Raw genomic sequence first — 55,797 nt, forward strand, 5'->3', positions numbered from 1 at the left:
CTGCGGATACGCCGCGCCTGTCCGCGCAGGGCCGCGCCACCATGATCCGCCAGATGGCGACGCTGGCTGCCGTCATGCCCATTTCCGATGCCGTTGCCACGCTTGCCCGCCAGCCGGGCCGGGAAAACGACCGCCAGATCCTCCAGCGCACCAACAGGGGGCTGCAATCGGGCGTGTCGCTCGCGGCCGCCCTGCCTGTCTCGGCCTTTCCGCCCGAGGTGAAGGCAACGATCGCCGCCGGCGAGGCATCGGGAAGGCTGCCGCTTTTGCTGACGCGGCTGGCGGACACGCTGGAAGCCCAGGTGGCGCTGCGTTCGCGCCTGATCGCGGCGCTCGCCTATCCTGCGCTGCTGGTGCTGGTGGCCGTCGGGGTCATCATTGCCATGCTTGTCTTCGTGGTGCCCGGCATCGCCGAACAGCTCACCGGCTCAGGCCAGCCCCTGCCCTTTCTGACACGCGCGGTGCTGGCGCTGTCGAACTTCGTGCAGGGCTGGTGGCTGATCATGCTGGCGCTTTTCCTGTCGGCAGGGCTGCTGCTGTGGCTGTGGCTGAAACGGCCGGACAACCGCGCCCGCTTCGATGCCGGTCTGCTGCGGCTGCCCGTGGCAGGCTCATGGATCTCCGCGCTGGAAGCGGTGCGCTGGGCGCGGCTGCTGGCAACCATGCTGTCAGCCGGCCTGCCGCTGGCCGAGGCATTGTCAATCACGGCGCCAACGCTCGGCAACACGCGCTGGCGGGACGCCAGCAACCGCATCGCGCAACAGGTGCGGGCCGGGGCGTCGCTCTCGGCCTCCCTGCCATTGCTGCCGAACCCGCCCGGCCTCCTCATGGCGCTTGCCCAGTCGGGAGAGGCGTCGGGGCGGCTGGCCCCGCTTCTCGAATCGGCCGCCACCAGCCTCGACCAGCAGCTGTCCGACCGCAGCCGCACGGCCCTGGCCCTTGCCGAACCGGCCATCATCGTGGTTCTGGGGGGCATGGTCGGCCTCATCATCCTTGCCATCCTCCTGCCCATCCTCGAGCTGAACACCCTTGCGGGTGCCGCCGTCGGAGCGAACTGAATGTCGAACAGAACAACCCACGCCCCCCTTCCCGCCAGCAAGCGCGCCATCGCCGCCGCCGAAGCGGGCTTCACCCTTGTCGAGCTTCTGGTGGTGCTTGCCATCATCGGGCTTCTGACCACCGTGGTCGTCGTCAATGTGCTGCCGATGCAGAGCCGCGCGCAGGTGCAGAAGGCCCAGGCCGATATCGCCATGATCGAACAGGCGCTGGAATTCTGGCGCATCGACATGGGGCGCTACCCCAATGCGACGGAAGGGCTGGCCGCCCTGATCGCGCCCACGGCCACGGGCGCCAAGCTGAAGAAGCTGCCGGACGACCCCTGGGGCCGCCCCTATGGCTATGTGATCCCGGGCGAGAACAACCAGCCCTATGCCGTCTTCTCGCTCGGCGCTGACGGCCAGCCCGGCGGGGAGGGGGAGAACGCGGACCTGCGGAGCGACCGCTGACATGAAGGCCGGGGCCGGCGAGCAGGGCTTCGCCCTGATCGAGATGCTGGTGGCCATGGTGCTGCTGAGCCTCGTCGGCCTCACCCTCGCCCGCTTCCAGACCTTCCAGCTCTCGGGCACGGCCAGCCTTGCGGCGGCCGCCGCCGCGAGGCTTGAGGCGGACAACATCGCCATCGACATGCTGGCGGCCCCCCTTGCCCCCACCGCCCCCACCAGCGGCACCAGCCTGAACGGCGGCCGCAGCTGGCACTGGACGGCAACGCCCGCGCCTACTCCCGACCAGCAGATCATGCCGGGCATCGTCAGGGTGGACATTCTCGTATCGGCAACGCCCGGCGGGCCGCCGCTCGCCAGCCGCAGCATCCTTCGCCCGCTCAGCCATGATAGCATCCAGCGCCTGCCAGAAACCGGGGATGGCAGCAGATGACCGTGCAGATGACCGTGCAATCCGGGCCGGAAAACCGGACAGCAGGGGCAAGCCGGGGGGAGGCAGGCTTCACCCTGGTCGAAATGCTGGTCGCCATCCTGCTCTTCGGGATCATCGCCAGCGTCGCCACGGCCCTCACCACGGGGGCGACGCGAAGCTTCGCCGCGACCGAAGGGGCGCTCGCAAATATCAGCAACATCGACATGGCGCGCACCCTTCTCGCGGCCGATCTCGGCCAGGCCGCGCGGCGGCCGAGCCTCGCGGCGGACGGGCGGCCCATGCCGGCCTTCACCCTGTTGCCCGAAGGCTTCGTGCTGGTGCGCCGGGGCGTTGCCGGCACGCTGCCGCAGGTGGAAAAACTGGCCTGGGGCTTCGACGGGGCGCGGCTGCTGCGCCAACCCTTCCCCGCGATCGACGGGGCGGAACCGGGCGAGGCGGTGGTGATCCTGCCCGCCGTCCGCGGCATCCGCCTGCGCGTTGCCGGAGACAATGGCTGGCAGGATGTCTGGGCGCCCGCCCGGCCCGAGGATCTTCCGCGCGCAGTCGAAATCACCCTCATCGGCATGGATGGCGTGCCCGTGGTGATGAAATTCCTGGTGGCGGCATGACAATGGCGCATGTGACAATGGCGCATCTGCCCGCGCGTGAACGCGGCGCCGCCCTGCTCGCCGTTCTGGCGATGGTGATGCTGCTTTCCGGCTTCGCATCGCTTGGCCTGTCGCGGTTGCGCGCGGCAAGCGACCGGGTCGTCTCTTCCGAGGCACGCTCGGAAGCGCAGCTTCTGGCGAGCACCGGAACCACGGCAGCCGTCGCCATCATCCAGCCGCTGAAGGCAAGGGCCGGTCGCCGGCCCGACATCCTGCAGGCGCCTATCCCCCTGCCGATGGGCGGCGGCCGGGTGATCCTGCGATTTTCGGATGCCGGGGCCTGTTTCAACCTCAACAGCCTTTCGGTGCCGCAGGGACGATCGGGCATGGCAAGCGCCGTGGCGCAGGCGCGTCCGCAGGATTTCGCGCGCCTGCTGTCGGCAGCCGGCATTCCGCTGCTGGAGGCCGATGCAATCGCGAAGTCGACGGCAGCCCGCCTTTCGGCCACCGGCCAGCTCTGGGCGGATGCCAGCGAATGGGTGACGGTGCCGGGCGTGACACAGGCGCACTGGGCAGCGGCCGGCCAGCTTCTGTGCGCCCTTCCCAACCGCGAGGCCTCCGCCATCAACATCAACAGCCTGACGCCCGAAAAGGCGCCGCTGCTCGTTGCCATGGGTCTTGGGCCGGATGAAGCACGCCGCGCGCTCGCCGGACGGCCACGCGAAGGCTGGACCTCGGCCAATGACTTCTGGCAACAGACTTCGTCGGCCGGCGTGCCTGAAAGTGCGGGCGCGCAGGTCGTCGGCACAAGCAGCCGGTGGATCGCGCTCGATCTTGTCGCGGAAACGCCGCGTGCCCGGGTGCGTCGAACGGTACTTCTGGATACGGTGCGCAGCCCGGCGCGGGTGGTCGGAAGCATCTGGCAGGCAGTGGAGATGGCGGCATGACCCTGCTGATCGAGACGGAAGACGGCCGCCGCCGGCTCGGCGCCGAAACGGACGAAGGCGCGCCGGTGCTGCTGATTCCCGGCGAGGATGTGTCTCTTCACCGGCTGGCGCTTCTGGAAACCACGCCCGAAGCCCGCTTGCAGGAAGCCAGGATGCGCGCTGTCGACCTAGCGGCCCAGCCGGTCGAGGATCTGCATGTCGCTGTCGGCCCGCCCGACGCGGACGGCGCAAGCTGGGTCGGCCTGATCGACCGCGCGGTGATGGACCGCCATGTCGCCCGCTTCGCCGTAGATGGCGGAATGCCCGCAGCACTCGTGCCGGCTGCCCTGCTGCTCGACCCGCCAGCCGAAGAGCCGACGCTCGCCCGGCTGGACGACAGGCTGCTGATCCGCACGGCCGATTATGCTGCACTGGTGGAAAAGAGCCTGCTGCCCCAGCTCGCCCCCGGAAGCTGGACCCGTCTGCCGGAGCGGATCGCCGAATTCGCGCCCCGCGAACCCGAGGGCCCCCTGCCGCTTGACCTGCTGCAAGGCCCCTATGCACCGCGGCTGCGCTGGTGGCGCACACGCGGCTTCCTGATACCCGCCGCCATCCTGGCCCTCTTGCTAATGCTGCTGCTTGCGGCACCGGCGCTCATCGAGCGCGTGCGATCGGCCGCCGCAATCGCCGGCTATGACGAGGGGACCATGACCCTTGCCCGGCAGGTTCTGAAGGCTGAGCCGGCGGATGCCGGGGCTGCGGCCGGGGCGCTTGCCGGCGCACGGCGGCTGGCCGAAGGCGACGCCCCCGTCGCCCGGCTGGCGCATGCCGCCGCCGCCATGGAGGGCGTGGCCGGCGCCAGGTTCGACAGGGTGACACTGAAACCCGCCGAGGGGCTGGAAATCCTGCTCGCCGGGCCGGAAGAGGCCATGCGCGAAGTGGGCTTTCGTCTTTCCAGCGGGCCCTTCGATGTGCAGACGGATGGCGCGCGTCTCATGATCGGCGGCCGCCGCGCCGGCCTTGCCGAAAAGCCAACGCCCCTCACCGATGCGATGCTGCGCTTCGTGAATGCCCGCGCCGATGCGGCCCTGGTGGCCGACCGTGCCCGGCTTGGCCCGCGCCCGGATGCTGCAAAGCTTTCGGGGATGGTCTCGGCAGCCGGCCTCGCCGACGCCACGACAGCGATCACGCCCATGGGCATGGACATCGTGATTCCGGCTGCCCGTTCGCCGGTTCTTCTGCCGCTTCTGGCCCGCATGGAAGCGGCAGGCGCAGTCATCACGGCACTGTCCATTACGCGCAACGGCGATGAAACCCTCAACGCCAGAATCGGTCTTCTGAAATGATCCTGCTCTCCGCACTCGTCGTTGCAGCGCTGGGCCTCGGGGAAATCCCGCCCCAGAAAATGGCCTCCGGCCGCTGCGTCACCTTCCTCTGGACCCGGAGCGAACCGCAGATACGCATCGCCATGGTGGATGAAAGCGTCGGCGTGCTCAGGATGCGCCGCAATGGCCGCGTGATCGACCTGCGCCAGACAGCGCCCACGCGCTATGCCGGCCACGGCCTGAATGTGACGGTTTCCGTCGATTACGAGCAGCGTGAAGGCCTCAGTGCCGGGGCAGTGGTGGAAAGCGGCGCCCTCAGGGTGGAAGCTGAAGGGCGCGATGCAATCGTCGTCCCCGTCGGGGGCATGCGCGCCTGCCAATAGGGACGGCCGGCTGGGTCAGGCAGCACTCAGATGCGGCAGGCCCTGCCCTGCGCATAGCCTTTCAGGAAACCGCGCCGCGCCGTGGCGGCCGCGACCATGGTGCGGAAGCGCCGGTCGGATTCGGCGGCGCCCGTTGCTTCGCGAACCAGCCCCCGGAACGGAATCAGCGAATTGACGACGGAACGCGCCCCGGCTTCCGCAAGCCGCCCAGGCAAAGGGTCGCCCCGCTCGTCGGTGGCATCGACATCGGGGCCAAGCACCTCGTCCAGCTGGCCGATGGCAAGCCGCACATCCCGGCAGGTGCGGATGCCGTTGAGCGAATAGGGCGCGCGCTGCGAATCCAGCAGGATTTCGGGCGGGTTTTCCTTCAGGGCGCCAATGTCCTTGAAGGGCTGCCGCACGACACCCTCGGCCTTCGTCTCGACACCCTTTTCCTGGGCGGCTGCCGGCGCCGGCAGGAAAAAGGCGGTGGCAAACAATGTCAGCAGCAATATCCTCATGCGAGGATCCTGGCACATGCCGGCTGAACCCTAGATGTCGAGATTGGCGACCGACAGGGCATTGTGCTGGATGAACTCACGCCGCGGCTCGACGACATCGCCCATAAGCTGTGTGAAGGTTTCGTCGGCAAGGGTCGCATCGCCGATGTCCACCTTCAGAAGCGTGCGGGCGGCTGGGTCCAGCGTGGTTTCCCACAACTGCTCGGCATTCATCTCGCCAAGCCCCTTGTATCGCTGCACGGCCAGGCCCTTGCGGCCCGCATCCATCACTGTGTCCAGAAGCTCCGACGGGCGGCGCACAATGGTGGCGCCCAGCCGTGCCGGTGTCGTCCAGGTCTCCGCCTGCTCGGCCGCAAGGCTGTGGAGCTTGCGCGCCTCGGCGCTGGTGACGAAGGCGCGGTCGATCACATGGGCATCGGTGACGCCGCGCTCGGTGTGACGGATGACATAGCCGCCCTCCGCCCCCGGCTCGACGCTCCAGCCGCTGTCACCGGCGTTGAGCCAGGCTTCTAGCCGGGCGGATACCGCCGAAGCGTCGGTCGCGGCCGGGTCGAGCGCGCCGGCAAGGGCCAGCGCCTCCACGAGCGGGGCGGGGTAGCGGCGGGGCACATAGGCCATCAGCCGCTTCATGCGCCGCGCATGGTCGATCAGCTGCACCAGGTCGGACCCGGTGCGCGTCTCGCCGCCGACTTCGAACGAAACGCCGGAAACGCCGGCTGTCACCAGATATTCCTCCAGCGCGGCCTCGTCCTTCAGATAGACCTCCGAGCGCCCGCGCGTGACCTTGTAGAGCGGCGGCTGGGCGATGAAGATATGGCCATTGCGGAACAGTTCCGGCATCTGGCGGTAGAAAAAGGTCAGCAGAAGCGTGCGGATGTGGGCGCCATCGACGTCGGCGTCGGTCATGATGACGATCTTGTGGTAGCGCAGCTTTTCCAGGTTGAATTCATCATGGATGCCGGCGCCCAGCGCCTGGATGATGGTGCCGATCTCCTTCGAGGAAAGCATGCGGTCCAGCCGCACCCGTTCCACGTTCAGGATCTTGCCCCGGATCGGCAGAATGGCCTGGAAGCTGCGGTCGCGGCCCTGTTTTGCCGAACCGCCGGCTGAATCCCCTTCCACGATGAAAAGCTCGGACTTGGCCGGATCCTTTTCCTGGCAGTCCGCCAGCTTGCCCGGAAGCGAAGCCACCGTCAGTGCCGATTTTCGGCTGGCTTCGCGTGCCCGGCGCGCGGCCTCGCGGGCGACAGCTGCCTCGATGATCTTCTGGACAATGGCGCGCGACGACTGGGGGTTTTCCTCAAGCCATTCGGCCAGCTTGTCGGCCAGCAGGGATTCCAGCGGCTGCCGCACTTCGGACGAGACCAGCTTGTCCTTGGTCTGGCTGGAGAATTTCGGGTCGGGCAGCTTCACCGACACAACCGCCGTCAGCCCCTCGCGCATGTCGTCGCCGGAAAGGCCGACCTTTTCCTTCTTCAGCAGGCCGGACTTGTCGGCATAGGCATTGAGCGTGCGGGTCAGCGCGGCGCGGAAGGCCGCCATGTGGGTGCCGCCATCGCGCTGGGGGATATTGTTGGTGAAGGCCAGCACCTGCTCATAATAGCTGTCGTTCCACTGCAGGGCGACTTCGATGCCGATATCGTCGCGCTGGCCGCGGATGGCGACAGGCTCGGGCATCAGGGGCGTCTTGGTGCGATCGAGCCAGCGCACGAACTCGACGAGGCCGCCATCATAGCGGAATTCGGTCTGTGTCTTATCGGCGTGGCGGGCATCCGTGAGGATGAGGCGCACGCCCGAATTCAGGAAGGCGAGTTCGCGGAAGCGGTGCTCGAGCCGGGCGAAATCGAACTCGATTCCGGTGCGGAAGGTCTCGATGGAGGGCAGGAAGGTCACGCTGGTGCCGCGCCGGTCGCCCTGCGGGCCGGAGATGGCGAGCGGCGCTTCCGGCACACCATGGCGGAAGCGCATGAAATGCTCGTGGCCGTCGCGCCAGATGCGCAGTTCCAGCCAGTCGGACAGGGCGTTCACCACCGAAACGCCGACGCCGTGAAGCCCGCCCGAGACCTTGTAGCTGTTGCCCTCGACATTGTTGAACTTGCCGCCGGCATGCAGCTGGGTCATCACCAGCTCGGCTGCCGAAACCCCTTCTTCGGGGTGGATGCCGGTCGGGATGCCGCGGCCATTGTCCTCGACCGTGACGCTGCCATCGGCATTGAGCGTGACGAGCACATGGTCGCAATGGCCGGCAAGCGCCTCGTCGATGGCGTTGTCCGACACTTCGAACACCATGTGGTGCAGGCCGGAACCGTCATCGGTGTCGCCGATGTACATGCCGGGGCGTTTCCTGACCGCCTCCAGACCCTTCAGAACCTGAATGGATTCAGCACCATATTCGCCCTGTGCGGAGGCGTTGGCCATGCTCTCTTCGTTCATGCCCGGGGTATAGGGAATGGCGCGCCCCGAGGCCAGCAAAAACCCGTCCGACACGGCTTCAGCCGGCCAGGGGGCGCCCCGGCGACGGCACGGGCGTGCAGACCCCATCGGCCACGTCATGGTGCGCGGCATCGAGCCCTGCGAAGAGGGCGGGTTCGGTGCCTGTCAGCCAGCTCTGGCAGCCAAGGCCGGCGAGGCGGTCGAACAGGGCCAGCCTGCGGCCGGGATCGAGGTGGGCGACCGCCTCGTCCAGAAGGAGGAGCGGCGTGCGCCCCGTGCGGACCGCCACCAGCCGGGCATGGGCGAGCAGAATGGAAAGCAGCAGCGCCTTCTGTTCGCCGGTCGAGGCAAGGGCGGCCGGCATCGCGTCGCCGCCGCCAGCCGGCTTGCCGGCATGGACGACGACGAGATCGGCGCGGTGCGGCCCCATTGTGGCGCGCCCGGCAGCGCGGTCAGCGGCCCGGTTCGCCGCCAGGGCGGCAGCCAGCGCATCGGCGCCTTCCGGCGCGCCGCCGGTCGCCATCGCCAGGCCTGGGCGCGGAAAGGCGCCCTCGGGCACCTCGGCAAGCGTCGCCGAAAGCGCGGCGACCGTGCTGGCCCGCGCTTCGGCAAGGGCTGCGCCATGCCCGGCCATCTGCGCCTCCAGCGCCGAAAGCCAGGCCGGATCCGCCGGGGCATCCCCCACCAGCAGGCGCGTGCGGGCGCGCATCGCGGCTTCATAGCGGCTGGCATGGCCGGCATGGCCGGGGTTCAGCGCCAGGACCAGCCGGTCGAGGAAGCGGCGGCGGGCGGATGCAGCATCGGCGAACAGCCTGTCCATCGCCGGGGTCAGCCACAGGATCGAGCACCAGTCCGACAGGCTGGAGAGGGACGCCCTGGCGCCATTCACGCGCAATTCCCGTCGGTCGGGCGCTTCCGGGCGGGTGAAGGTCATAAGCTCGACAGGCGGCAGGCCGGCATCCGGCTCCAGCCGGGCCCTGATGGAAAAGCCACCCGCGATGCCCGTGCCGCCAGCCGATTCCATCTGCAGTGGCATCTGGGCCGCCATCTGGGCTGCCATCTGGGACAGGGAAGCCCCGCGCAGCCCCCGCCCGACCGCCAGCAACGACACCGCTTCCAGGATGTTCGTCTTTCCGGCGCCGTTCGGACCGGTCAGCAGCACGAAGGGCGCGCGGCCGGGCGCCAGCCGCGTCTCGCGGTGGTTCCGGAACCGCGCGAGCGCAATTTCGAGGAGATGAACGGATTCCGGCACTGCCGACGCTCTAGCCGGCGCACGCGCGAGCCGCTAGAGGCAGGGCAGACACCGAAGATGAAGGACTGGCCCGGGATGAACATGGCAGCGGAACTGATCGGCTTCCTCATATATCTGCTTCAGCTGTTCATCTGGATCATCATCATCCAGGCCATTCTCAGCTGGCTGGTGGCCTTCAACGTGGTGAACACCAACAACCGGTTCGTCTATTCCCTGCTCACCGGGCTGGACCGCATCCTGAACCCGGTGCTCAGGCCGATCCGGAATGTGCTGCCGGACATGGGCGGCATCGATCTCAGCCCGCTTGTCCTCATCCTCGGTATCATGCTCGCGCAGCGGCTGCTGCAGGGCCTTGCACTGGATCTCCTGATATGACCGCAACCGGACTGATCATCGACGGAAAGGCCATCGCCGCCCGCCTGCGGGCAGATATCGCGCAACAGGTCATTGCCCGCATGGCGGCCGGCGCCCGCGCGCCAGCGCTCGCCGTGGTGCTGGTGGGCGAGGACCCGGCAAGCCAGGTCTATGTGAAGAACAAGATCGAGGCCTGCCGCCAGGCCGGAATCACCTCGATCGAGCACCGGCGGGACACCAGTCTGTCGGAAGCCGACCTGCTCGACCTCGTGGCCCGGCTGAACGCCGACCCGGCCGTCGATGGAATCCTCGTTCAGCTTCCGCTTCCGCCCCAGATCGATGCGCAGAAGGTGATTTCCGCCATTTCGCCGGAAAAGGACGTGGACGGTTTCCACCCGGTCAACGCCGGGCGCCTCGCGACCGGCCTTGACGGCTTCGTTCCCTGCACCCCGCTCGGCTGCCTCAGGCTGCTCGAGCAGACGCTGGGCGACATCAGCGGAGCCGAAGCGCTGGTCATCGGCCGCTCGAACATCGTCGGCAGGCCCATGGCCTCACTGCTGATCGGCGCATCAGCGACCGTGACGGTCGCCCATTCCCGCAGCCGCGACCTGCCGGAACTGGCCCGCCGGGCCGATATCCTGATCGCAGCCGTGGGGCGGCCGGAAATGGTGCGTGGCCACTGGGTGAAGCCGGGCGCGACCGTAATCGACGTGGGCATCAACCGCGTGGCCCGCGAAAGCGGCACCGGCACCCGGCTGGTGGGCGATGTCTGCTTCACCGAGGCCGCCGAAGTCGCCGCCCACATCACCCCGGTTCCCGGCGGCGTCGGCCCGATGACGATCGCCTGCCTTCTCGAAAACACGCTGAAGGCTGCCGCGCACTGATGAGCCTGCCCTGGGATCTCTTCATTTCGGCGCTTGTCACCCTGCTGGTCGTAATCGACCCGCCGGGCGCTGCCCCCATATTTGCCAGCCTGACGTCCGACGCGACCGACAAGGCCCGCAAGGCGATGGCCATCCGCTCGGTGCTGATCGCGTCCGCCATCCTGTTCGGGTTCGCGCTGGTGGGGGAACCGTTCCTCGGCGCCCTTGGAATCAGCCTCGATGCCTTTCGCGTGGCGGGCGGGATCATGCTGTTCCTGATCGCGGTGGACATGGTGTTCGAAAAGCGCACCAAGCGCCGCGAGGAACGGGCCCAGGAAGTGGAGGCCGAGGATGTCTCGGTCTTCCCCATGGCCATGCCCATGATCGCCGGGCCTGGCTCCATAGCGGCCGTGATGCTGCTGACGGCGCGCGCCCAGAGCATGGCCGACAGGACTGCCGTCTATCTCGCGCTCGCCCTTGTCCTGCTGCTGACCCTTGCCGCCCTTCTGGCAGCCGGCCCGATCATGCGCCGGGTGGGCGCCAAGGTCGAGGCGATGATCACCCGCCTGCTCGGCGTGATCCTGGCGGCGCTGGCCGCGCAGATCGTCATGGACGGCATAAAGGGCGCTCTGGGCTGAGCGTCGAAATCCGGGCAACCGGGCGCCCTCCCGCCGTCCCGCCCGGGCACGCGCTTCGCCGCACCCCCACCCCGCCCCCCTTGCACTTTTGTCCCTTCATGGTGACATTGCCTGCAGGCCGGACTCTTCGCCGGCCAGACAGGACGGTCAGATGCCTTCATTCTCGCGTGATCTTGAAACCACCCTTCACAATGCCCTCGCCGAGGCGAGCCGGCGCCGGCATGAATATGCAACGCTTGAACATCTGCTGCTTGCCCTCATCGGGGATACCCACGCCTCCGTCGTGATGAAGGCGTGCGGAGTCGATCTCGACGAGCTGAGCGCCCAGGTCACCCGCTATCTCGACACCGAGCTTGGAAGCCTGAAGGCCGACAGTTCGGTCGATCCCTCGCCCACTGCCGGCTTCCAGCGCGTGGTGCAGCGCGCCATCCTCCATGTGCAGTCTTCCGGCCGCGAGGACGTGACCGGAGCGAATGTTCTTGTCGCCCTTTTTTCCGAGCGCGAGAGCCACGCCGTCTATTTCCTGCAGCAGCAGGACATGACCCGCCTCGACGCCGTTTCCTACATCAGCCACGGCATCGCCAAGGTGCCGGGCATGAGCGACCCGAAGACCCCCAAGGGCGCGGAAGAGCAGAATGAAGCGCGCGAGGAGCGCCGCGGCGAACGCCAGCAGAAGGCTCCGGAATCGGCGCTGAAGCAGTTCACCGTGAACCTGAACGAGAAGGCGGCCGCCGGAAAGATCGACGTGCTTGTCGGACGCGACGCCGAGGTGGACCGGACCATCCAGATCCTCTGCCGCCGTTCCAAGAACAACCCGCTCTATGTCGGCGACCCCGGTGTCGGGAAGACGGCCATCGCCGAAGGGCTGGCGCGCAAGATCGTCGAGGGCGATGTACCCGACGTTCTGAAGCAGGCCACCATCTACTCGCTCGACATGGGCGCGCTGCTGGCGGGCACCCGCTATCGCGGCGATTTCGAGGAACGGCTGAAGAATGTGGTGACGGAGCTCGAGAAGCTGCCGCACGCGGTTCTCTTCATCGACGAGATCCACACCGTGATCGGCGCCGGGGCCACCAGCGGCGGCGCGATGGATGCCTCAAACCTGCTGAAGCCGGCGCTGTCCTCGGGTGCGATCCGCTGCATCGGCTCCACCACCTACAAGGAGTTCCGCAACCACTTCGAGAAGGACCGCGCGCTGCTGCGCCGCTTCCAGAAGATCGACGTGAACGAACCGACCGTCGAGGATACGGTGAAGATCCTGACCGGCCTGAAGCCGGCCTTCGAAAAGCATCACAATGTGCGCTACACGCCCGACGCCATCCGTTCGGCGGTCGAGCTTTCGGCGCGCTACATCAATGATCGCAAGCTGCCCGACAAGGCGATCGACGTGATCGACGAAAGCGGATCAGCCCAGATGCTGCTGCCGGAATCGCGCCGCAAGCGCCTGATCGGCGTGAAGGAAATCGAGGCCGTCGTCGCCACCATGGCCCGAATCCCGCCGAAATCCGTCTCGACGGACGACAAGAAGGTGCTGGAAAACCTGGAAGGCGAACTGAAGCGCGTGGTCTTCGGGCAGGACAAGGCGATCGAGATCCTCGCATCGGCCATCAAGCTCTCTCGCGCCGGCCTGCGCGAGCCGGACAAGCCCATCGGCAACTACCTCTTTTCCGGCCCCACCGGGGTCGGCAAGACCGAAGTGGCCCGCCAGCTGGCATCCATCCTCGGCATTCCGCTGACCCGGTTCGACATGTCGGAATATATGGAACGCCATTCCGTCAGCCGGCTGATCGGCGCGCCGCCGGGCTATGTCGGCTTCGACCAGGGCGGCCTTCTGACCGACGCCGTCGACCAGAACCCCCATTCTGTCCTGCTGCTCGACGAAATCGAAAAGGCCCACCCGGACCTCTTCAACATCCTCCTGCAGGTGATGGACAATGGCAAGCTGACCGACCACCACGGAAAGACGGTCGATTTCCGCAACACCATCCTCATCATGACGACCAACGCAGGCGCTGCGGACATGGCGCGCGAGGGCATCGGCTTCGGCGCCGGGCCGCGCGTGGGCGAGGACGAGGAGGCGATCAAGCGGCTGTTCACGCCGGAGTTCCGCAACCGCCTCGACGCCATCGTGCCGTTCGATTACCTGCCGCCGGAAATCGTCGCCCGCGTAATCGACAAGTTCATCCTGCAGCTCGAGCTTCAGCTGGCGGAGCGCGATGTCCATATCGCCCTTTCGGATGAAGCCAAGCAGTGGCTGATCGCCCATGGCTATGACCGCAGCTATGGCGCGCGCCCGCTGGGCCGCCTGATCCAGGAAATGATCAAGCGCCCGCTTGCCGACGAACTGCTGTTCGGCAAGCTGGTGCATGGCGGCGAGGTGCGGGTGCACATCCGGGATGACAAGCCGGCCTTCGAGATCAGCGCCGCCGCGCCCAAGGCCAAGGCCCGCAAGCGCAAGAAGCCCGAGACCGCACCCGACGCTTCGGCAAGCAAATAGGGCCAGCGCGTGAACGGCGCCGCCTGGCAAGGCCTTGCCGAGGCCTTGCCAGGGGTCGGCTTCGCAAGCGCGCCCCTGCTGGCGGGCCTGCTGCTGGCGGTGAACGGCTGGACCCTCCTTCGCTTCCGGGAGGACAAGCTGCGGGCGCTGCACGGGCTGCCGCGTTTGCCGGAACGCCGCCTGCTCAGGCTGGCGCTCATCGGCGGGTCGCCCGCAGCCCTGCTGGCAACAGAGGTTTTCCGCCACAAAAGGCGCAAGCCTTCCTTCATGCTTCGCCTGCGCCTCATCGCCGTGGCGCAGGCAGGCCTGTTGCTGGGCCTGGCGATTGCCGGCCTGATGACGGCTGAGGCTGGCTGAGCCCGCTTGCGCCGGGCAATATTGTATACAATATGCTGGCAAGCAGACGCCGCCCCGCAAGCGCCTGCCAGTTACGCCTGTAAGTGGCCCTTCCTCCTCAAGGGAGACCTTGCCAGCATGTCAAAAGCCGCAGACACGGCCTATGCCCGGATCCGCGCCGGAATCACCGGGGGCGAATGGCCGCCCGGGGCGCCGCTTCGCGAAGAGGAACTGGCGAACCTGTGCGGCCTGTCGCGGACCCCGGTGCGCGAGGCGCTTCGCCGGCTCGAAGCGGACCTGCTCGTCCGGCGCGGCCCCGGCGCCCGCTCCTTCGTTGCCGACTGGTCGGCAGAAGATGTGGCCGAAATGTTCGCCTTGCGGGCCATCCTCGAAGGCCATGCCGCCGCGCGCGCCGCCACCCGGATCGGCCCGGCCGCGCTCATGGCCCTGCGGGCGCACAACGCCCGGATCCTCAAATCCGTCCGCACGGGCGATGCCGCCACCTTCCTTGAGGCGAACAGCGCCTTTCACGCCCTCGTCGTGGAGGCGGCGCAATCGCCGCGCCTTGTGTCCATGCTGGCGGCGCTGGTGGAACAGCCCGTGGTGCGGCGCACGGCCGAACGCTATGACAACCGCGCCTTCCAGCGCAGCCATGAAGAGCATGACGCCCTTCTCGAAGCCTTTGCGGCGGCCGATCCGGTCTGGGCGGAAAGCGTTATGACAGGCCATATCCGCCGCGCCTTCCACGCCTTCCGCGCGGCTTCCGCCCTGCCGCCTGCGCAGGCCGAAGACTGAGCACGGCGCAAACATCCTTTACACACTGGGGGGTGGGCCGCGCCGCCGGCTGGCGTTAACCATGCTTTCAGACCGGGCAAACCGGCACAGTGAAAGGTCAAGGTCGCACCATGCAGCAGATGCCCGAACTCCGCTCGGAAACCGCACTCCGCCGCGCCCGCAATGCCCGCGCGGCGCTCGACAGGCTGATCGAGAACCAGCCGGAGCAGGCTCGGATGCACATGGATGAAACCATGCGCACAGCGTCCGCCGCCAACCCGGACATCGGGCTTCGCCAGGCCCGCATCGCCGCCCAGCGCAACCATCTCGAACAGCGCGCATCCGTTTTCGGCATCTTTGCCGGCGCACTCACCCTCGGGCTTCTGCTCCTTCTGTTTCTGCAGGAAGCGGCCCCGGCGGTTCTCGCCACCCGCCTGCTGGTGGCCGGGCTGGTCCTCGGCGTCATCCGCATCGCCATGCTGCCGGGCAGCAAGCTTGCCACCACCCAGATGATCGCGACTGCAGCACTCAGCCTCTATCTGCTGGGTCCGGAAGCGAATGCTGTCAGCAGCGGGATCGGCACCTGGGACCTTGCAATCCTGCTGCCCTGCTGGGGGGCGCTCGTCTTCCGCTGGCTGCAGATGCAGGACGCCCGCGCCATCGACTTCGACGAAGCCGACCTGCTGCTGGATGCCCGAGGCCTCGGCACCATGCGCGAACAGATCCGCCGCAAGCAACGCGCCATCATCTGAGAGATATCTCAGCAGCAGGATAAAGAAAAAGGGCCAGGGCGACACACGCCCCGGCCCTTTTCTGTTTCACGCCACAGCCTGTTTCAGCCGTCGGCGCGCGTCAGATCACGCCTTCCTGGCGCAGCCCGGCGATATCGTCATCGCTCAGGCCCAGAAGCTCGTGATAGACTGAATCCGTATGGGCGCCGATGGGCTGGCCCGGCCAGTTCACCTTGCCGGGCGTTGCCGAAAGCTTCGGAAACACATTCTGCATCCACAGGTTGCGGAATTGCGGATGCGCCACCTTCACCAGCGCCTCGCGGGCCTTGAAATGCGGGTCGTCCAGCATGTCGGGCGCCTTGTAGATCTTCCCGGCCGGCACCCCATGGGCATCCATCAGGGCAAGCAGGTCTGCGGCGGAAAAGCCGCGCGTCCAATCGGCGATCAGCGCATCCAGTTCCGCCTGCCGCGCGCCCCGGGCATGGTGGGTGGCATAGCGCGGGTCGGTCGCCAGGTCCGGGCGCTCCATCGCCTCGCAGAGCCGTGCGAAGACACTGTCCTGGTTGGCGGCGATCAGGATTTCCCCGTCGGTGCAGGGATAGACGTTGGAGGGTGCGATTTCCGGCAGGATGGAGCCGGTCCGTTCGCGGGTATAACCGCCTTCCGTATATTCCGGCACGGTCGATTCCATCATCGCCAGCACCGCTTCATAGATCGCCGAATCGACGACCTGCCCCTCGCCCGTGCGGTGGCGGTGATGCAGCGCCATCATCGCGCCAAGGCAGGCGAAGGTGGCCGCCAGCGAATCGCCGATGGAAATGCCGACACGGCTTGGCGGCGAACTCGGATCGCCCGCCAGGTTACGGATGCCACCCATCGCCTCGCCGATGGAGCCATAGCCGGCGCGCGGCGCGTAGGGGCCCGTCTGCCCGAAGCCGGACACGCGGATCATGATGAGGCCGGGGTTCTCCGCCGCCAGCGCCTCATAGCCCAGACCCCATTTCTCCATCGTGCCGGGGCGGAAATTCTCGAGCATGAAATCCGACTTGCGCACCAGCCGGCGCAGCAGTTCCTGCCCGCGCGGGTCGCGCAGGTTGAGGGTGATGGTCTTCTTGTTGCGGCCGATCACGGGATACCACACCGGCTTGCCACGACCCCACTGGCGCATCGGGTCGCCGGCGCCGGGGTCGGACGGGTCCGCCGGCGGCTCCACCTTGATCACTTCGCAGCCATGATCGGCCATCAGCTGGCCACAGAAGGGGCCTGCGATCAGCTGCCCTGCCTCGATCAGCCGCAATCCGTCCAGCGCGCCCTGTGCCATGGTGGTCCTTTCCTGCCTGCTTGCCTGTCTTGCGCGCGGGGCATATAGGCTGTGGTGACATTTGTATACAATCCACTCCATCGCATGGCGGAGAATCCCGATGGCGCAAGCAAGCGGCGGGCATGTCCAGATCGTCGAAGTCGGCGCCCGCGACGGCCTTCAGAATGAAAAGGCCGTCATCACAACGGCCGACAAGGTCGCCCTGCTGACCCGGCTGATCGATGCCGGCGCAAGACGCCTGGAGGTTGCCAGCTTCGTCAACCCGGCGCGCGTGCCCCAGATGGCCGATGGCGAGGCGGTGATCGCCGCCCTGCCCGACCGCCCGGACGTCAGCTACATCGGCCTCGTTCTCAACAAGCGCGGCGTGCTGCGCGCGCTCGAAACACGCGAGGGCGGGCGGCGCGGCGTGGACGAGGCGGGCTGCGTCCTCGTCGCCTCCGACAGCTTCGGCCAGCGCAACCAGGGGCAGACGATCGCCGAAGGCCTGCGCGAGAACCGCGAGATGCTCCGCCTTGCCCGCGAAGGCGGGCTGGTGCCGCAGGTGACCATTTCCGCCGCCTTCGGCTGCCCGTTCGAAGGCCTGGTGCCTGCCGAGCGAATCGCCAGCCTTGCCGCCGAAATGGCCGATGCCGGCGCCGTCGAGATTGCACTTGCCGACACCATCGGCGTGGGCGTGCCGGCGCAGGTGGAGGATCTTTTCGGCCGGGTGCGCGAGGCAGCGCCGGGCGTGCGCCTGAGGGCGCATTTCCACAACACGCGCGGCACCGGCATCGCCAATGCCTGGGCGGCAGTGCGCGCCGGGGTCGCGGTGCTGGATTCCAGCCTTGGCGGGCTGGGCGGCTGCCCCTTCGCGCCACGCGCGACCGGCAATATCTCGACCGAGGATCTCGTCTACATGCTCGACCGCTCAGGCGTGGAGCATGGGCTGGACCTCGATGCCCTCATCGCCATCAACCACTGGTTCGAGCCGCTGATCGGCCGGCCGCTGCCTTCCATGCTGGGCAAGGCAGGCGGCTGGAGCGGCGCGCCGGCAGCGGCCTGAAGGGCGCGCGGCCATGGCCCGCCACATCATCCTTCTGGCCGCCGGGCTTGCCGCCCTGATTGCCGCCGGCCCTTCACGCGCCGAACTGGTGACACGCGGGCCAGAGGGTTTCACCTCGGCTAGCAGCGCCCGCCTGTCGAGGGCGCCGGCGGATGTCTGGGCGGCCCTTGTTGCCTGGCACCGCTGGTGGGATCCTGCGCACAGCCATTCCGGGCAGGTGGGCGCCATGAGGCTGGAAGCCGATGCGGGCGGCGCGCTGCTGGAACGCTGGGATGGGGGCAGCGTACGCCACGCAAGCGTGCTGGCGTCCATGCCGCCTGCCCTCCTCAGGCTCGAAGGCGGCCTGGGGCCGCTTCAGGCGCTCCCGGTCAACGCCGTGCTAGACTTCACCCTGAAGCCGGATGGACCCGGCACGCTGCTGTCGATGGAATACAGGGTGGCCGGCACGGCATCCGGGCTGGAAGCCATGGCGGAACCGGTCGACGCGGTGATGAGCGCCGCCTTCCGGCGGCTTGTCAAACAAATAGGCGGAGCGGACACACAGCCCGGCCCCTGAAGCAGTTCAGCCTGGGACAGAATGGCCCCGAGGCGGTGCGGCCGGGCAAGGCCCGCCGCACTGCGCTCAGGAAAATGGATCAGGCCGTGGTGGAATAGCCGCCATCCACCGTGATGGTGGCGCCGCACAGGAAGGCCGAAGCCCTGGAGCCCAGGAACAGCGCGCAACCGGCCATGTCCAGCGAATCCCCCCAGCGCTTCAGCGGGGTCTTGTCGAGGGCATTCTCGTTGATGTCGTCGGCGACGCTCGCCGTCATCTTCGAGGGGAAATAGCCCGGCGCGATCGCATTGACGGTGATGTTCCGGCTGGCGAGATTCTTCGCCATCATGCGGGTCAGGTGCAGCACGCCCGCCTTCGATGCCGCATAGCTGTAGGTTTCCATGTGGCTCACATGCTGGCCATCCATCGAGCCGATGTTGATGATCCGCGCATGATCCTCGGGCGTTGCCGCCGCTTCCAGAAGCTTCACCAGTTTCTGCGACAGGAAGAAGACGGACTTGACGTTCAGGTCCATCACCTTGTCCCAGCCGGCTTCGGGGAATTCGTCGAAACTCGCGCCCCAGGAGGCGCCGGCATTGTTGAACAGGATATGGACCTTGTCCGTCAGCTTCGCGACTTCGGCCGCGAAGCGCTCGATCTCCTCCATCCGCGACAGGTCTGCGGCGATGGCGGTCGCGTTCGGGCCGAGTTCGGCTGCAAGCCCTTCCACATCGGATGCCTTGCGGCTGCTGAGGATGACCCTGGCGCCATTCTCGACATAGGCGCGGGCGATCATTTCACCGATGCCCCGGCTTCCGCCGGTGATCACGACGGTCTTGCCGGCAACGGAAAAGAGATCGGAAATCCTGAACGACATGAGCACTCCTAGACTGGTTCGCCATGGGCCCGCGCACGGTCGAGCCTCGAAGCTTCGGCTGCCGGAAGCTGGCGGTAGATGAGATAGAGCAGCACCGCGGCAACAGGCATGAGCGTGATCAGTGCCAGATTGGCCTTGGCAAGGCTACCGAACACCTCGGACAGCTTGCCCACGGTGAACGGGCCAAGGCCCAGGCCGATCATGGTGGTGCCGAGGAAATAGGTGGCCGTGGCAGCGCCGCGCATGCGCGGCAGCACAAGATCCTGCGTCGTGGCGGCAGCAACCCCCACCCACATCGAGCCGGTGATCGAGTTGAAGAAGGCCAGAACGTAGAACAGGGCGACCGATTCCGTCGTGAACTGCAGCCAGATGAGCGGCGCGGTGGCGAAGATGCCGGCCATGGGCACGAACAGGCGGCCTGCCGGGTTGCCGCGCTTGAACCAGTCCGCCATGCGGCCGCCGATGATCACGCCCAGAAAGCCGCCCAGCGCGCCGCCGCCGCCCAGGAACAGGCCGGCGGTCGCTGCGTCCACCTGGAAGGTGCGCATGGCATAGGGCGCTGCCCAGAAGCCCACGGCATAGCCCTTCAGCGAGACGATCCCGAAGGTGATGACGACCAGGATGAAGGCCGGCGTGCCCCAGATGAGCTGGTAGGTCGGCCGGTCGCGCATCTTGATGGATTGCGACCAGGAAAACACCGCATAGGAGCCGGTGCCGAGCGCCAGCCACTGCTGCCAGCTGCCCATCAGCTGTGTCAGCCCCCAGGCGATCGCCGCGATGACAAACGCTGCGATTACATTCTCGATCAGCGCACGCTTGCCGTAACGGGCCGCGTGGAAAAAGGTGAAGGGTGGCAGAACCGAGGAAAGCTCGGTGAAGAATTTCGGCCAGGGCCTCGGTTCCTTGGGCATGATGATGCCTTCGGAAAGCCCGCGGATCGGCTCCTTCAGGGTGGAAACCCAGATGGCGAGCAGCAGGCCCGGAATGCCGACCGCCATGAAGGCGGCCTGCCAGCCGACAAGGCCGAGCGGGCCGCCACCGGGGAAGGCGTCGTTCCAGCCATCCTTGATGAAACCGCCCAGGAACAGCGAGATGCCGCCACCGAGGTAAAGCCCGGACGAATAGACGGCGAGCGCCGTTGCGCGTTTTTCCTTGGGGAAATAATCTGACAATACCGAATAGGCGACGGGTGTGGCCGAGGCTTCGCCGACGCCGACGCCGATGCGGGCTGCGGCCAGCTGGCCGAAATTCTGCGCTGCGCCCGACAGCGCCGTCATGCCGGACCAGAGGGTGAGGCCCGCCGTCAGCAGGCGGACACGGTGCCACATGTCTGCCAGGCGGCCGAGCGGAATGCCGAACAGTGCGTAGAAGACACCGAACACCGTGCCATAGAGAAAGCCGATTTCGGCATCGCCGATGCCCAGGTCGCGCTTTATGTCCTCCGCAAGGATGGACATGATCTGCCGGTCGATGAAGTTGAAGACGTATACGAGGACGAGAACGCCCAGCACATACCAGCTGTAAGGACCGCCGACCCGGGACTTGGCTTCGGCGATTTCGGCTTCAGTAGGCTCCATGCATTCCCCCGTAATTCTCCCGGGTCATCACCTAGCAGCCAAATTTCCGCCGTGAAACAGGTTTCAGGCTTTGCGGCCCTGTCCATTTGCGCATGTCGAGACCGGAAGGCCCGAGCGAACATCGAGCGCACATGGAGCACACATGGCGTCATGCCCCGGAAACGGCCCTGCCATCTGTGCGCCTGCCCCGGAACAGGCTATCAGGGCATGACATGAGCAGCCTTTACGACCATGTGCCCAACCGGCGCGCCATCATCGACCGGCGGCAGGCCACTGCCCGAGTGCAGGAAGCCATTGCGGATGCCCCCGCCGAGGAACGCCGCCTCGCGGTTGCGATGGCGCTCAGGAAGATGCTGGATGACGGCCGGGCCGAAATCCGCCGCCGCATCCGCGCCAACCCGGGGCGGGGCATGGAACTGGCGGCCGCGCAATCCTTCCTGATCGACCAGATCCTGCGCATGGCCTTCGATGCCACCACCCAGCAGCTTTACCGGCTGGACAATCCGAGCACGGCCGAACGCATCTGCCTTGTGGCCGTGGGCGGCTACGGGCGCGCCGAAATGGCGCCATGGTCGGACGTGGACATCATGTTCCTGGCGCCGCTTCGCCATACCGCCTGGGTCGAGCAGGTCGTCGAGGCCATTCTCTACATCCTGTGGGATCTGGGCCTGAAGGTGGGCCACTCCACCCGCACGGTGGACGAGATGATCCGCATGGCGAAATCCGACCTGACCGTGAAGACAGCGCTGCTCGAAGCCCGCTACCTGTGGGGGGACCAGTCCCTCTATGAAGAAGCGCGCAGCCGCTTCATGACGGATATCGTCGCCGGCGAGGCCCGGGCCTTCATCACCGAAAAGCTCGCCGAGCGCGACGAGCGCCACCGCCGGATGGGCGACAGCCGCTATGTCGTCGAACCGAACGTGAAGGAGGGCAAGGGCGGCCTGCGCGACCTGCAGACCCTCTACTGGATCGGCAAGTTCGCCATGCAGGCGACCAGCGCCGCCGAACTGGTGGACAAGGGCCTCTTCACGGCGGCCGATTACCGGCAGTTCCAGCGTGCCCACAACCATCTGTGGGCGGTGCGCATCAGCCTGCACGATCTCGCCGGCAGGGCCGAGGAGCGCCTCACCTTCGACGTGCAGCGCGAGCTTGCCGACCGGATGAACTATGCCAACCGCCCGGGCATGGCGGCGGTGGAGCGCTTCATGCGCCATTATTTCCTCACGGCGCGCCAGGTCGGCAGCCTGACGGGGCTGTTCCTGGCGCATCTCGAGGAAAGCGTCTCGCGAACCGCCTGGGTGCCCCGCCTTTCACGGCGGCCGCGCCGGCTCAATGGCTTCCGGCTGGTGCGCGGGCGCATGGAAGCCCCGTCGGACAGCTATTTCGCCGAGGATCCGGTCCGGCTCATCGAACTGTTCCAGATCGCCGACCGCGAGGGGCTGGAGATCAACCCCCTCACCCTCAGGCAGGCGGCCCGCGATTCAGCGCTGATCACCGAGGCGGTCCGCCGGGACCCCCGCGCCAACGCGCTGTTTCTCGATGTGCTGACCAGCCCGAGAGACCCGGAAACCACGCTGCGCCTGATGAACGAGGCCGGGGTCTTCGGGCGCTTCATTCCCGATTTCGGGCGTGTCGTGGCCAAGATGCAATATGACATGTACCATCATTATACAGTGGACGAGCATACCATCCGCGCCATCGGCCTGCTCGCCCGGATCGAGAAGGGCGCGCTGCAGGACGACCATCCGCTGTCGTCCACGGTGATCCACCAGCTGCTGTCCAGGCGCGTCCTCTACGTCGCCGTTCTGCTGCATGACATCGCCAAGGGCCGCGGCGGGGACCACAGCGTGCTGGGCGCCGAAGTGGCGATGAAGCTGTGCCCGCGCCTCGGCCTGACGGAAGCCGAGACGGATACGGTTGCATGGCTGGTGCGCTACCATCTGCTGATGAGCGCCACGGCCTTCAAGCGCGACCTCGCCGACTTCAAGACCATACTCGATTTCACCGAGGCCGTGGCCGGCATGGAGCGGCTGCGCCTGCTGCTGGTGCTGACGGTGGTGGATATCCGCGCCGTGGGGCCGGGCGTGTGGAACGGCTGGAAGGCGCAGCTTCTGACCACGCTTTACACCAGCGCCGAAGAAGTGCTGCGCCTGGGCCACAAGCAGACGGGCCGGCGCGAGCGCATATCCCGGCGGCAGGAGCGGCTGCGCCAGGTGATGGGCGTGGCCGAGGCGAAGTTCGAAGCCTATGCCACCCGCTTCGCGGACAGCTACTGGCTGGCCGAGCCATCGGATGTGCTTGCATCCAACATGGCGCTGGTGATGGACGCGGACCGGGACAAGCAGCAGTTCAGCATCCGCTCCCAGCCGGACAAGGTGGCTGGAACGACGCTCGTCACCATCTATGCGGCGGACCATCCCGGCATCTTCTACCGTATCGCCGGCGGGCTGGCGCTGGGCGGGGCCAGCATCGTCGATGCGCGAATCCACACCACGCGCGATGGCATGGCGCTCGACAATCTCGTTGTGCAGGACCCGCTCGGCGGCCCGTTCGACGAGCCGGAGCAGATCCGCCGGATGGAAACGGCGGTGATGGATGCGCTGGCCGGCAAGGTGAAGCTGGCCGACAGGCTGAAGGCGCGCCCCCTGCCGCGGCGACGGCAGGAAGCCTTCCGCGTCGTGCCGCAGGTGCTGATCGACAACAAGGCGTCGAACAGGTTCACGGTGGTGGAAGTGAATGCGCTGGACCGGCCGGCGTTGCTCTATGCGCTGACCTATGCGCTTTATGGCGCGCGGGTCACCATCCATTCCGCGCATATCGCAACTTATGGCGAACGGGCGGTCGACACTTTCTATCTGACCGACCTGACGGGGGACAAGATCGTCTCGACGCAAAGGCTGAAAGCGCTGGAACGCCGGCTGCTGGAAGCTGCCGCGACGCCGGGCGCGGCAGACGACAGGAAAGACGGCGCGGCCGCCTGACCGGCCCCCGCCCGGAAAGGGCAAGGGGCCGGCGGCGGCATGTTCGTCCGGAGGTCAGAAGCGGACGTTCACACCAGCCATGAGCTGATGGCGCGACGGGCTGGCCGTTGCATCATTCGTGGCGACATCAAGCGTGCGGGCCGGGAAGCTCTTGTATTCACTGTAGCGATACTCGCCCTTCAGCGAGACATTCTGCGTCAGCATATGCTCGACACCGCCGCCAAGGGTCCAGCCATCGCGGTTGGAACTGCGGCTGCCGACGGCATCCTCGACAGTGAAGCGCGTGTTCACCCAGCCACCCCGACCATAAACCAGCGTCTCGGGGCCGGCGAGGACGCCGGCGCGGGCCGCGAGGCCGAGCGTGCGACCGGTATCATAGCTGAGGCCGGCGGGGCCGCGCACGGTGCCGTCATTACCGGAAACCGATGCCTCCGCACCCAGCACGAAGCCGCTGCCTACCTTCGCATCATAACCGAGCACGGCACCATAAGCGAAGGCGTCGTCCTTGTCCTTGACGTCATAGACCGGCGCGCCGAGCCTGGCCTTCGTGCCCATCTTGTTCTGCTGCCAGCCAAGTTCGGCACCAATATAGGGCCCGTTGAAGGGTTCGGCAGCCATCGCCTGGGAGGCGGCAAGAGTGGCGCCAGCGAAAAGGGCGGCGCCGAAAACAGTCCTGGCAAGAGCCATGGCAAGAAACCTTTCACATTATATCGGGCGGCTCGGGGCCGGCCCTTGTTGATTCGGCCGGCCTGCAGCCAACCTTGCGCCCTTCATGCCGCCGGCTGGCTGACGAGGCGCTGAATCCGCCGTTTTCCTGAGGTTAATAAATGATTTAGTCATGCACCATGCCAGATGCATGCTTTCCGGACTGCCGGACTGGTCACATCATTCCGCTGCGGCATTGTCCTGCGGGCAGGCGCAGGCACGCGGCTTTCGTGGCGGCGGCGCCGTGGTCGCGAACTCCGCCGCTGTCAGTGCGCCATTGCCGTCAGAGTCCGCCTTGCGGAATTTCGCGATGCCGCTTGCTGCATATTCCTCGAACGACAGCCGCCCGTCCCCGTCCCGGTCGAGCTTGTCGAAGTTGCGGCGGCGCACGTGCAGATATTCATCTTGCAGGATTCGCCCGTCGTCATCGCGGTCGGCGCGGGCGAAGCGCTTTTCCTCCCGGCTTTTCGGGGAAGGCGGAAGCGGGGCGGGCGGCACATCTTCGCCATCGTCCGGCAGGGGTGGGGCCAGCGGGGCCATGGCCGGCGCCGCGGACTGGGGCGATGCCGCCTTCTCCGCACTGCCGGTGGCCCAGAGCGTCGCCGCCGCGCCAAGGGCAAGGGCTGCGCCAAGCGCGAAAAACAGTCGAAACCGGGCGTGGAGCATGGACAGCGCTTTCGGACCGGGCGCGCCCACCCGCGCCCCAGTGCCGACCCCGGATGCCGCCTAGCATGGCGACAGCCAGCCGCCTAGCGGGCGGAAATGGCCGTGCGCAGCATCCGCCACTGGCGGCCGGCCGAGGCCGCGCGCCGCAGGGGCCGGCCAGACCGCAGGCGCGCCCAATCCTCATGGGCAAGGGCATCGAGCACGGCCAGCGATGCCGGCAGACGGGTAGCGGGGAGGTCAGGAAGCCGCGGCGGATCGAGCCGGGAAAGCCGCAGTTCAGCCTGCCCCCAGCCCGGCCGCCACAGTCGGGCAAGCGCCCAGCGCGTGCCGGCCAGTTCGGCGGCTTCGGCTTCGGCCGCTTCAGGGGCACGGCCCAGAACAACGGTTGCAAGCGCCCGGAACAGCGGAGCGCCACGCGATGTGGCCAGCGCCAGCGGGTCGAGCGGGCCATCCGTCAGCAGCGGAAGGAAGCCCTCTTCGATGATGGAAAGGCCGGCCGGGTCCAGCCCGCGCGGCACGGCATGGGCCGCCAGCGCCTGCAGGATCGGCTGCGGCGGCGCGGCAGTGCCGCCCGCCAGATGGTCGAGCTGGTCCCGCCACCAGGCGAGGCGGATTTCGGCCAGCATCGGCTCGCGGGCGTCCGCCACGACGCGCAGCTGCTCAAGATCATAGGCATGCAGCGCAATCAGCGCCGGTCGCGCGGCTTCCGGTGCGTAGAGCACCGAAAGCCAGCGTTCACGGTCACGGCGCTTCAGGTCTGAGGAGAGGCCATCGTCCATGCGGTCAGGCCGGCCGGCTGATCATTCCTCGCCTTCGCCCACCGGCTCCTTGCCGGTGCGCAGGCTGCGCACCGTGGTCTTCGGGAAGAAGATCGGCTTTTCGTTGCGAAGCAGATCGGTGATGGTCGCGATCATCGCTTCGGGCAGGTCGATATGGCTCACCGTGCGGCCTTCCCGTTCGGGGCGCAGGGGGGCGCCGGGAACGCGGAAGTGGATGGTGCCGGTCTGCTGGCCATCCGGCGCGTGCAGGAAGATGCGCGCGCGGTCGCCATCCAGGCCTTCCGGCCCGCCATAGATCGCCACTTCATAATCATAGACCATCGGCATGGAACGTCCCCTCGGGCTCAGCGGGTCAGGCGCTTGTACTGCAGGCGGTGCGGCCTGTCTGCCGCGTCGCCAAGGCGACGGCGCTTGTCGGCTTCGTACATTTCGAAATTGCCTTCGAACCACTCGACATGGCTGTCGCCCTCGAAGGCGAGGATATGGGTTGCCAGCCTGTCCAGGAAGAAGCGGTCGTGGCTGATGACCACGGCGCAGCCGGCGAAATTCTCCAGCGCCTCTTCCAGCGCCCGCAGCGTTTCCACGTCGAGGTCGTTGGTCGGTTCGTCGAGCAGGAGGACGTTGCCGCCATCCTTCAGCATCTTGGCCATGTGCACGCGGTTGCGCTCACCGCCCGAAAGCTGCCCCACCTTCTTCTGCTGGTCGGTGCCCTTGAAGCCGAACGCCCCGACATAGGCGCGCGAGGAAATTTCCTGCTTGCCGAAATAGAAGCGTTCGTTCCCGCCCGAGACTTCCTCCCAGACAGTCTTGTTCGGGTCGAGCGCGTCGCGCGACTGGTCGACATAGCCGAGGTGCACGGTTTCCCCGATGCGCACGGTGCCGGTGTCGGGCTTTTCCTGGCCGGTGATGATCCTGAACAGCGTGGTCTTGCCCGCGCCGTTCGGCCCGATCACGCCGACGATTCCGCCCGGCGGCAGGCTGAAGGTAAGATCCTCGAACAGCAGCTTGTCGCCATAGGCCATGGACACGCCGTTCAGCTCGATGACGGTCGAGCCGAGGCGCTCGGGGTTGCGGATCAGGATTTCGCGATCCGAAGTCCGGCGGGCATCCTGCCTGGCGACCAGTTCGTCGAAGGCCTTGATCCGCGCCTTGGATTTCGTCTGCCGCGCCTTGGGGCTGGAGCGGATCCACTCAAGCTCCTGGCTGATAGCCTTGCTGCGGCCCTCCTCCTCGCGGGATTCCTGCGCCATGCGCTTGGCCTTGGCTTCGAGCCAGGCGGAATAATTGCCTTCGAAGGGGATGCCCTGGCCGTAATAGAGTTCCAGAACCCAGTTCACGACATTGTCGAGGAAGTAGCGGTCGTGGGTAACGAGGATGACGTTGCCCTGATACTCCTTCAGATGCTGTTCGAGCCAGGCGACGGATTCGGCGTCGAGGTGGTTGGTCGGCTCGTCCAGCAGCAGGATGTCGGGCTTTTCGAGAAGCAGGCGGCACAGCGCGATACGCCGCTTCTCGCCGCCCGAAAGATTGGTCACCGGCCAGTCGCCCGGCGGGCAGCGCAGGGCGTCCATCGCGATTTCCAGCTGGTTGTCGAGCGTCCAGCCATCGACGGCGTCGATCTTTTCCTGAAGCTCGCCCATTTCGGCCATCAGGGCGTCGAAGTCCGTGTCATCCTTCGGATCGCCCATTTCGGCGGAAATGGCATTGAAACGGTCGATCATGTCGGCAACCGGGCGTACCCCGTCCTTCACATTCTCGAGCACGCTCTTGTCCGGATCGAGCTGCGGCTCCTGGGCGAGATAGCCCACGCGTACGCCTTCGGCGGCCCAGGCCTCGCCGACATAATCCTTGTCGATGCCGGCCATGATCTTCATCAGGGTCGACTTTCCCGACCCGTTGATGCCGATGATCGCGATCTTGGCGCCGGGCAGGAACTGCAGGTGGATGTTATTGAGGATCGGCTTGGACGCGCCAGGGAAGGTCTTGGTCAGACCCTTCATGACGAAACTGTACTGATAGGCCACGGCAGTCCTTCTCGTGCGGCGACGGGGTTGGAAATCTGTCGGCGCGTCTAGCCCAGCCGCGCGCCCGTCTCAACCGCGCAAAGCCGCTGCCGGGAACGCGCCCGGGAAAAGCCGGCGCATCAGACGATCAGCAACCGGTTGGGCAGTTCGTCCGGATTGTGACCGGTGGCTGGGAAATGGGTGGCGAGAACGTCCGCCGCAAGGGCAATGGCATCGACAAAGCCCTGCGCCACGTCGCCCCGCTTCAGCCCGGCGAGCAGGGCATCGACCGTTTCGCCCCAAAGCTCGGGCGAAACCTTCGTGTAGATGGCCTCGTCGGCGATCACTTCCACCACATGATCCTCGGCCGAGACATGGATGAGAACACCGGTGCGCGCGCTGGTCAGGTGAATGCCGCGCGCCAGAAACTGCTTGAGCGCGATTTCGTGCACGCGATCCCGGCGCAGCGCCATAGGGGCCAGCCGCTGCGCAAGGGGCGACCACCACAGAAGCAGCGTGGCAAGAAGCAGGATCAGCGCCTGCGCAATGGCGTAAAGCTCGATGATCTCGAAATCGCCGAGCGGCACGCCCTCCCACAGGCCGATGGCGGAGGCCCAGCGCGACGGCCCGAAGTCGAGGAGGCTGGCAGCCGCCGGCAGCACGAAGGCGATGACCGCCGCCAGCGCCAGAACCCATTCCACATAGCGGTGGCGCTCCACCGCCAGCGTGCAGACGATCTCGCCGCTGGTCCGGGTCTCGGCCTCGTGGATCGCCGCCGCGATCCGTGCCTGCTCGTCTGTTGTCAGGTGCATCACCAACCCCCGCTGGCGCCGCCGCCGCCGAACCCGCCGCCGCCGCCGGAAAAGCCGCCACCGCCGCCACCCCAGCTGCCGCCGCCACCGCCCCAGCCGCCCATGCCGGGGCCCCAGATGACGATCGGCCCGGAACGGCCGCGCCGCCGGCCGCCTCCTCCGCCGCCGCTACCGCCGCCGCCATGAAAGGCGCTCCACAGCCAGAAGGCGAGGATGATGAGGATGATGAAGACGACAAGACCATTGCCGTCTTCCGATTCGGCGCGCACCTGCGCCACGGCCTTTTTGGCGCGGGCCGCGGCTTCCTCGGGCGGCAGCTCCATCTGGCTTGCGATCTGCCCGAAGCCCGCCAGCACGCCGCCCGGCATGTCCCCGGCGCGGAAGCGCGGCAGGATCGCCTGCTGGATGATGACGGACGAAAGCGCGTCGGTCAGCACCGGTTCAAGGCCATAGCCCACCTCGATCCGCACCCTGCGGTCATTGGGGGCGATCAGCAGGATGACGCCATTGTCCTTGTCGGCCTCGCCGATGCCCCAGTGCCGGCCGAGCCTGTAGCCATAATCCTCGATCGGATAACCCTCCAGATCGGGGATGGTGGCCACCACCAGCTGCGCGCCGGATTGCGCCTCGACCGCTTCCGAGCGGGCGCTGATCTGCGCCTCCACCTCGGGCGGCAGGATGCCGGCAGCATCCACCACCCGTCCCGAAAGCGGCGGGAAGCTCTGGGCGGCCAGCGGCGCCGCCAGCAGAAGGAAAAGCAGAAGCGCCAGCTGGCGCATCGGTCAGAACTTCACTTGCGGGGCCTGGTCCGCGTTGACGGCCGTGGCCTTGAAAGGCTCCTTCGGCTCGGCGCCATAGATGACCTTTGCCGCAACGATCGACGGGAAGGTGCGGATTTCCACATTATAGCTGCGCACGGACTCGTTATAGTCACGCCGGGCGATGGCGATGCGGTTTTCCGTGCCTTCGAGCTGGGATTGCAGCGCGAGAAAATTCTGGTCCGACTTCAGCTCGGGGTATTTCTCCACCACAACCATCAGGCGGGACAGGGCCGAACTGAGGCCATCCTGCGCCTGCTGGAATTGCGCCAGCTTGGCCGGATCGTCGAGATCGCTGGCGTTGAGGGTCACTTGCGTGGCCTTGGCGCGCGCTTCCGTCACCCCGACAAGAACATCCTGTTCCTGCTGCGCATAGCCACGCACCGTCTCGACGAGGTTTGGAATGAGGTCAGCCCGGCGCTGATACTGGTTTTCCACCTCGCCCCAGGCAGCGTTCACGCCTTCTTCCTTGGTGGGAATGCTGTTGATGCCGCAGGCCGAAAGCGAAAGGGCGGCAGCCAGCGGCAGGGCAAGGCGGGCAAGCCGGCGCGAACGGGCATGATGCATGAAACGGAACTCCCCTGAATATCCTGCGCACCATCAAGACCTCTGGGGCCGCGGGCGTCAAGCCCGCCAGCCACGTCCTTATCTGCTGCATGCCCTCCCCTTGCCAACAGACACGAAAACAGGGACAGTCAAGATGAAGCAGCGTAAAAAAGGGGGAAGAAGATGCTCAAGGATTTCAAGGCATTCATCGCGCGCGGCAATGTCCTCGATCTGGCGGTGGCCGTGATCATCGGCGCAGCCTTCGGCACAATCGTCACTTCCCTCACCGAAGATCTGGTGATGCCGATCATCTCGGCCCTGACCGGCAAGCCCGATTATTCGTCCTTTTTCATCAGGCTGGGGGCGATCCCTGCCGATTTCACCGGCGATCCGAACAGCTATGCGGCGCTCAAGGAAGCCGGCGTGGCGATGCTTGGCTATGGCGCCTTCATCACCGCTCTTCTGAATTTCCTCATCATTGCCTTCGCGGTCTTCCTGATCGCGCGCTACGCAAACCGCCTTTTCAAGGGCCTCGAAGCCGAAGCCCCGCCGCCTGCCGCGCCGAGCGAGGAAGTCCTGCTGCTGCGTGAAATCCGCGACAGCCTGAAGAAATAGCCCGGCTGAAGAAGCTACCCGGCCCGGAACGAGCCATCAACAGAGAGACAGGTCAATGCGAAGCAGCTTGAAAGGTGCGGCGATGCTTCTGCTTCTGGCAGGCTGTGCAGGCACCACAGGGTCCGCCGGCGAAGCGGCCACCCTGTCATCCGGAGCCGGGGAGACTGCCATGCGTGAACAAGGCGGCGACGTGCCTGCAAAGGCCCTGGAAGGGGTCGAGTGGCAGGTTTTCGAAATCGACGGCGTCGCGGTGCATCCGCGCCAGCCGGTCACGATCGAATTTGCCGAAGGCCGCATTGCCGGCGGTACGGGCTGCAACCGCTTCATGGGCCAATATGCTATGGCGGACGGGCTGGCCATCGAATTAAAGCCGCTCGCCACGACCATGCGCGCCTGCATCGACCCGCTGATGGAGCAGGAACAGCGCTTTCTGGCGGTTCTGTCCGACGTGCGCAGCCGTTCGATCGAAGCCGACGGCACGCTTCTTCTGAAAACCGCCGACGGCCGCAGCCTGCGCGCACGCAGGCCCTGAAAACGCAGAAACTGAAACCGCAGGCCCTGAAAACACGGGAACTGAACCGCAAAAGCGAGGCCGGCGCCACCATGGGGTGACGCCGGCCATTTTCAGTCCCTGAAACCCCGCATCGGGGTCATGGGCCTTTCTACATGCTCCGCATCTGGACGATGCGGCCGGGCGCGCGCGGCGGCTCGCCCTTGGGCAGGGCGTCGATATGCTCCATGCCTTCCTCGACTTCGCCCCACACGGTATATTGCTTGTCGAGGAAGCGGGCGTCATCGAAGCAGATGAAGAACTGGCTGTTGGCGCTGTCCGGGTTGGCGGTGCGGGCCATGGAGCAGACCCCGCGCACATGCGGTTCGGCCGAGAATTCGGCCTTCAGGTCAGGCATATCCGAGCCACCGGTGCCGGTGCCGCGCGGGCAGCCGCCCTGCGCCATGAAGCCCGGAATCACCCGATGGAAGAGGATGCCATCGTAGAAGCCGCTGTCCGCCAGTTCAACGATGCGCGCCACATGGTTGGGCGCGAGATCCGGGCGCAGCCTGATGATGACATCACCGGATTCGAGCGTCATTTTCAGCTTGTCGGGCATGATCTTGTCCTTGTTCACCCGCCATGGGGCGGTGTTTTGCCTGTCGGCCCCGCCTAGCGATGCCGGTCGATGCTGGAAAGCCCCCGAGGCCCTGCCTGCGGCCAAAAGCGGGCGCGGCATGTCCTCCGTCTGTCGCTTGCGCCCTTGCTTTCCGGGCAGGATCAGGGCTTTCTCACCTCGTGCCGCCGCATTTCCCGCCTCTGCCTGCCGTTGCCATGGCCTGTGCCCTGATGCTGCCCGCCCTGATGCTGCCCGCCAAGGCTGGCGCGCAGCAGGCCCTGGCGGGCGACCAGCCAGCCGGCACGGCGGAAGGATTACGGGACCGCAGCGAAGACCTCTTCGGCCCGCTGGAGCCGATGCCCGAGCCGGACCTGCCCCTGCCGCCGCTTCCCACCGAAAAACGCCTGCCGCCAGAGCCGGAAGCCGATGAAATTGCCTTTCCGGCCCCGCCGCAGGCCGACCCGCTGCTCCTGACTCCAATGCCGCCGCTCGAAGATTTCGACCCGGCGCCCCGCGAGGATTTCGTCTTCACCGAAACCGCCGCCGAGGCGGTGCGCTATTCCGTCAGCATCGAGGGTCTCGCCGAAACCGGGCTCGAGGGCAGTTTCCGCCGCATCTCTGCCCTTGTGCGCGGTGCATCCCGCAGCGCCAGCCGCGCCCAGCTTGCAGCACGCACCAATGCCGACAAGGCCCTGCTGGAACGGCTTCTGCATTCGGAAGGCTGGTATTCCAGCCGGGTGTTCGCGAACCTCGATCCCACCGGCGAAGGGGATGCGGCCGTCAGCCTGCGCGTGCGGCCCGGCAGCCGCTACAGCTGGCGCGAAATAACGCTCGACCTCCTGCCCGAGGACAAGCCGGAACTGGGCCGGAATTTCGCCCTGAAGCCGGGCGATCCCGTCCGCGCCATCGCTGTCGAGGAAGCCGAAGGCGCCCTTCTTCTGGATCTCAGGCGGCAGGGCTATCCCTTCGCCGAAATCGGCGCACGCGACGTAGTGCTCGACGCGGACGGACCGACTGCCACCTACCTGCTCACAGGCGATACCGGTCCTGCCGGTGTCTTCGGCCCCATCCGGATGGAAGGCTTCCAGCCCTTCGATGCGCGCCATGCCGGCGTGATCGCTCGCTTCAGCCCCGGCGACCCCTATGACCAGGCCCTTCTCGACGATTTCCGCGAAGCGCTGATCGCGACCCAGCAGTTCGCCGGCGTGACGGTTGCCGTGGAGGACACGGGCGAGCGCGATTCCGAGGGGCGCGCGGTGACAGCCCTGGCCGTCAGCGGCAACAAGGGACCGCAAAAGCTGCTTTCGGGCCAGATCGGCTATGCCACGCAGGAAGGGCTGCGCACCGAGGCCGCCTGGCGGCATCGCAGCCTGCTCAGGCCCGAAGGCGATTTCACCGGCCGTGCCGTTATCGGCACCGAGGAGCAGCGCGCGTCCGCCGAACTCGACATGCGGAACTTCGGCCAGCGTGACCGCACGCTCAGCCTGCTGGCCGACATCGCCAATCTCAGCCGCCCGGCCTACCGGGCACGCACCATCACCCTGTCCGGCGCCATCGGTGTGGCGTCCACGCCGATCTGGCAGAAACGCTGGACATGGAACACCGGTCTTCTGCTCCAGGCTTCGAACGAGCGGGAACGCGCCCTGCCGGACCCGCGTGACGCAGCCGGCTTCATTGTCAGGCGAACCTTCTTCATCGCCGCCCTGCCCTCCTTCCTGGGCTATGACCGTTCGGACGATCTTCTCGACCCGACCAGGGGATTCCGGCTGGGCCTGCACTTCACGCCGGAATTCTCCCGGCAGGGTGGCGGCAACGAAACCTATGTCCGCGCCATTGCCGACGGCAGCGTCTACCAGAAGGCGGGACAGAAGCTCGTGCTCGCCGCACGCACGCGGCTGGGCACGATCGTCGGGGCCGATACGCTCGATATCGCACCCACGCGCCGCCTGTTCGCAGGCGGCGGCGGCTCGGTGCGCGGCTATGATTATCAGGGCGTCGGCCCGGTCGGCGTCAATGACCGGCCGTTCGGCGGGCGCGGGCTGTTCGAAGCCAGCGTCGAGGCCCGCTACCGCTTCGGCGATCTAGGAATCGTTGCCTTTGCCGATGCCGGCTCGCTTCAGAATGGGTCGATGCCGGGCTTCGACGGCATGCGTTACGGGGCAGGCCTTGGCGCGCGCTACTACAGCAGCTTCGGCCCGATCCGGATCGACATCGCCCGCGCCCTCGATCGCGGCCCGCGGGATCCGCTCGTCGCACTCTATATCTCCATCGGGCAGGCCTTCTGATGACGGCGATGGAACCGAACAGCGCCGAAACGGATTTCTCCGGACAGGAAACGGAGGCCCCGCGCAGCTGGTGGCGCTGGCTGGCCGGCAGCCTGCTGCTTCTGGTGCTGGCGCTGGCAGCAGCCGTGCCGCTCGGCCTCTGGTATCTGGCGGAAACGCCGGGCGGCCGGGCCTTCGTCGCCCGGCAGCTGAGCGGCCTGGAACCGGAATCGGGCATCCGCTACGACGTCGGCCGAATCGACGGCAGCCTGCTTTCCAGCTTCCAGATGGTGGACGTGGTGGTGAAGGATCTCGACGGCACGCTTGCCGTCCTGCCGCTCGTCGACGTGCGCTGGAACCCGGCCACGCTGTTCGGCAATCTCGTCAGCGTCGACAGCATCATCATTCCCGAAATGCGATTCCTGCGCATGTGGCGCCTCAACCCGCGCGACCCTGACGACCCGCTGCTTCCGGCGATCGACATCCGGATAGACCGGTTCGCGGTCGAACGGCTGGTGGTGGAAAAGGCGCTCGCCGGGCGGCGCGAAGTCCTTTCGGCGAGCGGCCGGGCGGACATCCGGGCCGGACGGCTGCTGATGGACCTGAAGGCCGATGCCGAAAGCGGCGATGCGCTCACCCTGCTTCTCGACGCCGAGCCGGACGGTGACCGCTTCGATCTCGATGCCAGGCTCGACGCACCGGCCGGCGGCCTGCTCGCCTCTGCGGCCGGGCTTGATCGCGCGCTGATCCTGAAGACAGACGGCAATGGCACATGGGCGCGCTGGCGCGGCCGCCTGCTGACCAGCCTTGGCAATGGCGATACGGCTGAAACCCTTGCCGACATCAACCTCGGCGCCGATGGCGGGCGCTTCCGCGCAACCGGCGCCATCAGGCCCGCCCCGCTTCTGGAGGGCCCGCTGGCGGCGCTGGGCGAGCCGGACATCGCGCTCGATGCCATCGCGTCCGCAAAGGGCGACATCTACGAGCTGCGCCTCGTCGCCAGTTCGACGGCGTTCGCACTCACGGCCGGCGGGGGCCTGGACCCAAGAGAAAACCGGCTGCACGCCGCCGTGGCCGATGTCGTGCTGAAGGAACCGGGCCGGATCGACCCGGCGCTTTCAGGCGAGACTCTGCGCGCCCGGCTGGAAGCGGACGGACCGCTTGCCGGGCTGGAAATCGGCTGGACCGCCAGTGCCGGGCGCATCCGCCTCGATCGTGCCGACCGCTCCGACGGGCCCATAGGCATCGACGATCTGCGCGCCAGCGGCGCGGTGACACTGGCAAAAGGCGATGATCCGCTTCGCGCCACCGCTTCGGCCACGGCCGGCGCCCTTGCCGGCCTGCCGCCCGAATTCGCCGCCATTGTCGCCAGCCCGCGCCTGTCGGGCGCGCTCAGCTTTGCCGATGGCGTGCTGACGATCGAGCAGGTCGACTTCGACAGCGCGCGCCTGAAGGCAGGCGGCAAGGGCCGGATGCTTGCCGATGGCCGGCTGACGGCGGATTTCGATGCCAGCCTCGCCCGCTACGACATCGATGGCCTTGGCCCTGTCACCCTGTCGGCCAGCGGACGGCTCGACAAGGCATCGGGCGCTGCCCCGCGCGTTGCCGGGCGCTTCCAGGGCCGCACCCTTGCCCTTGCCAACGACGCTGTCGCGCGCTTCCTCGGTGGCAACCCGGCCCTCTCGGGGGATTTCGCGCTTGCCGCCAGCGGCCTTGTCGCCGCCACCAATGTCCGCCTGCAAAGCCCGAAGCTGACGCTTGCCGGTAGCCGTGCCAGCTATGACCCGGAAAGCGGGCGCTTCACGCTCGCGGCCAGTGGCGCCAGCACGGATTACGGGCCGCTGGTGCTGACTGCCTCGGGCACGCCTGCGGCGCCGACAGCCCGGCTTGCCATGGAACGCCCCGGGCTTGGCGTCGGCCTGCAGGATCTTGTGGCGGATATTGCCCCGGACGGCAGCGGGCGACTGCGCGTGACGGCACGCGGCACCACCCCGCAAGGCCCGCTCGATGGCCGGGCGCTGATCACCCTTGCCAACGGCCAGCCATTGACGCTGGATGTTGAGCGGCTGTTCTTCGCCGGGCTGGAAGCGCGGGGCAGGCTCGTGCAGACAGCGGCCGGCCCCTTCGCCGGCGACCTCGTCGTCGACGGACAGGGCCTCGACCTTCGGCTTCGCCTTGCCGGACAGGGCGGCATCCAGCGCGTGGACGGGCGCGCGGGCCTCGTCAACAGCCGCCTGCCGCTGCCCACGCCCATCAGCATCAACAACGGCTCGGCGCGCTTCAGGCTGCTTCTGGTGCCCGATCGCCCGCACCTCACGGGCAGCTTCCGCCTGACCGGGCTGCGGCGCGGAAACCTTGTGCTGACTCGCGCCGAAGGCAGCGCCAACATTGCCGGCGCCAGCGGTCTGGCGAAGCTCGCTGTCAGCGGCCGCGCGGGGGATGGCAAGCGGCTGCAGGCCAGCCTCGGCGTGCAATCCGTGAGCGACGGCTATGCGCTCAGCCTGGACGGCAGGCTGGGGGACCAGCCGCTGCGCCTGACCAACCCCGCCCGAATCGCGCGCACAGCCGACGGGTGGCAGCTGAAACCCGTGCGGCTGCAATTGCAGAAGGGCGAGGTGCTGCTCTCCGGAAACTGGGGCAAGAGCAGCAACCTCCAGCTCTCGCTCAAGGATGTCGACCTGTCGGTCGTCGATCTCTACGCTGCTGATTCCGGGCTGGGCGGCACGGCCAGCGGTCGCCTCGACCTCAGGCTCGATGGCCGCTCGGCCATTCCGGCCGGAAGTGCCGATCTCGACATCAGGGGCCTGCAGCGCAGCGGCCTTGGCGCTGAGCCGGTTCCGGTCGATGTCAGGCTTTCGGCACAGTCGGATGGGGCGGCGCTCAGGGTCGGGGCCAATCTTTCCTGGCAGGGCAACCGGCTTGGCCGGCTGGTGCTGCGTGTCGATCCCGGCGCCGGCGACAGCCCGCAGGACCGGTTCCTCTCGGGCGCGCTCAGCGGTGGCGTGCGCTACAATGGCCCGGTCGAGCCGCTCTGGGCGCTGGCCGCGCCCGAAGGCCAGGTTCTGAAAGGCCCGATCGCCATCGGGGCCGATTTCGCCGGCACGCCGGGCGCGCCGAGCCTCGCCGGAATCGCGCGGGGCAGCGGCATCGTCTATCGCAACGTTCAGTTCGGAACCGAAATCACCGACATCGCCTTCAACGGTCGCTTCAGCAATGCATCGCTGGTGCTTGCCAGCATCACCGCGCGGGCGAACGGCGGCACCCTCAGCGGCAGCGGGGTCGTGCGCCTCGATGCCGATTCCGACCGGATGGTCGACATCAGCGCCAGGCTGGACAAGGCGCGCCTTGCCAATAGCGATACCATGCAGGTGACCGTATCCGGCCCGGTTCGCCTGCAGGGCGAGGGTGGCACCGCAACGCTTTCGGGCGACCTGAAGGTCGATTCGGCGCGAATCCAGCTGATGCAGGTGGAAACCAGCGAAATCCCGCAACTGAAGGTGCGCCGCGCGGGCGAGGTTCGCGTGCCGGAACCGGAAAGCAGCTTTGCCGCCAGCCGGCTGAACCTGGATGTGCGCATCCGTGCCGATGACAGGGTGCGGGTGGAAGGCATGGGGCTGGACAGCTTCTGGGGCGCCGATGTGCGGATCCGGGGCACCGCCAGGGATCCGCGCCTCGTCGGCTCCGCCAATCTGGTGCGGGGGGACTTCCAGTTCGCCGGCAGCGACTTCGACATCACGCGCGGCCGCGTCATCTTCAATGGCGCCCCGCTCGACAGCGCCATCGACATCCAGGCCCAGACCGTGGCGCAGGATGTGACCGCCATCGTCACCATAGCCGGCACCGCCGCCCGGCCGGATGTCCGCTTCACCTCGACCCCCAGCCTGCCGCAGGATGAAATCCTCTCGCGCCTGCTGTTCGGCACATCCGTCGCCGATCTTTCCGTGACCGAGGCCGTGCAGCTCGCAACCGCCATTGCCGGGCTTCAGTCCGGCGTCGACACCATGGGCAAGATCCGCCGCTCGGTCGGCCTCGACCGTCTGCGCCTCGTGGGGGACAACAGCGATACCGGCATGGGAACAGGCCTCGCCATCGGCAAGCGGCTCAGCCGCAACCTCTATGCGGAGGTGCTGACGGATGCGCAGGGCAACACCCTCACCTCCGTGCAGGTGACGCTGAGCCGCGTGCTTTCCATCCTGGCAGACGTCAGCAGCCTCGGCCGCAGCAGCGTCAACCTGCGCTACCAGCGCGAATATTAGGGCTGGCGCCAATCACCGATATGAGGGTGCGGGCATGACGCGGCAGGCACCTTAGCATTCCGGAAAGGCCTGCTCACCCTGTCAGCCTGCGCCAACTACCGTCAGCAGGCCAAGTTGGCTGGCTCGGAAGTTCATTGCGATGGCATGGAAAGGGCCGGCAAGGCCCCCGCTTTATCAGTCGTCGACCGGTTCCGTCGCGGTGCGCACGCCCTCGACGATGGTGCGGGCTGCGCCGACCACGTCCACGCCCTGCGTGCAGCCGGTCATGCCGCCGGCGCCCACGGTGGAGCAGCTGCCGGTGCCGGTTGCGCTGGGGCGGCCGCTGGCAAGGGCGGCCCGGTTTTCGCCTACCCGGTCCTCACGGGCGGTCTTCTCCGCCTTTTCCTGCTCGCGGATGTCCTTCGGAATGCGGAAACGCTCTTCCTCCGGCCGGCGGGCGCAGACGATGATTTCATCCGGGTTGGTTGAAACGGGGCATTCGTCACTGCCGAACACCACGACGGTGCGTGTGCGATAGTTGCCGCTCTGCGCCTCCGCCGGAGCCGGAAGGGCCGCAAGAACCATGGGCGTCGCCATCGCGGCCAGTGCCAGCACCCAGCGCATTCCCGTCTCCTTCAGCATCAGTCCACCCTTACACGAAACAGCCCCGCGCATGAACCGAAGCTGAGCCAAGGGCAAGAGGCAGGCGCATGCCATGCGACCCTTGCCCATGGACGCAGCGGCGCATCCGCCTACACTGTAAAGAGTGCGGAATGGAACCCCGGCTGCGGGGCGCAGTTGGAAACGGATGGCAGCGGACATGACAAGCGGCATTCACCACATGGGCGTCACCGGGCTTCTCACGGCCTATCGCGCGGGGCGTGTCAGCGTGGCGGCGGCTGTCGACCACTTCCTCGATCGCATCGCCCGGCTCGACGGACGGATCGGCGCCTTCACCCATGTCGATGCCGAAGGCGCGCGGCGACAGGCGCTGGAAAGCGCCCGGAGGTGGGACAGAGCCAGGCCCCGCGCCCTCGAGGGCGTGCCGGTGGCGGTGAAGGCAAACATCGATGTCATGGGCATGCCAGTCCATGGCGGCATGGCCCATGGCGGCAAGACCGGAACGCCGGAAAGACGTGCCGAACGGGATTCGGTTGCCGTCGCCCGGCTGCGGGAGGCCGGCGCCATCATTCTCGGCCTGACCGCGATGGACGAAGCGGCCCTCGGCGCCACGACCGACAATCCGCATCATGGCCTCTGCCACAATCCTCATCGCCATGGGTACACGCCAGGCGGCTCCTCCGGCGGCGCGGCGGCTGCGGTCGCTTCCGGCTTTGCGGCCGGGGCGCTGGGCAGCGACACGCTTGGCTCGGTGCGGATACCGGCCAGCTATTGCGGCATCGCCGGGCTGAAACCGGGGCAAGGCGTCGTTTCGGCACAGGGGCTCATGCCGCTTGTGCCCAGGCTTGAAACCATTGGCACGCTGGCCATCTCGGCGCGGGATTGCGGGCTGCTTCTCGACGCCATCGCCGAAAACCCGCCGGCGCCCTCCACGGGCCTGCCCACGCGCTTCGCCATCCTCGATTCCATGTCGCAGGTGCCGATGGAACCAGCCGTGCTGGCCGCTTTCCGGCTGGCGGCGGACCTGCTGAAAGGGCTGGGGCTGGACATGCGCGAACATGCCAGCCCCATCGATCATCGCCGCGTACGGATTGCCGCCTATGCAGAGGCAGCGATGGCGGCCGATGCCCTGCATGGCGGGCGTGACGATCTCGGCCCGGTGCTGCGCGGGGCCATTGGCTTCGCGCGGTCCGTGTCCCCAGATCTGCGGGCACAGGGCCGGGCGGCGATGGATGCCGCCGGGAACGAACTTGAGGCGATCGTCGCGCTTGATGACGCCATCCTGCTGCCGACGACACCGCAGCCGGCCTTTCCCCACACAGGTCCCCACACAGGCGAGCCGCCCTCGACCCAGGCCGATTTCACCCTGCTTGCCAATCTCGCCGGGCTGCCCGCGATATCCATTCCCGCCGGATGGACGGCCGATGGGTTGCCAGTCGGCGTTCAGCTTGTCGGCCGCCGCGGCGGAGAAGCAGCGCTCGTCGCGCTTGCCACCCGGCTCGAAGCGACGCTCAATGCCTGGCGGCCGCCCGTTGTGGAAGAAGCATGAAAGCCACGCAACTGGCCCGTGCGAAACGCCCGGGGCTGCCGCTCAGAGCATGCCCTCGGACGTGTAGAAGCTTGAAAAATCATTGTCCCAGACGAAATTGGTGAAGCTCATCCCGATTGTGAGCGAAAGCCCCTCGACATGGTGCCACCAGCCGACCGGAATGAAGAGGATCTCGCCCGGCCCGATGTCCAGCTGAACGGTCGCCGGCCTGTTGGCGGCAAGGGCATCGCCAAGACCGGCATCCGCCCCGAAAAGGCTGAAGCAGTGGCGATGGTTGCGCATGCGCGGCGTTTCGGCAGGTGACGCCAGCGTCACCCGCTTGCGGCCGACAAAGTTCACCAGCAGATTCTGGGTCAGGTCATGGTGCCATGGGGTGATGGTGCCGCGCGGCCCCATCCAGAAGAAACCATCCCCCAGCCGGCTTTCGCCAAGATAGCCGGGAAGCGGGCCGACATCCCGCCACAGAGGCGCCAGCGCCTTCCTGTTCACGCCGCTGTTGTTGGCCGTGACGTAGAAATCATTGGTGCAGGGGTCGCCGCGCAGCCTGTCGAGCACGTCATGCCATTTCAGGCGGCTCTTGTGGGCGATGCTGTTCAGCTCGAAATCCGGGTCTGTCTCCCGGCCTGTCTGCACCTCGATTTCGGGGTTGCCCGGCTTTTGGGCCAGGGCATCGAGTGTCCAGCCCATGGCCGGCCAGTCGTCCACCATGCCGGTCAGCACTGCGGGCATCAGGCGGCTGTAATGATCGCGGAAAAAGCTGTCGGCATCGGGCCGGTGGAGCCGCGGCACCGCAGCCGGCGTCATGCGTTCCAGCCGGGCGCGGCATTCCAGCAGCCAGTCCCGCTTGGCAAGGCGCGCCTTCAGCCTTTCAGCCCCTTTCATGTAAGGGTGCTGCTGGGCGGCCGCCACTTCGGCCCGCGCTGTCTGCAAATCGACGCCGCGCCGGGCCAGTTCGCCGAGCAGTGCATCGCGCGCCACGCCATCGAGCAGGCGTTCGGCAATCAGGGCGCGCAGGCCATCATCGACCATGGGGGCTGCCGGGCGCATGCCAAGGGCGCGGAGGGGGTCGTCAGGCCGGAAGGTCTTGCGGGCATCGAGCATGTTTCAATCATGCGTCCGGCTGATGACAGCAGGATGACAGCAGGATGAATGCAAGGGCGCCGATATCGCCGGCAGGCCGCCTAGAGCTGGCTTGCCGGAATGGAGAAGGTGTCGCAGGCATCCACCGTGCCGGCACGGAAGCCGCGTGTCAGCCAGCGCACGCGCTGCTCGGCACTGCCATGGGTGAAACTGTCGGGCACCACGGCCTGGCCGGCCTGGCGTTGCAGCGTGTCATCGCCGATGGACTGGGCCGCGCGCACACCCTCGGCGAAATCCGTTTCATCGAGCAGCGCACGGTTGCGTGATGCCCAGATGCCGGCGAAACAGTCTGCCTGAAGTTCCTGCCGCACCAGCAGCTGGTTGCGTTCGGCTTCACTGCGTGCGCGCCGCTGGGCCAGCGCCACCTGTTCGGACAGGCCGGCCACCGTCTGCACATGGTGGCCCACTTCATGGGCGATCACATAGGCTGCGGCGAAATCGCCGGGCGCACCGAAGCGGCTGGCCAGCTGGTCGAAGAAGCTGGTGTCGAGATAGATCTTCCGATCCGCCGGGCAGTAGAATGGCCCCGAAGCCGCGGACGCAAGGCCGCAGGCAGACGATACGCGCCCGTCGAACAGCACCAGCGTCGGCTCGGGATAGGTTTCGCCGCCCTCGCGGAAGATGGCGCCCCATGTGTCTTCCGTTGTCGCCAGCACCTTGGCGACGAAGCTGTCGGTGGAGGACTGGATCTGCGCGGGGGCAGATGCCCCGGTCTGCGCCGGGGGCGAGGCCACCTGCCCCGGAATCAGCCCGCCGCCACCGCTGCCGAGGCCGCCGAAAAGCCACAGGCCCCCCAGCACGACGAGAACGCCCACGATCCCGAAGCGGGAGCCGATAAGCCCCAGCAGCATCGGGACCAGCCCGCTCGCGCCGCCCGAGCCCCCCGCACCCTGACGCCGGCCGAAGCCCGGGAAGCCGCCCATGCCGCCCCGCCTGTTCTCGATGTTCCGGCTTTCCCGCTGATCGTCCAGACGCATGTAAAAACCCCCTCGCGCAAGGCCTGCCCTTTTCCGGGACCGGAAGAATGACAGTAAGTCCAAGGATAGGGCTTTTGTTCCACGGTGGCGAGGCATTCCGCCGCAAAGCCTTGGCATATGCCGGGCAAGGCCCCATCTTTCCGCACTGGCATATCAGGGACTGTCATATCAGGGAGATGGGCATGCGCACCGCACTGGCACTGCTGGGGACAGCACTGGCTTTCACGCTGGCAGCGGGCGCGCCCGCCAGCGCGCAGGCGCGCGAAGGCGCCGCCAGCCGGCAGGCGACATCGCCAGCGCCGCCCATCGTCCCCTTCGAGGTGGCGGCGGAGCCGGGCCTTGCGGCAAGCGTCTGGGCAAAGGGGCTGGAGCATCCCTGGGGCATCGCTTTCCTTCCCGATGGCCGCGCACTGGTTACGGAACGCCCCGGACGGCTTCGCATCATCTCCACCGATGGCCGCGTCGGCCCGCCGGTGGCCGGGCTGCCCAGGGTTGCAGCCGTCGGCCAGGGCGGGCTTCTCGACATTGCCATCCATCCCGGATTCGCGCGCAACGGCCTCGTCTATTTCACCCATGCCGTCGGCACGCAGGACGCCAACATGACGGCGCTGTCGCGCGGCAGGCTCAGCGGCAACATGCTGGCTGACGTGAAGGAACTGTTCCGCAACCCCGTCGCCAAGCGCGGGGGCGCGCATTTCGGCGCACGGCTCCAGTTCCTGCCCGATGGCACGCTGCTGATGTCGGTGGGCGATGGCGGCAACCCCAACATCAAGCTGAACGGCCAGAACATCCGCGACCAGGCGCAGAACCCGAAAAGCTGGTTCGGCAAGGTGCTGCGGGTGAACGCGGATGGCCTGCCGCTGAAATCGAACCCCGGCGTCGCCAACCCGAAGCTTGGCTGGGACGCGCGGGTGTGGAGCATGGGCCACCGCAACATCCAGGGGCTGGCGCGCGACCCGAAGACCGGCACGATCTGGGCGACCGAGCATGGCGCGCGCGGCGGGGACGAACTGAACCGGCTTGCCTCGGGTGGCAACCATGGCTGGCCTGTTGTCACCTACAGTACCGAATATTCCGGCGACCCGATCACTGCCGAGCGGTCCCGCCCCGGATTCCGCGATCCGGTTTCCGTCTGGACCCCGTCGATCGGCGCGTCCGGTCTCGCCGTCTATCGCGGCAAGGCGATCCCTTCTCTCGATGGCGCAATCCTGGCTGGCGGGCTTGTCAGTTCGGATGTGCGGGTGGTGCGGATCGGCGCGGATGGCCGCCCCGGCCCGGAACGGCGCATCGAACTGGAAGCCCGCGTCCGGCAGGTGGCCGTCGGCCCCGACGGGCTGGTCTATGTGCTGACCGACGAGGAAGAAGGCCGGATCATCCGGCTGGCCCCTTCCCGCTAGGCTGGCAGCCAGCCGGGCATGCAGGCATCGCTGCTTGACGAATACATTAGGATTTCCTAATTCTATTGCATGACCCAAAGCCCGGTTTCCATGAAAGGAAAGCAGATGGCCGCCAGCATTGAAGCCTTTTTCGACGAGGCCACCAACACCGTCTCCTACATCGTCTCCGACCCTGAGACGAAAGAGGCCGCAATCATCGATTCCGTCCTCGATTTCGATCCGGCATCGGGGAAGATCTCCACCGAATCCGCCGACAGGCTCATCGAACGGCTCCGCAGCCTCGGCCTGAAGCCCGTGTGGATCCTCGAAACCCACGCCCATGCCGACCATCTCTCGGCAGCCGGCTATCTGAAGCACAGGACAGGCGCCCCCATCGGCATCGGCGGCCGGATCGACGAGGTGCAGCACATCTTCCGCCCGCGCTTCGGCATCAGCGGCAAGCAGGATGGCGAGGGCTTCGACCACATGTTCGCCGATGGCGAGCGCATTCCGCTCGGCACGCTCGAATTCGAGGTCATCTCCACGCCCGGCCACACACCCGCCTGTGTCAGCTACAGGATCGGCGATGCCGTCTTTGTCGGCGATACGCTCTTCATGCCCGATTACGGGACCGCGCGGGCGGACTTTCCCGGCGGCGATGCCCGGACGCTCTACCGCTCCATCCGCCGCCTGCTCAGCCTGCCGCCCGAAACCCGGCTTTTCATGTGCCATGACTACAAGGCGCCCGGCCGCGACGCCTATGCCTGGGAAACCACGGTAGGGGCCGAACGCGAGGGCAATGTGCATGTGAAGGACGGCATCAGCGAGGATGAATTCGTGGCCATGCGCGAAGCGCGCGATGCGACCCTCGATTCGCCACGCCTGCTGCTGCCTTCCCTGCAGGTGAATGTGGAAGGTGGCCGCCTGCCGGACCCAGCGCCCGATGGCGCACGCCGCCTGGCGCTGCCGCTCAACGTGCCTGAAACCTATGCCGAGGCCTGAGGCCAGGGAGAATGAGCCTGGGCTGCATAGGCTTCTTATGGGGGTTTATCTGTAGGAGATAATCCGGGATAAACCCCCTATGGACCCCGTTCGAAACCCCTTTGCACCCGGGGCCGGCACCCGCCCGCCCGAACTCGCCGGCCGCGATGACCTGATCGAGCGCGCGCAGATCGCGCTCGACCGCATCGCCCTTGGCCGCCCGGCCCGAAGCTTCATCCTTCACGGCCTGCGCGGTGCGGGCAAAACCGTTCTGCTCGGCCAGATCAGGCAGGATGCCGAAGCGCGTGGGCTGCATGCCGTGCGCATCGAAGCGCCGGAGGACCGTTCGCTCCCGGCGATCCTCGCCGCGCCGCTGCGGGCGCTTCTGCTGAAGCTCGACAGGCTGGAATCGGCGAAACTGGGCGCGCGCAAGGCGCTGCGGGCGCTGGCGAGCTTTGCCAGCCTGAAGGCGAAATATGCCGATATCGAAGTCTCGCTCGATTTCGAGCCGCTGAAGGGCACGGCGGATTCCGGCGATCTCGAAGTCGATCTGAGCGAATTGCTGCTGGCCGTCGGCGAGGCCGCGCGCGAGCGGGACAGCGCCGCAATCCTCTTCATCGACGAGCTGCAATATGTGCGCGAAACCGAAATGGCCGCGCTGATCGCGGCGCTTCATGCCGTGGCGCAGGCGGGCCTGCCTGTCACCATGGTGGCAGCGGGACTGCCGCAGCTTCTGGGCCGCATGGGGCGTGCGAAAAGCTATTCCGAGCGATTGTTCGAATATGTCGAAGTCTCCCGGCTGGATGCCGGCGCCGCGCGCAACGCCATCGTCATCCCCATCGAACGGGAGGAGGAATCGATCGAGCCGGCGGCAGTCGATGCGATCATCGCGGCAACCGAGGGCTATCCCTATTTCCTGCAGGAATGGGGCAAGCATGCATGGGATCTGGCCTTCTGCTCGCCCATAACCGTGCGGGATGTGGAGAATGCAAGCGTCACGGCCCTGGCCGAACTGGATGCCAGCTTTTTCCGCGTGCGCTTCGACCGGCTGACGCCGACGGAAAAGCGCTACATGCGCGCAATGGCCGAGCTTGGGCCGGGATCGCATCGTTCGGGCGATATTGCCGAGCGGCTGGGCAAGCAGGTCACGCAGCTTGCGCCCATCCGCAATTCGCTCATCCGCAAGGGCATGCTCCATTCCCCGGCGCACGGCGACACGGCCTTCACCGTGCCCATGTTCGACAGCTTCATGAAACGCATCATGCCGGAATGGCCTTGAGCAGGCCGGCTCAGCCGGACCCCGTCAGATGGCCGGCTCAGCCGGACCCCGTCAGATGGCCGGCTCAGCCGGACCCCGTCAGATGGCCGGCTCAGCCGGCCAGGGCTTCCACCAGCGCCTTCACCTTGGCGGATTTCCATTGCGGCGCCGGCGCGCACAGCCAGTAGCCATCGTCGGACGGCACGGGCGCCCCGCGCTCCTCCACCTGCCGGGCGGCAAGCGCCGCTGCCGCCAGCGTGCGCGGCACGCGCACCTCGCCAAGCCCGGCAATCGCCCAGTCGAGCGCCTGGCCGGCATCGGGCAACGCAAGCGAAGCGCCCTCGCCATTGCGCCAGCCGATAGGCCGCGACGGGGCGCCGGGGGCGGCCACCGTCACCAGCTCCTCATCCTCGGCGAGCTTGCGCCCGAAGACGCCTTCGGCATCCGGGGCCGGGCCATAGCTGAGCGCAAGGTCGAGATTGGCCTGGCTGAAATCGACCGGCGCATCCAGCGGCAGGATCTGCACCGTGGTTTCGGGATGATCGAGAAGCCATGGCGACAGGCGTGGCATCAGCCAGTGGCGGATCGCGCCGCGCGCGCAGCCCAGCGACAGGCGGGTTGCGCCCTGCCCTTCGCGCAAGGCCGCGACCGTTTCCTCGAAGGCGGAAAAACCGGCCCTCAGGTGCGGCAGCGCCCGGATCGCCTCGGGCGTCAGCTCCAGCCCGCGCGCCGTGCGGCGGAACAGGATGACGCCCAGCGTCTCTTCCAGCGCGCGGATCTGCTGGCCGACGGCGGCCGGCGTCACGGCCAGTTCGTCGGCGGCCCTGGTGAAGGACAGCGAGCGCGCGGCGGCGTCAAAGACCCGCAGGGCATTGAGCGGAAGCAGCGAGCGCTTCATCAGCTGGCCGCCCGCCGGGCATCGGGCGAGATCAGGTCGAAGGCCGGAATTGCCACATCGATCCGGCGGCCGCCGGAATCCAGCATGCCATAGCGCCCCCGCATCGAACCCATGGGCGTGGTCAAGGGGCATCCGGACACATAATCATAGCTTTTGCCCGGCTCGATGACCGGCTGCTCGCCCACCACGCCCTCGCCCATCACGTCGCGCCGCTCGCCCCGGCCGTCTATGATGATCCAGTGCCGATCCATCAGCTGCACGGCAAAGCCGCTGCCATTCTCGATCCGCACATGATAATGCCACACCCAGTGGCCATGCGCCGGGTCAGACTGGTCACCCGCATAGCGGGGCTGGACGCGCACGGTGATGCCCTCCGTCGTTGCCTCCGCCGCGAACAGGCTGTCGAGGCTCACAGGCCGATCGCCCGCAGCGCCTGATCGAGATCCCCGATCAGGTCGTCCTTGTCCTCGAGGCCGACGGACAGGCGCAGCATCCCCTCGCCGATCCCCATTTCCGCACGCACATTCTCGGGCACGCTGTAATGGGTTGTGGACGCCGGGTGGGTCATCAAGGTCCGGCTGTCGCCGACATTGTTAGAGATGTCGATGAGCTGCAGCGCATCGAGCAGGCCATGGGCTTCCGCCCGGCCGGGCAGATGGATGGCGATGATCGTGCCCCCGGCCGACATCTGCGCCATGGCGAGCCTGTGCTGGGGGTGGCTTTCGAGGCCGGGGTAAAGAAGGCCCGGTACACGGCCTTCGAGGAAACGGGCGACGGCCAGTGCATTCTCGCAGGCGCGCGTCACCCGCATTTCCAGCGTTTCCAGGCTTTTCAGGATGACCCAGGCGTTGAAGGCCGACAGCACCGGCCCGGTGTGGCGGGCAAAGGCCATGTAGGTCTTTTCCATCCATTCCGCCGGGCCGAGCACGGCGCCGGCCAGCACCCGGCCCTGCCCGTCCATCAGCTTGGTGGCGGAATAGGCGACGATGTCGGCGCCAAGCTCCAGCGGCCGCTGGACGACGGGCGAGGCAAAGGCATTGTCGACGATGACAAGGGCGCCGGCGTCATGGGCGATGTCGGACACGGCCTTCACGTCCACGATGTCGAGCGTGGGGTTGGCCGGGGTTTCAAGGAAGACGGCGCGGGTGTTGGGGCGCATCGCGCGGCGGAAGGCTTCCGGGTCGCGGCCGTCAACCACGGTCGTCTGGATGCCGAAGCGAGGCAGGATCGTATCGACGAGCACGCGGCAGCTGCCGAAAAGCGCCCGGCCCGCCACCAGATGATCCCCAGCCGAAAGGGTGGACAGAAGCGTCGCCGACATGGCCGCCATGCCGCTTGCCGAAACCCGCGCGGCTTCGGCCCCTTCCAGCAGGCAGAGCCGCTCTTCCAGCATCTCGACCGTGGGGTTCTGCAGGCGCGAATAGGTCATGCCCTTTTCGTCGCCCCGGAAGCGCGCGGCGGCCTGGCCGGCATTGTCATAGGAGAAGCCCGACGTCAGGAAGATGGCTTCCGAGGTTTCGCCAAATTCGCTGCGGGCCGTACCGCCGCGCACCGCGCGGGTAGCCGGTTTCCAACTGGCCGTCTGGCCGCGATCCTGTCCTGCTCGCCTTTTCATGCTGCCGTCCTTAAGCCCCGCACGGCCCGGCGCAAAGCCCCCGGCTGCTGTGGACCTGCCTGATGCTTTGGGTTAATGCGAGAGCTGCAAAACAATAAGGGTGTCCATGCGTTTCTGGTTTTCCATTCTCGGGGCAGCCACGCTGCTTTCTGCTGCCGGCATGATCATGTCAGCCACCAGGGCCGATACCGCCCATGCGCAGCCTGCGCCGCAGGCGGGCAAAACCCCCAGCGCTGCGCCCGCAACCGCCTCGAAAACGGCTTATGATTTCACCCTCACCCGCATCGACGGAAAGCCGCTGCCGCTCTCCGGCTATCGCGGCAAGGTGATCCTGCTGGTGAACACGGCAAGCTTCTGTGGCTACACGCCCCAGTATGAAGGCCTGCAGAAGCTTCATGAAAGCTACGGGCCGAACGGCTTCACCGTGATCGGCGTTCCCTCTGGCGACTTCATGTCCCAAGAATATGACGACAACGCCAAAATCAGGGATTTCTGCGAAACCAAGTTTGGAATCACCTTTCCCATGGCCGAAAAGGCCGTGGTGAAGGGGCCGAAAGCCGCGCCCATCTACCAATGGGCAAAAGCCAGCCTGCAGACGGAGAATGAGCCCAAATGGAACTTCCACAAGTTTCTCATCGGCAAGGACGGACGGCTGATCGCCGGTTTCAGTTCGAAGGTGACGCCGGAAAGCCCCACGCTGAAGCGCGCGATCGAGCAGGCCATCGCGGCATGATGCGGATCGCGCTGATTTCCGCCGCCGCACTTCTCGCCGCCTGCGGCCAGAAGCCGGCGGAAGAAGCCCCGGCAGAGCCTGTCGCCGCCGAAGCAGCCCCCTCGCTTGCCACGGCAACGCGTTCGGTCGGCTACAGCTGCGACAAGGATCTGCCCGTCACGGCCGTCTATGGCACCAATGCCGAGGGTCAGTCCGACGTCTCGCTCGTGATCAAGGGCCAGAACTTCAACCTCGTCCAGACTGTCGCCGCCTCCGGATCGCGCTATGCGTCGCCGCAAGGGCTGGAGCCGGGCAAGGGCCTGATCTGGTGGGAAAAGGGCGACGAAGCCATGCTTCAGGAAATCCCGTCCGACAAGATGGAAGACATGGAAGCGGCCGTCACCATCCGCACCTGCCGGGTGAAGAGCGAAGAGGCCGAAGCGGCTGCCATGGCGCCCGATGCCGCAGCCGGGGAAGCGGCCGCGGTTCCTGCAGCCTGACCGCTTACGGCGCGCCTCAAGGGACAGGCCCGGACAGAATGAGGCCCGGCCCGGCAGACCGCCGGCCGGGCCTTTTTCATGGCCGTTCCACCCACGCCGCCGAGGCTGCCAGCCGGCACAGCCCTAGCTGCGAAGCGCCTCGATCGGAGAAAGCCGCGCGGCGCGCGTTGCCGGCCACCAGCCGAAGAAGATGCCGATCCCGGCCGAAATCAGGAAGCTGATGACGACCGAACTTGCCGTGATGACGGTGGGAAACGGCAGGAAGTTGCCAGCCACGAGGGCGGCGCCCGTGCCGAACAACACGCCGGCAAGGCACCCGGCCAGCGACAGGACCAGCGCCTCCATCATGAACTGCAGCCGGATGGCCGCGCGCGATGCGCCGATCGCCATGCGGATGCCGATCTCGCGCGTACGCTCCGTGACCGACACCAGCATGATGTTCATGATGCCGATGCCCCCCACCAGCAGGCTGATTCCGCCGATCGCCCCCAGCAACAGGCTGATGGCCGAGGTGGTCTGCGAGAAGGTGTCGCCCACGGCCGTGATATTGGTGATGGTGAAGTCATCGGCATCGGCCGGCGCAAGCCTGTGGCGACGGCGCAGAAGCTGGCGGATGGCTTCTTCCGTCTGGGGCATGGCCTCCTGTGTCTCGACTGAAAGCGAAACCGTCCGCACCGAGCGGCGGAACGCCCCGGGGCCTTGCACCTGCCGCTGGGCGCTGTTGAGCGGAAGGACGATCGTGTCATCGCGGCTGACGCCGCCGATGCCCTGCCCGCGCACCGGCAACACGCCGATTACGGTAAAGCTGGTGCCCCGCACGCGAATACGCCGGCCAAGCGGATCATTGGCGCCGAAAAGCTCGTCAGCGACAGTCTGGCCGATCACCGCGACCCGCGCTGCCTGCCGCTCCTCCATGGCGGTGAAGGCGCGGCCCTGTTCCGGGAACCAGTCCTGAACCTCGAACCAGGCAGGTGTGGAGGCGACCACCTGGGTCAGCCAATTTTCAGGCCCTGCCACCACCTGGGTGGCAAAACCTGTCTGGGGCGCAGCAGAAACGACGGATGACAGCGCCCCGATCGCCTCGGCGTCATCCAGCGTCAGGGTGGGCGCGGTGCCGATGCCCTGCGCAAAGCCGCCGCCGCTGCGCGCCGCACCGGAACTCACGATGATGAGGTTGGATCCCAGCGAGCTGATCTGGCGCTCGATATAGCCCTGAACGCCCGAACCGATCGCCAGCATGAGAATGACGGCGGCCACGCCGATGATCATGCCCAGCATCGTAAGGCCGGATCGCAGCCGGTTGGCGATCAGCGCCGCCCAGGCTTCGGCAAGCATCGAGCCAAGCATCAGACGCGCGCCCCTTCCTGCTGGGCGGCGGCCTTCATTTCCGGCGTTGGCGGGCCATCATAGGCGACCCGCCCGTCGAGGATTCGCAGCACCCGCCGGGTCGCGATGGCGACACGCGGATCATGGGTGACGATGATCACCGTCACGCCCTGCTTTTCGTTGAGGTCGTGGAAAAGCTGCATCACATCTGCGCCGGTCTTCGTGTCGAGCGCACCCGTCGGCTCGTCGGCGAGAATGAGGCGCGGGCTGTTCGCCAGCGCCCGCGCAATCGCCACACGCTGCTGCTGGCCGCCGGAAAGCTGGCTGGGCCGTGAATCCTCCTTGCCTGCAAGCCCCACTCGCTCGAGCATCTCGCCGGCCTTTCTCAGCCGTTCCTCGCGGCCCAGCCCGGCATAGATCAGGGGCAGCGCCACGTTCACCCGTGCCGAAAGGCGCGGCAGCAGGTTGAACTGCTGGAAGACGAAGCCGATCTCCATGTTCCTGAGCCGGGCCAGCTGGGGCTCGTCCAGGGACGAGATATCCTCGCCATCGAAGACATAATTCCCCGATGTCGCACCATCGAGGCAGCCGATGACGTTCATGAGGGTCGATTTCCCCGAGCCGGAAGGCCCGACGATCGCCATCAGCTCGCCCTCCTCCACCGTCAGCGAAACACCATCGAGCGCGCGGAAAGGCCCCGCTCCGGTCTGGAACTCCTTCACGATGTCGCGAAGCTCGATCAGGGCGCCCATCGGCTTCAGTCACCCTTGGCTTCGACAAGACCGGTGATGACCGTATCGCCTGCCTTCAGTTCACCGCCCAGCACGATGGAGTGCATGGCATCCGATGCCCCCAGGCGGATCCGGCGGGGCTCGGGCTTGCCTTCGGCGCCCAGCACGAAAAGTGTGGCCGGCGTGCCCGGCCCGGCATCATCCCGCTGCCCTGCCGGTGCGCGCTGGGGCTTCCAGTCCTTCGGCTTCCAGCTGAGGGCGGCGTTGGGCACCAGCAGCACGTCCTTGTACCCGCGCACGATGAAACTCGCCGTCACGGTCATGCCCGGTAGCAGGGCGCCATCCGGATTGGGCACATCGACGATCACGGTGAAGGTCACGACATTCTGCTGTGTCGAAGGGTTCAGCCGCACCTGGCTGACCTTGCCGGTGAATTCCCGCTCGTCATGGGCATCCACCGTGAAGCGCACCGTCTGCCCCTCGCGCACACGGCTGATGTCTGCCTCGGCCACCAGCGCCTCGATCTGCATGGAATCAAGGTTGCGCGCGATGGTGAAGAGGGTCGGTGTCTGGAAGCTGGCCGCGACGGTCTGGCCGATATCGATCTGGCGACTGATGATGATGCCCGAAACCGGCGCGCGGATGACCGAGAAGCCGAGGTTCGCCCGGTCCTGCTCGACCGAGGCGCGGGCCGACGCGACCTGTGCCGCCTGCGAGCGCGCGCTGGCGAGCGCCTGCTCATAGTCCTGCTGGCTGATGAAGTCCTGCCGGCGCAGTTCGGCGGCACGCTTCGCATTGGCTGCCGCCAGTTCCGCCTGCGCCTGCGCATTGGCGAGGCTTGCCTCGGATTGCGCCAGCCGGGCGCGGAACAGGCGCGGGTCAAGCTCCAGCAGCACCTGCCCCTGCGTCACCCGGTCGTTGAAATCGACATACAGCTTCTCGACCGTGCCGGAGACCTGCGAGCCGACATTCACCACCCGCACCGGGTTGATCGTGCCATTGGCGCTGATTTCCTCCGTCAGCGCGCCAAGGACGACGGCCTCGGTCTGGTAACGGCCGGATTCGTCCCGGTCGCGCCCCAGCCAGAGCCAGAGGCCGATGGCGACCACCGCCACAAGGGCAAGGATCAGGGCAAGACGTTGGCCGCGGCCCAGGCGCTTCATGGTCATTCGACTGCTTCTCCGATCCGCCCGACAGCGTGGGCAAGTCGCAGCTGTGCGCTGCGGACACCATAGTCGGCCGCCACCAGCTGCTGGCGCGCGGCGGCAAGGCTGGCCTGCGCGTTCAGAAGCTCGGTCACCCCGGCAAGGCCGGCCTTGTAACGCCCCTGCGACAGGGCGGCTGCTTCTTCCGCGCTTGCCAGCAGGCGTCGCGCCGTCTCGAGATTCTCAGTTTCGGTGGCAAGGGCCTGATACTGGCCCCAGACATCGAGCGCGGCCTGCAGCCGGGCATCGGCGTAGAGGGCGTCGGCGCGCTCGGCCTCGCGGTCGGCTTCGGCGACGGCCGCTGTCCGGCCGCCGCTGTCGAACAGCGGTATTGAAACCGTGACCCCGGCCTGACCCGAGGCGAGATCCGAGCCGGCGCTGGTGAAAGTAGCGGCAGGCCCCGCACCAAGGCTGATGCTGGGCCGCCGGGCCGCGCGCGCGGCGCGCGCGGCGGCACGGGCGCCATCGCTGCTGGCTTCGGCCAGCCGCAGGTCCGGCCGCAAGCGGTCGGCCTCTGCGATCAGATCGGCCGCGGCAGCAAGCCCCGCGCCGGCGGAAACCGCCTCGGGCCGGGCAAGCGGAAGCCGGACATCGGGCGGCAGCGCCAGAAGCGACGCCAGCCGGCCGCGCGCTACTTCCAGATCCCCTTCGGCGCGACGAAGATCCAGCCGGGCACGGGCCTCGGCAGCGTCTGCCTGCAACCGGTCCGAGCGGATGCCGATGCCGGCACGCTGCCGCGCTGTGGCGGCTTCGAGGGACACCTCCGCAAAGCGCAGGTTGCTGCGGGCGGCATCGACGCTTTCCAGCGTCGCCAGCACGGCATGATAGGCAAGCCCCGTCTCGAGCGCGATGGCCTGCGCCCGATCGGCAAAGTTGGCAAATGCCGCCAGGCGGTTGGCGCGCGCGGCATCGATCCGCGCCGCGCGCCCGCCGAAATCGGTGACAAGCCACGAAAGGGACAGCCGCGCCGTCGCCGATACGCCGCTGTCGGTCGTCGCCGGAAAACCGCCGCCCCAGCGCCGGCTCAGGCTGGCATCCGGCCCCAGTGTCGCATCAAGCCTGGGGCCATAGGCCGCACGCGCCTGCACCTCGCGCTCGGCGGCGGCCCGCACGGACGCCCATGCGGCGGCCGTTTGCGGTGCGCGGCAGAGGGCAAGATCGACAAGGGCAGCCAGATCAAGCGGCGCGGATGCCGCAAGTTCGGCGGCCGAAAGCGCCTGGCAGCCGCCCTCGGGGCTGGCGGCACGGGCAACGGACAGGCCGGCCGCCGGAAAATCCGGCATGGGCGTGAGGGCTGCCGGATTGTCCCGCGCCTGCGCTGCCCCGGCCAGGACGGAGGCGAGGCAAAGGGAAAGGCGGAAAGCAAACATCCGTGCCGGCAAGGCCCGCATCCGTGTCACGGATCCTCGCGCCCTCTGGCAATCCGGAAAATATGAACTGAGGCGCAAGAAGGGGTTCCTGACTGACTGCCGGCCTGACTGGCAGGACGACTGTGCGCCTGCCATTCAGAGAGTTGCGGCCTGCTCCCTGCAAGGTCAAGGCCGGCGCCGGAATAAGGAAAGACGGCCCGCAGGTTTTGCATGAGGCCTCTTGCCGCGCTAGGAGTTTGCGGAAGCTTTCGAAAGAGACGGGCGCATGCCGAACATTCTTCTGGTCGATGATGATCCCGGTATCCGGGATGTCGTGTCGGATTTCCTGTCGCGACACGGGTTCGACGTGGAAACCGCCGAGGACGCTGCCGCGATGGACCGGGTGATGGCCAGCGCGGCAAAACCCTTCGACCTCGTCGTCCTCGACCTCATGATGCCCGGCGAACATGGGCTGGAAGTGGCACGGCGCCTGTCCGGCCCGGGCGGTCCGGCCATCATCATGCTCTCGGCCATGGGAGAAGACAGCGACCGGATCGTCGGGCTTGAAGTGGGCGCCGATGATTATCTCGCCAAGCCCTGCAACCCGCGCGAGCTTCTGGCCCGAATCCGCGCCGTGCTGCGCCGCCGCCACGAGCCTGTCGCCGAGGTGCAAGGGGTGATCGCGGAATTTGCCGGCTGGACGCTCGATCTCGTCCGACGCGAACTGACTTCGCCCGAAGGCGTTCTCATCACCCTTTCGGATGGCGAATTCTCGCTGCTGCGGGTCTTCGTGGAAAATCCGCAGAAAGTCCTCACGCGGGACCAGTTGCTCGATCTTGCCCGTGGCCGCGAGAACGAGACCTACGACCGCGCCATCGATGTGCAGATCAGCCGTCTGCGGCGCAAGCTGGATGGCGCCGGCCGCGCCCATGAAGAGCTGATCCGCACGGTGCGGAACGAAGGCTATATGTTCACGCCGCGCGTCGTTCGCCGCTGACTGGCGACGGACCGGGGGCACAGCGCGTGACGCCCATGCCGGAAACGCCTGTGGCCAGTGCCGCGCGCGGCGCGCGCACGGAAGCGCCGAAGAACACACCGCCCGGCCGCCTGCCCGGCCGGCGGGACGTGCCAAGCTCCCTCTTC

Annotated in this window: 54 protein-coding genes (2 of these 54 cut by a window edge); 29 read left to right on the forward strand and 25 right to left on the reverse strand. The window is 67.2% G+C overall.

The genetic code is table 11. The features are described from left to right. The 7 genes in view from ACUJ46_RS10270 to ACUJ46_RS10300 are tightly spaced (at most 1 nt apart) and all read left to right on the forward strand, a layout consistent with a single transcriptional unit that may run on beyond the window. Positions 1–1,058: the 3' portion of a type II secretion system F family protein gene (locus ACUJ46_RS10270; RefSeq protein ID WP_445390393.1), read on the forward strand. Its footprint begins 91 nt before the window's first position; 1,058 of the gene's 1,149 nt are visible here — the last part of the coding sequence; its start codon lies off the left edge, out of view; the stop codon is at positions 1,056–1,058. After that, on the forward strand, positions 1,059–1,505 hold the full coding sequence (gene gspG, locus ACUJ46_RS10275; protein WP_445390394.1) for a type II secretion system major pseudopilin GspG: 447 nt from the start codon (positions 1,059–1,061) through the stop codon (positions 1,503–1,505). A 1-nt stretch (position 1,506) separates the two neighbouring features. Then, positions 1,507–1,932 carry a type II secretion system protein gene (locus ACUJ46_RS10280; RefSeq protein ID WP_445390395.1) on the forward strand — a complete coding sequence of 142 codons (426 nt, stop codon included), beginning with the start codon at positions 1,507–1,509 and terminating at the stop codon, positions 1,930–1,932. Further along, positions 1,929–2,540 (forward strand): type II secretion system protein GspJ, encoded by a 612-nt coding sequence (locus ACUJ46_RS10285; RefSeq protein ID WP_445390396.1) that lies wholly within the window; start codon positions 1,929–1,931, stop codon positions 2,538–2,540. The genes ACUJ46_RS10280 and ACUJ46_RS10285 overlap by 4 nt, the downstream gene beginning before the upstream one ends. Beyond that, entirely contained in the window at positions 2,537–3,466 is a 930-nt protein-coding gene (gene gspK / locus ACUJ46_RS10290) for a type II secretion system minor pseudopilin GspK (protein WP_445390397.1), read from the forward strand. The genes ACUJ46_RS10285 and gspK overlap by 4 nt, the downstream gene beginning before the upstream one ends. Continuing rightward, entirely contained in the window at positions 3,463–4,791 is a 1,329-nt protein-coding gene (gene gspL / locus ACUJ46_RS10295) for a type II secretion system protein GspL (RefSeq protein WP_445390398.1), read from the forward strand. Before gspK ends, gspL begins: the two co-directional genes overlap by 4 nt. Next, entirely contained in the window at positions 4,788–5,153 is a 366-nt protein-coding gene (locus ACUJ46_RS10300) for a hypothetical protein (protein ID WP_445390399.1), read from the forward strand. Before gspL ends, ACUJ46_RS10300 begins: the two co-directional genes overlap by 4 nt. Positions 5,154–5,179: 26 nt before the next feature. Here the strand turns inward: ACUJ46_RS10300 and ACUJ46_RS10305 are convergent, their stop codons facing one another. From ACUJ46_RS10305 to recF, 3 genes are read right to left on the reverse strand one after another with little or no spacing between them, the layout of a single operon-like run. Continuing rightward, positions 5,180–5,653, reverse strand: coding sequence for a hypothetical protein (locus ACUJ46_RS10305; protein WP_445390400.1), 474 nt, complete (start codon positions 5,651–5,653; stop codon positions 5,180–5,182). A gap of 30 nt (positions 5,654–5,683) precedes the next feature. Next, entirely contained in the window at positions 5,684–8,086 is a 2,403-nt protein-coding gene (gyrB, locus tag ACUJ46_RS10310; RefSeq protein WP_445390401.1) for a DNA topoisomerase (ATP-hydrolyzing) subunit B, read from the reverse strand. 58 nt (positions 8,087–8,144) lie between these two features. Further along, entirely contained in the window at positions 8,145–9,338 is a 1,194-nt protein-coding gene (gene recF / locus ACUJ46_RS10315; RefSeq protein ID WP_445390402.1) for a DNA replication/repair protein RecF, read from the reverse strand. A gap of 75 nt (positions 9,339–9,413) precedes the next feature. Between recF and ACUJ46_RS10320 the strand changes: the two genes are divergently transcribed. From ACUJ46_RS10320 to ACUJ46_RS10350, 7 genes are all read left to right on the forward strand, one after another. Next, positions 9,414–9,713 (forward strand): YggT family protein, encoded by a 300-nt coding sequence (locus ACUJ46_RS10320; protein WP_445390403.1) that lies wholly within the window; start codon positions 9,414–9,416, stop codon positions 9,711–9,713. Beyond that, the gene (gene folD, locus ACUJ46_RS10325) at positions 9,710–10,576 is read left to right on the forward strand and encodes a bifunctional methylenetetrahydrofolate dehydrogenase/methenyltetrahydrofolate cyclohydrolase FolD (protein ID WP_445390404.1); all 867 of its coding nucleotides are present in this window, start codon (positions 9,710–9,712) and stop codon (positions 10,574–10,576) included. The genes ACUJ46_RS10320 and folD overlap by 4 nt, the downstream gene beginning before the upstream one ends. Beyond that, positions 10,576–11,193: a MarC family protein gene (locus ACUJ46_RS10330; protein WP_445390405.1), complete on the forward strand. Its 618-nt coding sequence runs from the start codon at positions 10,576–10,578 to the stop codon at positions 11,191–11,193. The genes folD and ACUJ46_RS10330 overlap by 1 nt, the downstream gene beginning before the upstream one ends. A gap of 151 nt (positions 11,194–11,344) precedes the next feature. Then, positions 11,345–13,690: an ATP-dependent Clp protease ATP-binding subunit ClpA gene (gene clpA / locus ACUJ46_RS10335; protein WP_445390406.1), complete on the forward strand. Its 2,346-nt coding sequence runs from the start codon at positions 11,345–11,347 to the stop codon at positions 13,688–13,690. 9 nt (positions 13,691–13,699) lie between these two features. After that, positions 13,700–14,047: a DUF1294 domain-containing protein gene (locus ACUJ46_RS10340; protein ID WP_445390407.1), complete on the forward strand. Its 348-nt coding sequence runs from the start codon at positions 13,700–13,702 to the stop codon at positions 14,045–14,047. A gap of 117 nt (positions 14,048–14,164) precedes the next feature. Next, complete coding sequence (locus ACUJ46_RS10345; protein ID WP_445390408.1) at positions 14,165–14,821, forward strand: GntR family transcriptional regulator; 657 nt, start codon at positions 14,165–14,167, stop codon at positions 14,819–14,821. A 110-nt stretch (positions 14,822–14,931) separates the two neighbouring features. After that, positions 14,932–15,552 (forward strand): hypothetical protein, encoded by a 621-nt coding sequence (locus ACUJ46_RS10350; RefSeq protein WP_445390409.1) that lies wholly within the window; start codon positions 14,932–14,934, stop codon positions 15,550–15,552. A gap of 100 nt (positions 15,553–15,652) precedes the next feature. Here the strand turns inward: ACUJ46_RS10350 and ACUJ46_RS10355 are convergent, their stop codons facing one another. Continuing rightward, the gene (locus ACUJ46_RS10355) at positions 15,653–16,852 is read right to left on the reverse strand and encodes a CaiB/BaiF CoA transferase family protein (RefSeq protein WP_445390410.1); all 1,200 of its coding nucleotides are present in this window, start codon (positions 16,850–16,852) and stop codon (positions 15,653–15,655) included. 100 nt (positions 16,853–16,952) lie between these two features. On the opposite strand from ACUJ46_RS10355, the gene ACUJ46_RS10360 reads away from it, so the two are divergent. Continuing rightward, positions 16,953–17,894, forward strand: a complete 942-nt coding sequence (locus tag ACUJ46_RS10360) for a hydroxymethylglutaryl-CoA lyase (protein ID WP_445390411.1) — start codon at positions 16,953–16,955, stop codon at positions 17,892–17,894. Positions 17,895–17,907: 13 nt separating this feature from the next. Further along, positions 17,908–18,450 (forward strand): SRPBCC family protein, encoded by a 543-nt coding sequence (locus ACUJ46_RS10365; RefSeq protein WP_445390412.1) that lies wholly within the window; start codon positions 17,908–17,910, stop codon positions 18,448–18,450. Positions 18,451–18,529: 79 nt separating this feature from the next. Here the strand turns inward: ACUJ46_RS10365 and ACUJ46_RS10370 are convergent, their stop codons facing one another. Both ACUJ46_RS10370 and ACUJ46_RS10375 read right to left on the reverse strand, forming a co-directional pair. Beyond that, positions 18,530–19,306, reverse strand: coding sequence for an SDR family oxidoreductase (locus tag ACUJ46_RS10370; RefSeq protein ID WP_445390413.1), 777 nt, complete (start codon positions 19,304–19,306; stop codon positions 18,530–18,532). 8 nt (positions 19,307–19,314) lie between these two features. After that, positions 19,315–20,883, reverse strand: coding sequence for a spinster family MFS transporter (locus ACUJ46_RS10375; RefSeq protein ID WP_445390414.1), 1,569 nt, complete (start codon positions 20,881–20,883; stop codon positions 19,315–19,317). 212 nt (positions 20,884–21,095) lie between these two features. Here ACUJ46_RS10375 and ACUJ46_RS10380 point away from each other — a divergent pair, with 212 nt between their 5' ends. Next, positions 21,096–23,864, forward strand: a complete 2,769-nt coding sequence (locus ACUJ46_RS10380; RefSeq protein ID WP_445390415.1) for a [protein-PII] uridylyltransferase — start codon at positions 21,096–21,098, stop codon at positions 23,862–23,864. 54 nt (positions 23,865–23,918) lie between these two features. On the opposite strand, the gene ACUJ46_RS10385 is transcribed toward ACUJ46_RS10380, so the two are convergent. The 8 genes from ACUJ46_RS10385 to ACUJ46_RS10420 form a co-directional block, all read right to left on the reverse strand. Then, a complete protein-coding gene (locus ACUJ46_RS10385) occupies positions 23,919–24,551 on the reverse strand; it encodes an outer membrane protein (protein ID WP_445390416.1) in 633 nt (210 codons plus the stop codon). A gap of 198 nt (positions 24,552–24,749) precedes the next feature. Beyond that, positions 24,750–25,265 (reverse strand): EF-hand domain-containing protein, encoded by a 516-nt coding sequence (locus tag ACUJ46_RS10390; protein WP_445390417.1) that lies wholly within the window; start codon positions 25,263–25,265, stop codon positions 24,750–24,752. Between the two features lie 53 nt (positions 25,266–25,318). After that, positions 25,319–26,014 carry a squalene/phytoene synthase family protein gene (locus ACUJ46_RS10395; RefSeq protein WP_445390418.1) on the reverse strand — a complete coding sequence of 232 codons (696 nt, stop codon included), beginning with the start codon at positions 26,012–26,014 and terminating at the stop codon, positions 25,319–25,321. A 21-nt stretch (positions 26,015–26,035) separates the two neighbouring features. Next, complete coding sequence (locus ACUJ46_RS10400) at positions 26,036–26,341, reverse strand: hypothetical protein (protein ID WP_445390419.1); 306 nt, start codon at positions 26,339–26,341, stop codon at positions 26,036–26,038. A 17-nt stretch (positions 26,342–26,358) separates the two neighbouring features. Further along, positions 26,359–28,038, reverse strand: coding sequence for an energy-dependent translational throttle protein EttA (gene ettA, locus ACUJ46_RS10405; RefSeq protein ID WP_445390420.1), 1,680 nt, complete (start codon positions 28,036–28,038; stop codon positions 26,359–26,361). A gap of 119 nt (positions 28,039–28,157) precedes the next feature. After that, the gene (locus ACUJ46_RS10410; RefSeq protein ID WP_445390421.1) at positions 28,158–28,829 is read right to left on the reverse strand and encodes a TPM domain-containing protein; all 672 of its coding nucleotides are present in this window, start codon (positions 28,827–28,829) and stop codon (positions 28,158–28,160) included. Then, a complete protein-coding gene (locus tag ACUJ46_RS10415) occupies positions 28,829–29,608 on the reverse strand; it encodes a TPM domain-containing protein (protein ID WP_445390422.1) in 780 nt (259 codons plus the stop codon). Before ACUJ46_RS10415 ends, ACUJ46_RS10410 begins: the two co-directional genes overlap by 1 nt. Before the next feature lie 3 nt (positions 29,609–29,611). Then, positions 29,612–30,214, reverse strand: a complete 603-nt coding sequence (locus tag ACUJ46_RS10420) for a LemA family protein (RefSeq protein WP_445390423.1) — start codon at positions 30,212–30,214, stop codon at positions 29,612–29,614. A gap of 162 nt (positions 30,215–30,376) precedes the next feature. Here ACUJ46_RS10420 and mscL point away from each other — a divergent pair, with 162 nt between their 5' ends. Together mscL and ACUJ46_RS10430 are read left to right on the forward strand one after the other, a co-directional pair. After that, on the forward strand, positions 30,377–30,808 hold the full coding sequence (mscL, locus tag ACUJ46_RS10425; RefSeq protein ID WP_445390424.1) for a large conductance mechanosensitive channel protein MscL: 432 nt from the start codon (positions 30,377–30,379) through the stop codon (positions 30,806–30,808). Between the two features lie 169 nt (positions 30,809–30,977). After that, complete coding sequence (locus ACUJ46_RS10430; RefSeq protein ID WP_445390425.1) at positions 30,978–31,340, forward strand: META domain-containing protein; 363 nt, start codon at positions 30,978–30,980, stop codon at positions 31,338–31,340. A gap of 130 nt (positions 31,341–31,470) precedes the next feature. Here the strand turns inward: ACUJ46_RS10430 and ACUJ46_RS10435 are convergent, their stop codons facing one another. Continuing rightward, the gene (locus ACUJ46_RS10435) at positions 31,471–31,917 is read right to left on the reverse strand and encodes a peptidylprolyl isomerase (RefSeq protein ID WP_445390426.1); all 447 of its coding nucleotides are present in this window, start codon (positions 31,915–31,917) and stop codon (positions 31,471–31,473) included. A 215-nt stretch (positions 31,918–32,132) separates the two neighbouring features. Between ACUJ46_RS10435 and ACUJ46_RS10440 the strand changes: the two genes are divergently transcribed. Further along, positions 32,133–34,202, forward strand: a complete 2,070-nt coding sequence (locus tag ACUJ46_RS10440; protein WP_445390427.1) for an autotransporter assembly complex protein TamA — start codon at positions 32,133–32,135, stop codon at positions 34,200–34,202. After that, positions 34,202–38,437, forward strand: coding sequence for a translocation/assembly module TamB domain-containing protein (locus tag ACUJ46_RS10445; RefSeq protein WP_445390428.1), 4,236 nt, complete (start codon positions 34,202–34,204; stop codon positions 38,435–38,437). The genes ACUJ46_RS10440 and ACUJ46_RS10445 overlap by 1 nt, the downstream gene beginning before the upstream one ends. Before the next feature lie 174 nt (positions 38,438–38,611). Here the strand turns inward: ACUJ46_RS10445 and ACUJ46_RS10450 are convergent, their stop codons facing one another. Beyond that, positions 38,612–39,058 (reverse strand): hypothetical protein, encoded by a 447-nt coding sequence (locus ACUJ46_RS10450; protein WP_445390429.1) that lies wholly within the window; start codon positions 39,056–39,058, stop codon positions 38,612–38,614. 178 nt (positions 39,059–39,236) lie between these two features. On the opposite strand from ACUJ46_RS10450, the gene ACUJ46_RS10455 reads away from it, so the two are divergent. Further along, positions 39,237–40,586: an amidase gene (locus ACUJ46_RS10455; RefSeq protein ID WP_445390430.1), complete on the forward strand. Its 1,350-nt coding sequence runs from the start codon at positions 39,237–39,239 to the stop codon at positions 40,584–40,586. Positions 40,587–40,628: 42 nt separating this feature from the next. Here ACUJ46_RS10455 and ACUJ46_RS10460 read toward each other — a convergent pair whose 3' ends face one another. Together ACUJ46_RS10460 and ypfJ are read right to left on the reverse strand one after the other, a co-directional pair. Then, positions 40,629–41,687, reverse strand: coding sequence for a cupin-like domain-containing protein (locus ACUJ46_RS10460; protein ID WP_445390431.1), 1,059 nt, complete (start codon positions 41,685–41,687; stop codon positions 40,629–40,631). A gap of 80 nt (positions 41,688–41,767) precedes the next feature. Further along, entirely contained in the window at positions 41,768–42,703 is a 936-nt protein-coding gene (ypfJ, locus tag ACUJ46_RS10465; RefSeq protein ID WP_445390432.1) for a KPN_02809 family neutral zinc metallopeptidase, read from the reverse strand. Positions 42,704–42,885: 182 nt separating this feature from the next. Between ypfJ and ACUJ46_RS10470 the strand changes: the two genes are divergently transcribed. From ACUJ46_RS10470 to ACUJ46_RS10480, 3 genes are all read left to right on the forward strand, one after another. Beyond that, positions 42,886–44,100, forward strand: a complete 1,215-nt coding sequence (locus ACUJ46_RS10470; protein WP_445390433.1) for a PQQ-dependent sugar dehydrogenase — start codon at positions 42,886–42,888, stop codon at positions 44,098–44,100. Between the two features lie 105 nt (positions 44,101–44,205). After that, positions 44,206–45,081, forward strand: coding sequence for an MBL fold metallo-hydrolase (locus ACUJ46_RS10475; protein WP_445390434.1), 876 nt, complete (start codon positions 44,206–44,208; stop codon positions 45,079–45,081). A gap of 79 nt (positions 45,082–45,160) precedes the next feature. Further along, complete coding sequence (locus ACUJ46_RS10480) at positions 45,161–46,339, forward strand: AAA family ATPase (protein WP_445390435.1); 1,179 nt, start codon at positions 45,161–45,163, stop codon at positions 46,337–46,339. A gap of 91 nt (positions 46,340–46,430) precedes the next feature. Here ACUJ46_RS10480 and ACUJ46_RS10485 read toward each other — a convergent pair whose 3' ends face one another. Genes ACUJ46_RS10485 through metZ form a run of 3 tightly spaced genes read right to left on the reverse strand, consistent with a single transcriptional unit; the run spans position 46,431 to position 48,831 of the window. Beyond that, positions 46,431–47,216, reverse strand: coding sequence for a LysR family transcriptional regulator (locus tag ACUJ46_RS10485; protein ID WP_445390436.1), 786 nt, complete (start codon positions 47,214–47,216; stop codon positions 46,431–46,433). After that, on the reverse strand, positions 47,216–47,629 hold the full coding sequence (gene apaG / locus ACUJ46_RS10490; RefSeq protein WP_445390437.1) for a Co2+/Mg2+ efflux protein ApaG: 414 nt from the start codon (positions 47,627–47,629) through the stop codon (positions 47,216–47,218). Before apaG ends, ACUJ46_RS10485 begins: the two co-directional genes overlap by 1 nt. Further along, the gene (gene metZ, locus ACUJ46_RS10495; protein ID WP_445390438.1) at positions 47,626–48,831 is read right to left on the reverse strand and encodes an O-succinylhomoserine sulfhydrylase; all 1,206 of its coding nucleotides are present in this window, start codon (positions 48,829–48,831) and stop codon (positions 47,626–47,628) included. The genes apaG and metZ overlap by 4 nt, the downstream gene beginning before the upstream one ends. A 106-nt stretch (positions 48,832–48,937) precedes the next feature. Here metZ and ACUJ46_RS10500 point away from each other — a divergent pair, with 106 nt between their 5' ends. Both ACUJ46_RS10500 and ACUJ46_RS10505 read left to right on the forward strand, forming a co-directional pair. Further along, entirely contained in the window at positions 48,938–49,564 is a 627-nt protein-coding gene (locus ACUJ46_RS10500; RefSeq protein WP_445390439.1) for a glutathione peroxidase, read from the forward strand. After that, positions 49,561–50,043 carry an MliC family protein gene (locus ACUJ46_RS10505; protein WP_445390440.1) on the forward strand — a complete coding sequence of 161 codons (483 nt, stop codon included), beginning with the start codon at positions 49,561–49,563 and terminating at the stop codon, positions 50,041–50,043. Before ACUJ46_RS10500 ends, ACUJ46_RS10505 begins: the two co-directional genes overlap by 4 nt. Positions 50,044–50,166: 123 nt before the next feature. Here the strand turns inward: ACUJ46_RS10505 and ACUJ46_RS10510 are convergent, their stop codons facing one another. Genes ACUJ46_RS10510 through ACUJ46_RS10525 form a run of 4 tightly spaced genes read right to left on the reverse strand, consistent with a single transcriptional unit; the run spans position 50,167 to position 54,675 of the window. Further along, on the reverse strand, positions 50,167–51,390 hold the full coding sequence (locus tag ACUJ46_RS10510) for an ABC transporter permease (RefSeq protein ID WP_445390441.1): 1,224 nt from the start codon (positions 51,388–51,390) through the stop codon (positions 50,167–50,169). Next, entirely contained in the window at positions 51,390–52,121 is a 732-nt protein-coding gene (locus ACUJ46_RS10515) for an ABC transporter ATP-binding protein (RefSeq protein WP_445390442.1), read from the reverse strand. The genes ACUJ46_RS10510 and ACUJ46_RS10515 overlap by 1 nt, the downstream gene beginning before the upstream one ends. Positions 52,122–52,126: 5 nt before the next feature. Then, the gene (locus tag ACUJ46_RS10520; RefSeq protein ID WP_445390443.1) at positions 52,127–53,269 is read right to left on the reverse strand and encodes an efflux RND transporter periplasmic adaptor subunit; all 1,143 of its coding nucleotides are present in this window, start codon (positions 53,267–53,269) and stop codon (positions 52,127–52,129) included. Beyond that, positions 53,266–54,675, reverse strand: a complete 1,410-nt coding sequence (locus ACUJ46_RS10525) for a TolC family protein (protein ID WP_445390444.1) — start codon at positions 54,673–54,675, stop codon at positions 53,266–53,268. Before ACUJ46_RS10525 ends, ACUJ46_RS10520 begins: the two co-directional genes overlap by 4 nt. A gap of 265 nt (positions 54,676–54,940) precedes the next feature. Here ACUJ46_RS10525 and ACUJ46_RS10530 point away from each other — a divergent pair, with 265 nt between their 5' ends. Next, positions 54,941–55,651: a response regulator gene (locus ACUJ46_RS10530; RefSeq protein WP_445390445.1), complete on the forward strand. Its 711-nt coding sequence runs from the start codon at positions 54,941–54,943 to the stop codon at positions 55,649–55,651. A gap of 35 nt (positions 55,652–55,686) precedes the next feature. Beyond that, positions 55,687–55,797 carry the 5' end (the start) of a sensor histidine kinase gene (locus tag ACUJ46_RS10535; RefSeq protein ID WP_445390446.1) on the forward strand. It continues 1,323 nt past the right edge of the window, so the window shows 111 of its 1,434 coding nt (coding positions 1–111); its start codon is at positions 55,687–55,689; its stop codon lies beyond the right edge, outside the window.

This window comes from Sandaracinobacteroides sp. A072, from assembly GCF_052616365.1.

Coding starts and splice junctions, on each gene's coding strand:
- ACUJ46_RS10300 (WP_445390399.1), top strand. CDS start 4,788: ATGATCCTGCTCTCCGCACTCGTCGTTGCAGCGCTGGGCCTCGGGGAA.
- folD (WP_445390404.1), top strand. CDS start 9,710: ATGACCGCAACCGGACTGATCATCGACGGAAAGGCCATCGCCGCCCGC.
- ACUJ46_RS10450 (WP_445390429.1), bottom strand. CDS start 39,058: ATGCTGAAGGAGACGGGAATGCGCTGGGTGCTGGCACTGGCCGCGATG.
- clpA (WP_445390406.1), top strand. CDS start 11,345: ATGCCTTCATTCTCGCGTGATCTTGAAACCACCCTTCACAATGCCCTC.
- ACUJ46_RS10350 (WP_445390409.1), top strand. CDS start 14,932: ATGCAGCAGATGCCCGAACTCCGCTCGGAAACCGCACTCCGCCGCGCC.
- ACUJ46_RS10280 (WP_445390395.1), top strand. CDS start 1,507: ATGAAGGCCGGGGCCGGCGAGCAGGGCTTCGCCCTGATCGAGATGCTG.
- ACUJ46_RS10515 (WP_445390442.1), bottom strand. CDS start 52,121: ATGGGCGCCCTGATCGAGCTTCGCGACATCGTGAAGGAGTTCCAGACC.
- ACUJ46_RS10455 (WP_445390430.1), top strand. CDS start 39,237: ATGACAAGCGGCATTCACCACATGGGCGTCACCGGGCTTCTCACGGCC.
- gspK (WP_445390397.1), top strand. CDS start 2,537: ATGACAATGGCGCATGTGACAATGGCGCATCTGCCCGCGCGTGAACGC.
- gspG (WP_445390394.1), top strand. CDS start 1,059: ATGTCGAACAGAACAACCCACGCCCCCCTTCCCGCCAGCAAGCGCGCC.
- ACUJ46_RS10500 (WP_445390439.1), top strand. CDS start 48,938: ATGCGTTTCTGGTTTTCCATTCTCGGGGCAGCCACGCTGCTTTCTGCT.
- ACUJ46_RS10520 (WP_445390443.1), bottom strand. CDS start 53,269: ATGACCATGAAGCGCCTGGGCCGCGGCCAACGTCTTGCCCTGATCCTT.
- ACUJ46_RS10505 (WP_445390440.1), top strand. CDS start 49,561: ATGATGCGGATCGCGCTGATTTCCGCCGCCGCACTTCTCGCCGCCTGC.
- ACUJ46_RS10365 (WP_445390412.1), top strand. CDS start 17,908: ATGGCCCGCCACATCATCCTTCTGGCCGCCGGGCTTGCCGCCCTGATT.
- ACUJ46_RS10470 (WP_445390433.1), top strand. CDS start 42,886: ATGCGCACCGCACTGGCACTGCTGGGGACAGCACTGGCTTTCACGCTG.
- ACUJ46_RS10460 (WP_445390431.1), bottom strand. CDS start 41,687: ATGCTCGATGCCCGCAAGACCTTCCGGCCTGACGACCCCCTCCGCGCC.
- ACUJ46_RS10360 (WP_445390411.1), top strand. CDS start 16,953: ATGGCGCAAGCAAGCGGCGGGCATGTCCAGATCGTCGAAGTCGGCGCC.
- ACUJ46_RS10385 (WP_445390416.1), bottom strand. CDS start 24,551: ATGGCTCTTGCCAGGACTGTTTTCGGCGCCGCCCTTTTCGCTGGCGCC.
- ACUJ46_RS10410 (WP_445390421.1), bottom strand. CDS start 28,829: ATGCACCTGACAACAGACGAGCAGGCACGGATCGCGGCGGCGATCCAC.
- ACUJ46_RS10510 (WP_445390441.1), bottom strand. CDS start 51,390: ATGCTTGGCTCGATGCTTGCCGAAGCCTGGGCGGCGCTGATCGCCAAC.
- ACUJ46_RS10435 (WP_445390426.1), bottom strand. CDS start 31,917: ATGCCCGACAAGCTGAAAATGACGCTCGAATCCGGTGATGTCATCATC.
- ACUJ46_RS10445 (WP_445390428.1), top strand. CDS start 34,202: ATGACGGCGATGGAACCGAACAGCGCCGAAACGGATTTCTCCGGACAG.
- gyrB (WP_445390401.1), bottom strand. CDS start 8,086: ATGAACGAAGAGAGCATGGCCAACGCCTCCGCACAGGGCGAATATGGT.
- ACUJ46_RS10400 (WP_445390419.1), bottom strand. CDS start 26,341: ATGCCGATGGTCTATGATTATGAAGTGGCGATCTATGGCGGGCCGGAA.
- ACUJ46_RS10475 (WP_445390434.1), top strand. CDS start 44,206: ATGGCCGCCAGCATTGAAGCCTTTTTCGACGAGGCCACCAACACCGTC.
- ACUJ46_RS10430 (WP_445390425.1), top strand. CDS start 30,978: ATGCGTGAACAAGGCGGCGACGTGCCTGCAAAGGCCCTGGAAGGGGTC.
- ACUJ46_RS10370 (WP_445390413.1), bottom strand. CDS start 19,306: ATGTCGTTCAGGATTTCCGATCTCTTTTCCGTTGCCGGCAAGACCGTC.
- ACUJ46_RS10440 (WP_445390427.1), top strand. CDS start 32,133: ATGGCCTGTGCCCTGATGCTGCCCGCCCTGATGCTGCCCGCCAAGGCT.
- ACUJ46_RS10525 (WP_445390444.1), bottom strand. CDS start 54,675: ATGTTTGCTTTCCGCCTTTCCCTTTGCCTCGCCTCCGTCCTGGCCGGG.
- ypfJ (WP_445390432.1), bottom strand. CDS start 42,703: ATGCGTCTGGACGATCAGCGGGAAAGCCGGAACATCGAGAACAGGCGG.
- ACUJ46_RS10485 (WP_445390436.1), bottom strand. CDS start 47,216: ATGAAGCGCTCGCTGCTTCCGCTCAATGCCCTGCGGGTCTTTGACGCC.
- ACUJ46_RS10285 (WP_445390396.1), top strand. CDS start 1,929: ATGACCGTGCAGATGACCGTGCAATCCGGGCCGGAAAACCGGACAGCA.
- ACUJ46_RS10375 (WP_445390414.1), bottom strand. CDS start 20,883: ATGGAGCCTACTGAAGCCGAAATCGCCGAAGCCAAGTCCCGGGTCGGC.
- ACUJ46_RS10380 (WP_445390415.1), top strand. CDS start 21,096: ATGAGCAGCCTTTACGACCATGTGCCCAACCGGCGCGCCATCATCGAC.
- mscL (WP_445390424.1), top strand. CDS start 30,377: ATGCTCAAGGATTTCAAGGCATTCATCGCGCGCGGCAATGTCCTCGAT.
- ACUJ46_RS10330 (WP_445390405.1), top strand. CDS start 10,576: ATGAGCCTGCCCTGGGATCTCTTCATTTCGGCGCTTGTCACCCTGCTG.
- ACUJ46_RS10345 (WP_445390408.1), top strand. CDS start 14,165: ATGTCAAAAGCCGCAGACACGGCCTATGCCCGGATCCGCGCCGGAATC.
- ACUJ46_RS10420 (WP_445390423.1), bottom strand. CDS start 30,214: ATGCATCATGCCCGTTCGCGCCGGCTTGCCCGCCTTGCCCTGCCGCTG.
- metZ (WP_445390438.1), bottom strand. CDS start 48,831: ATGAAAAGGCGAGCAGGACAGGATCGCGGCCAGACGGCCAGTTGGAAA.
- ACUJ46_RS10395 (WP_445390418.1), bottom strand. CDS start 26,014: ATGGACGATGGCCTCTCCTCAGACCTGAAGCGCCGTGACCGTGAACGC.
- ACUJ46_RS10415 (WP_445390422.1), bottom strand. CDS start 29,608: ATGCGCCAGCTGGCGCTTCTGCTTTTCCTTCTGCTGGCGGCGCCGCTG.
- ACUJ46_RS10305 (WP_445390400.1), bottom strand. CDS start 5,653: ATGAGGATATTGCTGCTGACATTGTTTGCCACCGCCTTTTTCCTGCCG.
- ACUJ46_RS10530 (WP_445390445.1), top strand. CDS start 54,941: ATGCCGAACATTCTTCTGGTCGATGATGATCCCGGTATCCGGGATGTC.
- ACUJ46_RS10480 (WP_445390435.1), top strand. CDS start 45,161: ATGGACCCCGTTCGAAACCCCTTTGCACCCGGGGCCGGCACCCGCCCG.
- ACUJ46_RS10355 (WP_445390410.1), bottom strand. CDS start 16,852: ATGGCACAGGGCGCGCTGGACGGATTGCGGCTGATCGAGGCAGGGCAG.
- ACUJ46_RS10320 (WP_445390403.1), top strand. CDS start 9,414: ATGAACATGGCAGCGGAACTGATCGGCTTCCTCATATATCTGCTTCAG.
- gspL (WP_445390398.1), top strand. CDS start 3,463: ATGACCCTGCTGATCGAGACGGAAGACGGCCGCCGCCGGCTCGGCGCC.